The organism is Micromonospora sp. NPDC057141 (assembly GCF_042670805.1).
Classification (GTDB): Bacteria; Actinomycetota; Actinomycetes; order Mycobacteriales; family Micromonosporaceae; genus Micromonospora.
This window is the reverse complement of record NZ_JBHUVA010000058.1, coordinates 1-44,050: the sequence shown is the minus strand read 5'-3', so window position 1 is coordinate 44,050 and position 44,050 is coordinate 1. Positions and strand designations below refer to the sequence as shown.

38 protein-coding genes, 5 tRNA genes and 2 pseudogenes are annotated in these 44,050 nt (G+C 74.6%); 22 read left to right on the top strand and 23 right to left on the bottom strand.

What is annotated here, in order from left to right:
• Positions 1–653 precede the first annotated feature (653 nt).
• Both ACFT41_RS23850 and ACFT41_RS23845 read right to left on the bottom strand, forming a co-directional pair.
• Positions 654–1,643, bottom strand: coding sequence for a diacylglycerol/lipid kinase family protein (locus ACFT41_RS23850; protein ID WP_377590199.1), 990 nt, complete (start codon positions 1,641–1,643; stop codon positions 654–656).
• A gap of 350 nt (positions 1,644–1,993) precedes the next feature.
• A pseudogene (locus tag ACFT41_RS23845) lies at positions 1,994–2,227 on the bottom strand (hypothetical protein); the annotation flags it as partial.
• A 110-nt stretch (positions 2,228–2,337) separates the two neighbouring features.
• On the opposite strand from ACFT41_RS23845, the gene ACFT41_RS23840 reads away from it, so the two are divergent.
• From ACFT41_RS23840 to ACFT41_RS23830, 3 genes are all read left to right on the top strand, one after another.
• The gene (locus ACFT41_RS23840; protein WP_377590194.1) at positions 2,338–3,225 is read left to right on the top strand and encodes a universal stress protein; all 888 of its coding nucleotides are present in this window, start codon (positions 2,338–2,340) and stop codon (positions 3,223–3,225) included.
• 124 nt (positions 3,226–3,349) lie between these two features.
• On the top strand, positions 3,350–5,752 hold the full coding sequence (locus ACFT41_RS23835; RefSeq protein ID WP_377590196.1) for a phosphoketolase: 2,403 nt from the start codon (positions 3,350–3,352) through the stop codon (positions 5,750–5,752).
• Positions 5,749–6,609, top strand: coding sequence for a universal stress protein (locus ACFT41_RS23830; RefSeq protein ID WP_377590198.1), 861 nt, complete (start codon positions 5,749–5,751; stop codon positions 6,607–6,609). The genes ACFT41_RS23835 and ACFT41_RS23830 overlap by 4 nt, the downstream gene beginning before the upstream one ends.
• Before the next feature lie 7 nt (positions 6,610–6,616).
• On the opposite strand, the gene ACFT41_RS23825 is transcribed toward ACFT41_RS23830, so the two are convergent.
• Positions 6,617–8,938 carry a heavy metal translocating P-type ATPase gene (locus ACFT41_RS23825; RefSeq protein WP_377613993.1) on the bottom strand — a complete coding sequence of 774 codons (2,322 nt, stop codon included), beginning with the start codon at positions 8,936–8,938 and terminating at the stop codon, positions 6,617–6,619.
• A gap of 210 nt (positions 8,939–9,148) precedes the next feature.
• Between ACFT41_RS23825 and ACFT41_RS23820 the strand changes: the two genes are divergently transcribed.
• Positions 9,149–10,159, top strand: coding sequence for an Acg family FMN-binding oxidoreductase (locus tag ACFT41_RS23820; RefSeq protein ID WP_377588149.1), 1,011 nt, complete (start codon positions 9,149–9,151; stop codon positions 10,157–10,159).
• Between the two features lie 112 nt (positions 10,160–10,271).
• Positions 10,272–11,945, top strand: coding sequence for a GAF domain-containing protein (locus ACFT41_RS23815; protein WP_377588152.1), 1,674 nt, complete (start codon positions 10,272–10,274; stop codon positions 11,943–11,945).
• Positions 11,946–11,991: 46 nt separating this feature from the next.
• Here the strand turns inward: ACFT41_RS23815 and ACFT41_RS23810 are convergent, their stop codons facing one another.
• Positions 11,992–12,630 carry a response regulator gene (locus ACFT41_RS23810; RefSeq protein ID WP_377588148.1) on the bottom strand — a complete coding sequence of 213 codons (639 nt, stop codon included), beginning with the start codon at positions 12,628–12,630 and terminating at the stop codon, positions 11,992–11,994.
• 183 nt (positions 12,631–12,813) lie between these two features.
• Here ACFT41_RS23810 and ACFT41_RS23805 point away from each other — a divergent pair, with 183 nt between their 5' ends.
• A complete protein-coding gene (locus tag ACFT41_RS23805; RefSeq protein ID WP_377588151.1) occupies positions 12,814–13,788 on the top strand; it encodes an Acg family FMN-binding oxidoreductase in 975 nt (324 codons plus the stop codon).
• A 268-nt stretch (positions 13,789–14,056) separates the two neighbouring features.
• On the opposite strand, the gene ACFT41_RS23800 is transcribed toward ACFT41_RS23805, so the two are convergent.
• On the bottom strand, positions 14,057–14,197 hold the full coding sequence (locus ACFT41_RS23800) for a hypothetical protein (protein WP_377588147.1): 141 nt from the start codon (positions 14,195–14,197) through the stop codon (positions 14,057–14,059).
• A 28-nt stretch (positions 14,198–14,225) separates the two neighbouring features.
• Here ACFT41_RS23800 and ACFT41_RS23795 point away from each other — a divergent pair.
• Positions 14,226–14,414 (top strand): annotated as a pseudogene (locus tag ACFT41_RS23795) (DUF397 domain-containing protein); the annotation flags it as partial.
• Positions 14,415–14,664: 250 nt separating this feature from the next.
• Here the strand turns inward: ACFT41_RS23795 and ACFT41_RS23790 are convergent.
• The 3 genes from ACFT41_RS23790 to ACFT41_RS23780 all read right to left on the bottom strand — a co-directional run bounded on the left by ACFT41_RS23790 (position 14,665) and on the right by ACFT41_RS23780 (position 18,475).
• Entirely contained in the window at positions 14,665–15,162 is a 498-nt protein-coding gene (locus tag ACFT41_RS23790; RefSeq protein ID WP_377588146.1) for a DinB family protein, read from the bottom strand.
• Between the two features lie 151 nt (positions 15,163–15,313).
• Positions 15,314–17,152 carry a DNA helicase RecQ gene (gene recQ / locus ACFT41_RS23785; RefSeq protein ID WP_377588145.1) on the bottom strand — a complete coding sequence of 613 codons (1,839 nt, stop codon included), beginning with the start codon at positions 17,150–17,152 and terminating at the stop codon, positions 15,314–15,316.
• Between the two features lie 69 nt (positions 17,153–17,221).
• Entirely contained in the window at positions 17,222–18,475 is a 1,254-nt protein-coding gene (locus tag ACFT41_RS23780) for a PucR family transcriptional regulator (protein WP_377588144.1), read from the bottom strand.
• A gap of 140 nt (positions 18,476–18,615) precedes the next feature.
• On the opposite strand from ACFT41_RS23780, the gene ACFT41_RS23775 reads away from it, so the two are divergent.
• The 3 genes from ACFT41_RS23775 (at position 18,616) to ACFT41_RS23765 (ending at position 23,330) form a co-directional block, all read left to right on the top strand.
• Positions 18,616–20,094, top strand: coding sequence for a class I adenylate-forming enzyme family protein (locus ACFT41_RS23775; protein WP_377588143.1), 1,479 nt, complete (start codon positions 18,616–18,618; stop codon positions 20,092–20,094).
• 75 nt (positions 20,095–20,169) lie between these two features.
• Positions 20,170–21,906 carry a DUF3556 domain-containing protein gene (locus ACFT41_RS23770; RefSeq protein WP_377588142.1) on the top strand — a complete coding sequence of 579 codons (1,737 nt, stop codon included), beginning with the start codon at positions 20,170–20,172 and terminating at the stop codon, positions 21,904–21,906.
• Positions 21,903–23,330 carry a phytoene desaturase family protein gene (locus ACFT41_RS23765; protein ID WP_377613992.1) on the top strand — a complete coding sequence of 476 codons (1,428 nt, stop codon included), beginning with the start codon at positions 21,903–21,905 and terminating at the stop codon, positions 23,328–23,330. The genes ACFT41_RS23770 and ACFT41_RS23765 overlap by 4 nt, the downstream gene beginning before the upstream one ends.
• An 82-nt stretch (positions 23,331–23,412) precedes the next feature.
• Here the strand turns inward: ACFT41_RS23765 and ACFT41_RS23760 are convergent.
• Positions 23,413–23,484: transfer RNA gene (locus ACFT41_RS23760), tRNA-Val, on the bottom strand.
• Between the two features lie 69 nt (positions 23,485–23,553).
• Positions 23,554–23,626 (bottom strand) — tRNA-Gly (locus ACFT41_RS23755).
• Positions 23,627–23,977: 351 nt separating this feature from the next.
• Here ACFT41_RS23755 and ACFT41_RS23750 point away from each other — a divergent pair.
• From ACFT41_RS23750 to ACFT41_RS23735, 4 genes are all read left to right on the top strand, one after another.
• Positions 23,978–26,653, top strand: a complete 2,676-nt coding sequence (locus ACFT41_RS23750; RefSeq protein ID WP_377588140.1) for a fibronectin type III domain-containing protein — start codon at positions 23,978–23,980, stop codon at positions 26,651–26,653.
• 104 nt (positions 26,654–26,757) lie between these two features.
• Positions 26,758–27,603, top strand: coding sequence for a hypothetical protein (locus ACFT41_RS23745; protein WP_377588139.1), 846 nt, complete (start codon positions 26,758–26,760; stop codon positions 27,601–27,603).
• Complete coding sequence (locus ACFT41_RS23740; protein ID WP_377588138.1) at positions 27,600–28,529, top strand: nucleotidyltransferase family protein; 930 nt, start codon at positions 27,600–27,602, stop codon at positions 28,527–28,529. The genes ACFT41_RS23745 and ACFT41_RS23740 overlap by 4 nt, the downstream gene beginning before the upstream one ends.
• Positions 28,522–29,079: a lasso peptide biosynthesis B2 protein gene (locus ACFT41_RS23735; RefSeq protein WP_377613991.1), complete on the top strand. Its 558-nt coding sequence runs from the start codon at positions 28,522–28,524 to the stop codon at positions 29,077–29,079. The genes ACFT41_RS23740 and ACFT41_RS23735 overlap by 8 nt, the downstream gene beginning before the upstream one ends.
• Here the strand turns inward: ACFT41_RS23735 and ACFT41_RS23730 are convergent.
• The 6 genes from ACFT41_RS23730 to ACFT41_RS23705 form a co-directional block, all read right to left on the bottom strand.
• A complete protein-coding gene (locus ACFT41_RS23730; protein WP_377588136.1) occupies positions 29,055–29,339 on the bottom strand; it encodes a PqqD family protein in 285 nt (94 codons plus the stop codon). The genes ACFT41_RS23735 and ACFT41_RS23730 overlap by 25 nt on opposite strands.
• Positions 29,336–30,499 (bottom strand): asparagine synthase-related protein, encoded by a 1,164-nt coding sequence (locus ACFT41_RS23725; protein ID WP_377588135.1) that lies wholly within the window; start codon positions 30,497–30,499, stop codon positions 29,336–29,338. Before ACFT41_RS23725 ends, ACFT41_RS23730 begins: the two co-directional genes overlap by 4 nt.
• Positions 30,500–30,509: 10 nt before the next feature.
• Complete coding sequence (locus ACFT41_RS23720; RefSeq protein WP_377588133.1) at positions 30,510–31,436, bottom strand: ABC transporter permease; 927 nt, start codon at positions 31,434–31,436, stop codon at positions 30,510–30,512.
• Positions 31,400–32,014 (bottom strand): ATP-binding cassette domain-containing protein, encoded by a 615-nt coding sequence (locus ACFT41_RS23715; protein WP_377588131.1) that lies wholly within the window; start codon positions 32,012–32,014, stop codon positions 31,400–31,402. Before ACFT41_RS23715 ends, ACFT41_RS23720 begins: the two co-directional genes overlap by 37 nt.
• Positions 32,015–32,031: 17 nt before the next feature.
• On the bottom strand, positions 32,032–32,190 hold the full coding sequence (locus ACFT41_RS23710) for a lasso RiPP family leader peptide-containing protein (RefSeq protein WP_377588130.1): 159 nt from the start codon (positions 32,188–32,190) through the stop codon (positions 32,032–32,034).
• A gap of 267 nt (positions 32,191–32,457) precedes the next feature.
• On the bottom strand, positions 32,458–32,685 hold the full coding sequence (locus tag ACFT41_RS23705) for a GntR family transcriptional regulator (protein WP_377588129.1): 228 nt from the start codon (positions 32,683–32,685) through the stop codon (positions 32,458–32,460).
• Positions 32,686–33,207: 522 nt separating this feature from the next.
• On the opposite strand from ACFT41_RS23705, the gene ACFT41_RS23700 reads away from it, so the two are divergent.
• The gene (locus ACFT41_RS23700) at positions 33,208–33,429 is read left to right on the top strand and encodes a hypothetical protein (protein ID WP_377588128.1); all 222 of its coding nucleotides are present in this window, start codon (positions 33,208–33,210) and stop codon (positions 33,427–33,429) included.
• Between the two features lie 103 nt (positions 33,430–33,532).
• Here ACFT41_RS23700 and ACFT41_RS23695 read toward each other — a convergent pair.
• The 3 genes from ACFT41_RS23695 to ACFT41_RS23685 form a co-directional block, all read right to left on the bottom strand.
• A tRNA-Val gene (locus ACFT41_RS23695) sits at positions 33,533–33,607 on the bottom strand.
• A 14-nt stretch (positions 33,608–33,621) separates the two neighbouring features.
• Positions 33,622–33,692, bottom strand: a tRNA-Cys gene (locus ACFT41_RS23690).
• 34 nt (positions 33,693–33,726) lie between these two features.
• Positions 33,727–33,799: transfer RNA gene (locus ACFT41_RS23685), tRNA-Gly, on the bottom strand.
• A gap of 402 nt (positions 33,800–34,201) precedes the next feature.
• Here ACFT41_RS23685 and ACFT41_RS23680 point away from each other — a divergent pair.
• Entirely contained in the window at positions 34,202–34,867 is a 666-nt protein-coding gene (locus ACFT41_RS23680; protein ID WP_377588127.1) for a TetR/AcrR family transcriptional regulator, read from the top strand.
• Between the two features lie 69 nt (positions 34,868–34,936).
• On the opposite strand, the gene ACFT41_RS23675 is transcribed toward ACFT41_RS23680, so the two are convergent.
• Positions 34,937–36,097 (bottom strand): alkane 1-monooxygenase, encoded by a 1,161-nt coding sequence (locus ACFT41_RS23675; protein WP_377588126.1) that lies wholly within the window; start codon positions 36,095–36,097, stop codon positions 34,937–34,939.
• A 100-nt stretch (positions 36,098–36,197) separates the two neighbouring features.
• Positions 36,198–37,061, bottom strand: coding sequence for a hypothetical protein (locus ACFT41_RS23670; RefSeq protein ID WP_377588125.1), 864 nt, complete (start codon positions 37,059–37,061; stop codon positions 36,198–36,200).
• Between the two features lie 180 nt (positions 37,062–37,241).
• Here ACFT41_RS23670 and ACFT41_RS23665 point away from each other — a divergent pair, with 180 nt between their 5' ends.
• Both ACFT41_RS23665 and ACFT41_RS23660 read left to right on the top strand, forming a co-directional pair.
• Positions 37,242–37,910, top strand: coding sequence for a class I SAM-dependent methyltransferase (locus ACFT41_RS23665; RefSeq protein WP_377613990.1), 669 nt, complete (start codon positions 37,242–37,244; stop codon positions 37,908–37,910).
• Positions 37,911–37,919: 9 nt separating this feature from the next.
• Positions 37,920–39,080 carry a cytochrome P450 gene (locus ACFT41_RS23660; RefSeq protein WP_377590211.1) on the top strand — a complete coding sequence of 387 codons (1,161 nt, stop codon included), beginning with the start codon at positions 37,920–37,922 and terminating at the stop codon, positions 39,078–39,080.
• An 11-nt stretch (positions 39,081–39,091) separates the two neighbouring features.
• Here the strand turns inward: ACFT41_RS23660 and bioD are convergent, their stop codons facing one another.
• Together bioD and ACFT41_RS23650 are read right to left on the bottom strand one after the other, a co-directional pair.
• Positions 39,092–39,796: a dethiobiotin synthase gene (bioD, locus tag ACFT41_RS23655; RefSeq protein ID WP_377590214.1), complete on the bottom strand. Its 705-nt coding sequence runs from the start codon at positions 39,794–39,796 to the stop codon at positions 39,092–39,094.
• Positions 39,797–39,859: 63 nt separating this feature from the next.
• On the bottom strand, positions 39,860–40,996 hold the full coding sequence (locus ACFT41_RS23650; RefSeq protein WP_377590209.1) for an 8-amino-7-oxononanoate synthase: 1,137 nt from the start codon (positions 40,994–40,996) through the stop codon (positions 39,860–39,862).
• Positions 40,997–41,242: 246 nt separating this feature from the next.
• Here ACFT41_RS23650 and bioB point away from each other — a divergent pair, with 246 nt between their 5' ends.
• The 4 genes from bioB to ACFT41_RS23630 form a co-directional block, all read left to right on the top strand.
• A complete protein-coding gene (bioB, locus tag ACFT41_RS23645) occupies positions 41,243–42,238 on the top strand; it encodes a biotin synthase BioB (protein ID WP_377590207.1) in 996 nt (331 codons plus the stop codon).
• On the top strand, positions 42,235–42,465 hold the full coding sequence (locus tag ACFT41_RS23640) for a hypothetical protein (RefSeq protein WP_377590205.1): 231 nt from the start codon (positions 42,235–42,237) through the stop codon (positions 42,463–42,465). Before bioB ends, ACFT41_RS23640 begins: the two co-directional genes overlap by 4 nt.
• 5 nt (positions 42,466–42,470) lie before the next feature.
• Entirely contained in the window at positions 42,471–42,983 is a 513-nt protein-coding gene (locus ACFT41_RS23635; protein ID WP_377590203.1) for a GNAT family N-acetyltransferase, read from the top strand.
• 205 nt (positions 42,984–43,188) lie between these two features.
• On the top strand, positions 43,189–44,050 hold an 862-nt coding region (locus ACFT41_RS23630; protein WP_377613989.1), incomplete at its 3' end, for a ribosome-inactivating family protein.

The following is a 44,050-nucleotide window of genomic DNA, read 5'->3' as shown; positions in this document are numbered from 1 at the left end:
GGACTCCGAGTCCAGGCGCAACAAGTGCTCATCCGCCGGCGGCTACCCATCAGGAGTCTGCCGCACCCACCGACCAACTCCCAGAACTCATTAGGGCGCGGGGGAACTTCGGTGCTGCCGCTGAAGAATCACACAGAGTGAAGCCAATCGCACCGGGGTGACCGTGGCCCGCCAGGCCCAGCGCAGGGCGCGACCGAGGGGGCGCAGCAGCAGCCCGTACAGGGCGCGCAGGATGCGCCCGGCGAGCCGCCAGGCGTACCAGCGGCACCAGCAGGCGCGCCACGGGCCGGACCAGCGTCCGGAACACCCAGCCCAGCGGGCGCAGCACCCAGGCGTGCAAGGCCCGGCCCAGCGGGCTGAGTAGCCAGCGGTGCATCGGCGAGCACCGGGTAGTGGTCGGAGGCGTACTCGGTCTCGCCGCCGCGCACGACGACGGAGAAACTCCGCGCCGCCGCTGTGCCGCGTCGGCGCGGTCGGCCCGTCGTCGCCGGGGGCGAGCGCGGAGCCGGCCCACCAGGGTCCTCAGCGACGGGTCGAGGATCAGCCCGCCGACCCCAGTGGTGCGGGGCGACGAGCCCGTTGAACCACCGGGCGGCCTCGTGGTCGGCGTGCTGGAGCGGGCTCCACCGGAAGCGCACCAGCATCAGCCGGGTTTACCCGATCCGGCCGCCCCGTACACCGGGAGGTGGCGCGCCGGGGGTGCCGCCGGGCTGCCACAGGTCCGGCTGGGCCGGCTCGGGCACGCCGATCCGCATCGCCTCCTCCTGCGGCTGCGGCACGCAGAGCCAGAGGGCGCGGGGGCGGATCTCGGCCGCCAGCCGCCGGCCCGGTGCGATGAGGTCCCCGTCGAGCTCGCGCGGCTGGGCCCGGTTGCTGGTGACCTCCACCCGGCGGGCGCGGTAGACCTCCAACCGGGGGACGCTGCCCCGGCGGCGCACCAGCGCCCAGCCCATGGCCAGCCAGTGGCGCAGGGTACGCGGGGTGAGCACCGCGACGTCGAGCCAGCCGTCGTCCGGTTCGGCGTCGGTGAGCAGGGTGACACCGCCCTGGAGGCGGCCGACGTTGGCCACCAGCACCGAGCGGGCGCGGCGGCGCAGCGGCGGCCGGTCGTCGATGCGGATGGTGACCCGCATGGGCCGGTCGCGCAGGTGCCGGGCGGCGCCCATCACGTACGCCGGCCAGCCGATGCGGGCCTTGGTCGTCTCCGAGGTGGCGTCGAGCATCTGGGCGTCGAAGCCCATCCCGGCCATGACGGTGAAGTAGGCGTCCTCGACCGCGCCGACGTCGAGCTGCCGGCGGCCTTGCTCGACGGCCACCTCCAGCCCGGCGGCCAGGTCGGTGGAGAGGCCGAGGTTGGCGGCGAGCAGGTTGCCGGTGCCCTGGGGCAGGACGGCGAGGGCCACGTCGGTGCCGATCAGGGCGCTGACGCAGGACATCACGGTGCCGTCGCCACCGCAGGCGAAGACGACGTCGACCCCGGCGGCGACGGCCTTCTCGGTCTGGCCCCGGCCCGGGTCCTCCGGGGTGGTCTCGAACCACAGCGGTGCCGGCCAGCCGGCCGCGGTGAGCGAGCCGTCGACCGTCTCGCGCAGCTCGTCGACCTCGGCGACCTTCACGGGGTTGACCACCACGGCGGAGCGCAACCCGCCGCCGACGTGCCCGGTCGAACGCGTGTCCTGCGTCGAACGCGTGTCCTGCTCAGCCTCCACGGTGCCAGTGTGCAGCAATCCGGTCCGGGCGTTCCGTGAGGACTGCGCCGCTGGTTCCGGAGGACCGACCGATCCCCACTCTTCGTCACGTCCCGTTGACCCCGCCTGACCTCCCGCGCCCCCCTTTGCTCTGCACCCACTGCCGCAACACCGCGACAGAGCTAGATCATGGCGCGGGGCGGGGGCGGCCGCACGCAGCGCGTCAGGGCCGAAGGACTCCTCGATCCGGGCGACGATCGGGGCCAGGTCGATGCCGATCTCGCGCCGCGCGGGCCCGCGCCTCGTGGTCGGCCCGCCTGACCACCTCGCGGGCGCGGTCGGTGAACCTGCCGGCTGACCTCCAACGCGTCGGCGATCTCCTGCCAGGACCGGCCCTGGCGTCGGGCGTTGTCCACCTGGACCACCTCCAGCCGTTCGAGGAGCCGACGCAGGGCACGCACGGCGTGCAGGCCGACCCGGGGATCGGTGCTGCCGGCCGCTGCCGCAGTTGACGAACTGCGCGGAGTCCCCGGCCCCATCCAGCGGGGCGGCCCGGCGCGATACCGACCCCGAGGCGGACCGCCGGCGATTACGCTCGGTCGCAGGGATCGAACCCGCCGTGCGCGGCTGCCGGGGGAGGTGAGGCCGGATGACCCCACCCGCCGACGCGCCGGTGGTGGCCGCGCTCGGCTCGCCGCAGACCGCCCTGCAGGTCGCCCGGCTGGCCGCGCGGGAGGCCGCCGGCCACCGCCGCCCGCTCAGCCTGCTGCACGCCTTCAACTGGTCGGCGGCGCTGGAGGCCCCGTCGGTGGTCGGCCCCCGCGCCGAGGCCGAGAAGCTGCTCGAACGGGCCGCTGCAGCGGCGGGCGAGGAGGATCCGGCGGTCCCGGTCAGCGGCGAGATCGTCGAGGGCGCGCCGGTCGCGGTGCTGGTCCGCCGCTCCGAGTCGGCGTTCCTCGTCGTCATCGGCGACGGCGGGATGTCGCGCTGCGGCGCGTGCATTCCCGCCGACGCACCGGCGGTGCAGGTCGCCGCCCGCGCCGGCTGCCCGGTGCTGGTGGTCCGCCCCGAGCCGCCACCGCAGGGCCCCGTCCTCGTCGGCGTCGACGGTTCGGCCAGCTCCCGTACGGCGTTGGCGTTCGCTTTCGGCTGCGCCGCCCGCCGGTCGGCCCGGCTGCTCGCCGTCCGGGTCACCGAGCCACCGCCCAAGGACCGGGCACCCGACGCCGCCGCCCGCCCGCCGGGCGGCCCCGACCGGCGCGACCCGCGCGACCCGCACGCCGAGCTGGCCGAGCTGGTGGACCGGTACGGGCGGCGGCACCCGGAGGTGTCGGCCGAGTGCCACGTCGTCGGCGGCGACCCCGGCCGCGTCATGGTCGAGCAGTCCCGCTCCGCGCAGCTGACCGTGGTCGCCGCCCGGGGCGACGAACCGCTGCGCGGGATGCTCGGCGCGGTCAGCCAGTCGCTGCTCTACCACTCCCCCGCCCCGGTCATCGTCGTGCGTGGACTGGTTTCCACCGCACCGGGCGGGGGATGACGTCCTCCCGTACCGGGACCAACGGCCCTGATCGATTCCCGCCGGCCCGACGAAGCTGGACGTGACCGGGAGAACCCGGCGCCCCGGATGCGAACGTCCCCGATCCGCGAGAGGCTCACGCAGCATGGACACCGCTGTAGACCTGCACAGCCCCCTGACCGAAGACGAGCTGCGCCGGCTGGACGCCTACTGGCGTGCCGCGAACTACCTGACCGTCGGGCAGATCTACCTGCTGGACAACCCGCTGCTGCGTGAACCGCTGCGGCCCGAGCACGTCAAGCCCCGTCTGCTGGGCCACTGGGGCACCAGCCCGGGCCTCAACCTGCTCTACACCCACCTCAACCGGGTCATCGTCAACCGGAAGCTGCCGGCGATCTTCATCACCGGCCCCGGTCACGGCGGCCCCGCCCTGGTGGCCAACACCTGGCTGGAGGGCACCTACAGCGAGCTGTACCACTCGGTGGGCCGCGACGAGACCGGCATGCAGCGGCTGTTCCGCCAGTTCTCCTTCCCCGGCGGCATCCCGAGCCACGTCGCACCGGAGGTGCCGGGTTCGATCCACGAGGGCGGCGAGCTGGGGTACGCGCTGAGCCACGCCTACGGCGCGGCGTTCGACAACCCCGACCTGCTGGTCGCCTGCGTCATCGGCGACGGGGAGGCCGAGACCGGCCCGCTGGCCGGGAGCTGGCTGTCCAACGTCTTCCTCAACCCGGCCCGTGACGGGGCGGTGCTGCCGATCCTGCACCTCAACGGTTACAAGATCGCCAACCCGACGGTGCTGGACCGCATCCCCACCGACGACCTGCTGGACATGATGCGCGGCTTCGGCTACCAGCCGTACGTCGTCGCGGGCGACGACCCGGCCACGGTGCACCGGACCCTCGCCGCCACCCTCGACCGGGCGGTCGACGAGATCGCCGAAATCCAGCGCAAGGCCCGCTCCGGCGGCCCCGTCGAGCGCCCCCGCTGGCCGATGATCATCCTGCGTACGCCGAAGGGCTGGACCGGCCCGGCGGTCGTCGACGGCAAGCAGGTGGAGGGCACGTACCGCGCCCACCAGGTGCCCATCGCCGAGGTGCGCGACAACCCGGAGCACCTGGCGGAGCTGGAGCGCTGGCTGCGCAGCTACCGGCCGGAGGAGCTGTTCGACCCGACCGGCGCGCCCGTCGCCGAGCTGGCGGCGCTGCCGCCGAAGGGCGACCTGCGGATGAGCGCCAACCCGGTCGCCAACGGCGGGCGGGTGCTGCGCGACCTGGAGCTGCCCGACTTCCGCCGGTACGCCGTCGACGTCAAGCAGCCCGGCGAGCCGGCGGTCGGCGCGACCGGCGTGCTCGGCGCGTGGGTCCGCGACATCATCACCGCCAACCCGCACACGTTCCGCCTCTTCGGCCCCGACGAGGTCGCCTCCAACCGGCTCGGCGCGGCCTTCGAGGTCACCGACCGGGCGTTCGTCGCCGGCCGGGTCGACGGCGACGACCATCTCTCCCCCGACGGCCGGGTCATGGAGGTGCTGTCGGAGCACCTGTGCCAGGGCTGGCTGGAGGGCTACCTGCTGACCGGCCGGCACGGCATCTTCACCAGCTACGAGGCGTTCATCCACATCGTCGACTCGATGGTCAACCAGCACGCCAAGTGGCTGAAGGTGACCCGGGCCATCCCGTGGCGGGAGCCGGTGGCGTCGCTGAACTACCTGCTCTCCAGCCACGTGTGGCGGCAGGACCACAACGGCTTCTCGCACCAGGACCCAGGCTTCATCGACCACGTGGTCAACAAGAAGGCCGAGGTGGTCCGGGTCTACCTGCCGCCGGACGCCAACACCCTGCTCTCCACCATGGACCACTGCCTGCGCAGCCGGCACTACATCAACGTGGTGGTGGCCGGCAAGCAGCCCGCCCCGAACTGGCTGACCATGGACGAGGCCATCCAGCACTGCCGGCGCGGCCTGGGCATCTGGGACTGGGCCAGCACCGACGACGGCGAGGAGCCGGACGTGGTGCTCGGCTGCGCCGGGGACGTGCCGACGCTGGAGACCCTGGCCGCCGCCGACCTGCTGCGCCAGCGGCTGCCCGAGCTGAAGGTGCGGGTGGTCAACGTGGTCGACCTGATGCGGCTCCAGCCGCCGTCGGAGCACCCGCACGGCCTGCCGGACAACGAGTTCGACACCATCTTCACCCGCGACAAGCCGATCATCTTCGCCTACCACGGCTACCCGTGGCTGATCCACCGGCTCACCTACCGGCGCGCCAACCACGACAACCTGCACGTGCGCGGGTACAAGGAGGAGGGCACCACCACCACGCCGTTCGACATGGTGATGCTCAACGACCTGGACCGGTTCCACCTGGTCATCGACGTGATCGACCGGGTGCCGGGGCTGGCCGCGCGCGCCGCCCACCTCCGCCAGGAGATGGTGGACGCCCGCCAGGCCTGCCGCGACCACACCCGGCGGTACGGCTCCGACGACCCCCGGGTGGTCGAGTGGCGGTGGATCCGGGAGACCGACACCGAGCTGAGGAGCGGAGAATGAGCGGCAAGGAGATCCTCGTCGGCTACGACGGTTCCGCCGACGCCACGGTCGCGCTCGACTGGGCGCTCGACGAGGCGGAGCACAGCGGCCGGCCGGTCCGCCTGGCGTACGTCTTCGAGTGGGTGACCGTGGCCGGCTGGGTCGGCCCCGGCGTGGCCCCCGGGATCTGGCCCGACGAGACCGCCCGCCGGCAGGTCGAGGAGCTGGTCGCCAAGGCCGCCGCCGACGCCGCCGCCGCGCGGCCCACGGTGACCGTGCACGGGGAGGTGTTCGACGGGCCGCCGGCGCTGGTGCTGGAGGAACGCTCCGCCGAGGCGGGCCTGCTGGTGCTCGGCAGCCGCGGTCACGGCGGGTTCGGCGGCCTGCTCGCCGGCTCCACCGCCGTGTCGGTGACCGCCCACGCGCACTGCCCGGTGGTGGTGGTCCGCGACGGCGACACCCCCGCCGGGCGTACGGGCCGGGTGGTGGCGGGGGTCGACGGGTCGGAGACCTCCCTGCTGGCCCTCGGGTTCGCCGTCGAGCGGGCCGCCCAGCGGGGCGTGCCCCTGCACGTGGTGCGGGCCTGGGAGCCGTCGGCCGACCGGGGCCTGAGCGCCGACGACGCGGCGGCGGCGGAACGGGCGGCGCTGGACGAGCCGCTGGCCCGGTGGCGGGAGACGTTCCCGGACGTCGCGGTGACCGTGGACGTGGTGACCGGCCGTCCGGCCGGCGCGCTGGTCGAGGCGAGCCGGGACGCCCAGCTCGTGGTGGTCGGCAGCCGGGGCCGGGGCGGGCTACGCGGAATGCTGCTCGGCTCGGTCGGCCAGCAGCTCCTCCACCACGCCCACTGCCCGGTGGCGGTGGTCCGCGAACGCTGAGCGCAGCTCAGTCGGGGAGGGAGAAGTAGTCCTCTTCCTCCTGGGCCAGGTGCAGGCGCAGGACGGCGTCGAGGCCGTACAGCGCGGCGAGCAGGTCGGTGACCTGGTCGCCGCGCAGCGGCCCCGCGCCGGCCTGGGCGAGGTGCCCGCCGATCCGGTCGACCAGCTGACGGATCTCCACGTGCCCACGGCTCATCGTCGAGGTCGCCTCGGCGCTGCCCAGCGGCCTGGCCAGCGCCGGGTAGAGCTGCCGTTCCTCGGCGGCCTCGTGCGGCAGCACCCGCCCGGTGAGCCGCCGGTGCACCTCGCGCAGGGCGGGCAGGCAGTCCGGCGAGTCCGGTGCGGTGGCGACCAGGTCGGCGGTGTCGCGCAGGGCGGCGAGCACGTCGCGGATCGCGGCGTGCTCGCCGGCGTACCGGTCGAGCAGTTCCCGGGTGTCCGGCGGGACGTCCCGGCGGCGCAGCCCGCCGCCGAGGGCCCGCAGCGCGTTGAGGATCACCACGACGTCGATGCCCTCCTGGAGGAACGCCCCGGCCACCGGCGGCAGCTTCCCGGCCGCCGCGACCAGCATCGCCGCCACGGCCAGCGCCATCCCGGCGACGGCGCTCTGGGTGGCGATGCGGCGGGCGTGCCGGGCGATCTCCACGGCGTCGGCGAGCCGGTCGAGCCGGTCCACGGTGAGCACCGCGTCGGCGACGTCGGCGGAGGCGGTCGCCCCGGTGGCCCCCATCGCCACCCCGACGTGCGCCTCGGCCAGCGCGGGGGCGTCGTTCACGCCGTCGCCGACCATCACGGTGACGGCCCGGCGGGACTCCTCGCGGACCCGGGCGGTCTTCTCCTGCGGCGTGCACCGGGCCAGCACGTCGTCGACTCCGACGGCCTGCGCGACCTGGTCGGCGGTGGCGGGCCGGTCGCCGGTGACCATGATCAGCCGGGTCAGGCCGGCCTCGCGCAGCCGCCGGACGGTCCGGCGGGCGTCGGGGCGGACCGGGTCCTCCAGCAGGATCGCCCCGAGCGGCGCCCGCTCGTCGCTGACCCAGACGACGGACCGGCCGGCCAGCTCGGCGCGCTCGGCGGCCCGGGCCGCCCACTGCGGCGGCTCCCCGCCGAGCTGGCCGACCCGGACCAGCCGCCCGTCGACCCGGCCGGTGACCCCGCGCCCCGGTTCCTCGGTGACGTCGGTCGGGTCGGCCAACCGCAGGCCCCGCTCCCGGGCCTGCCGGACCAGGGCGGCGGCGAGCACGTGCGGGGAGAGCTGCTCCACGGAGGCGGCCAGCCGCAGCACCTCGTCCCGGTCGCCGCCGGGGGCGACCACCGTCTCGGCGGCCCGGGGCCGGCCGGCGGTGAGCGTGCCGGTCTTGTCGACCAGCAGGGTGCGGGCCCGGCCCAGCAGCTCCAGCGAGCCGCCGTCGCGGACCAGCACCCCGCGCCGGGCCACCCGGGACAGCCCGGAGACGATCGCGATGGGGGTGGCCAGCAGCAGCGGGCAGGGGGTGGCCACCACCAGCACCGCCACGGCCCGCACGAACTCGCCGGAGAGCCACCAGCCCAGCCCGGCCAGGGCCAGGGTGAACGGCACGAACGCCGCCGCGTACCGGTCGGCGAGGCGGACCATCGGGGCCTTGCGCGCGGTGGCCTCCTCGGCGAGCCGGACGATTCCCGCGTACGTGCTGGCCGCCGCGCTCTTCGTCGCCCGCAGCCCGAACCCGGCCCCGGCGTTGGCCACGCCGCTGGCCACCTGCTCGCCGGCCGCCCGCTGCACCAGCCGGGACTCGCCGGTGACCACCGACTCGTCGAGGGTGGCGGCCTCCTCGACGGTCCCGTCGACCGGCACCACGTCGCCGGGGCCGACCACCAGCCGGTCGCCGGCCGCGACCCGGTCCAGCGGGACCGTCTCGATGCCGCCGCCGGGGATCCGCCGCCGCGCCGTGCGCGGGGCCCGTTCCAGCAGGGCGCGCAGGTCGCGGGTCGCCCTGCGCTGGGCGTACGCCTCCAGCGCCCGGCCGGTGGCCAGCATCAGCGCGATCACCGCGCCCGCCAGGTACTCCCCGACGACGAGCGCGCCGGCCAGCGCGAGGACGGCGATGACGTCCACCCCGAACTGCCGCCGCCACAGCCGGCGCAGCATGGACCAGGCCGCCGGGGCCAGCGCGGCCACGGTCGTCGCCGCCCAGAGCCAGTCCGCCACGGTGCGCAGGCCGGCGAGCCACAGCCCCGCCCCGGCCAGCACGGCCAGCGTCAGCGCGGCCAGCGGCGCCCACTGGAGCGCGTGCGTCCAGCGCCGCCCCACCGGCCGCTCCGGTACGCACTCCCGCGCCTCGGTGCCCACCTGCGGATCCTCTCAACGGGCGGAGTCGACGAGGAGGCCAACGACCGAATCATCCCCTCGGCCTGTCATGATCGGCGGAGGCGAACTGCCCGGGCGGTACGGGACCTGCGTACCGTGCGGGCGGGGAGCCTGTGCCGCAGGATGGAGCGGCAACCCCGCCCGGGGCACCGTGCGGTGGGGCACGATGGGCTGAGACGAAAGGTCGTGACGATGAGCCACGAGACGCCGGCGACGGACCGCCCGCTGACCACCGCGCTCGCGGAGGCCGCCGCGACGGCCGGCCACGCGCCCTCGGTGCACAACACCCAGCCGTGGCGCTGGCGGGTGCTGCCCGACGCGCTGGAGCTGCGCGTGGTGCGGGACCGCCAGCTCGCCGCCACCGACCCGGAGGGCCGGCTGCTGGCGCTGAGCTGCGGCGCGGCGCTGCACCACGCCCGGGTGGCCCTCGCCGCCGAGGGCTGGGCGTTCGTGGTCGAGCGGCTGCCCGACCCGGGCGACGCGGAGCTGCTGGCGCGGCTCACCGACCTCAAGCGCGTCGAGGCCGACCCCGACGCCATGCACGTGGTGCAGTGCATGCAGGTGCGGCACACCGACCGGCGCCCGGTCAGCGACGAGCCGGTGCCGACGGCCGCGCTCGGCGACATCGCCGCTGCGGTCGCCGCCGAGGGCGCACAGCTTCAGGTGCTCAACTCCGACCAGGTGATGGACCTGGCCGCCGCGGCCTCGCACGCCGGCTCGGTGGAGGCGGAGGATTCGCAGCTGCGCGAGGAGCTGGACTACTGGACGAGCCGGGTGGGCACCGGCACGGGCCTGCCGCCGGAGGTGCTGCCCGAGCAGTCGCAGCAGACCACCGTGCCGGGCCGGGACTTCGGCCGGCCGGGCACCCTGCCGGTCGGGCCGGGCCACGACCGGGCGGCGGCGTACGGGGTGCTCTACGGCGACGAGGACGAGCCGGACAGCTGGCTGCGGGCCGGCGAGGCGCTGTCGGCGGGGTGGCTGACGGCGACCCGGCTGGGCGTGTCGATGGTGCCGCTGTCGGGCGTCGTCGAGGTGGAGGGCACCCGGCAGACGCTGCGGCAGGTGCTCGCCGGCCTCGGTTACCCGTACCTGGTGCTGCGGATGGGGATCGCGGACCCGGCGCACGCGGGCCCGCCGCACACCCCCCGGCTCCCCACGGAGCAGGTCGTCGACACCTCCGCCGTGGGCGGCCAGGGCGCGTGATCAAGCGGCCGGGACGGGTGATCGGGGCTGTGCCGGTTCGGTCACCGGGCGATAACATCGCCGGGTGAACGCACCGAACCCGAGGAATGAGCCCGTCACCCCGTCGCTGGGGCTGAGCCCGCTGTCCCGGGTCCGGCTCGACGAGCTGCTCCAGGAGATGCTGGACCGGGTCGGCGAGGTGGTCACCAGCCGGGAGCGGCTACGGGCGCTGCTCGACGCGGTGGTCGGCATCGGCACCGACCTGGACCTGCACAGCACCCTGCAACGGATCGTGCAGTCGGCGTGTGAGCTGGTCGGCGCGAAGTACGGCGCGCTCGGGGTGATCGGCCCCGACCGGCTGCTGCACGACTTCATCACTCACGGCATCGACCCGGCGCTGCACGCGAAGATCGGCGACCTGCCGCACGGGCGGGGCGTGCTCGGCCTGCTGATCGACGAGCCCCGCGCCATGCGGATGCCCGACATCACCAAGCATCCGAGGTCGTTCGGCTTCCCGCCGCACCACCCGCCGATGCACAGCTTCCTGGGGGTGCCGGTGCGCATCCGCGACCAGGTCTTCGGCAACCTCTACCTGGCCGAGAAGCAGGGCGCGGCCGAGTTCACCGAGGACGACGAGGAGATCGTGGTGGCGTTGGCCGCCGCGGCCGGCGTGGCGATCGAGAACGCCCGGCTGTATGCGCTGGCCCACCGCCGGGAGCGCTGGTTGGCCGCCACCGCCGAGATCACCTCGGTGCTGCTGGGCGAGGTGCGGCGCACCGACGCGCTGACCCTGGTGGCCCGGCGGGCCCGGGAGATCGCCGAGGCGGAGCTGGCCGTGGTGCTGCTCTACGACGAGGACGCCGGCCAGTTCACCGTCGAGGTGGTCGACGGCGCCGACGAGCCGGCCGAGGGGCTGGTGGGTGCGATGCTGCCGGCGGGCGAGACCAGCTTCGCCGGGTCGGTCACCGAGCGGCGGCACACGCTGGTGGAGAACCTGGCCGAGGCCGCTCCCTGGCCGACGCCGGTGACCGCCGGGCCGGCGGTGGTCTCCCCGCTGGCCGCCGCCGACACGCTGCACGGCGTGCTGGTGATCGCCTACGAGCCGGACCGGGGCGGCGCGACCGACGACGACGTCGCCCTGCTCGGCAGCTTCGCCGGGCAGGCCGCGCTGGCCATGGAGCGGGCCCGGGGGCAGGAGGAGCGGGAGCTGCTGGTGGTCCTGGAGGACCGCGAGCGCATCGCCCGGGACCTGCACGACGTGGTGATCCAGCGGCTGTTCGCCACCGGCCTGCAGTTGCAGAGCGGCGCGATGAACGCCCGGCCCGAGGTGGCCAAGCGGATCAACGCGGCCGTCGACGACCTCGACGCCACGATCCGGGACATCCGCCGCACGATCTTCGAGCTGCGTACCCCGATGAGCGCGGCGCTGCGCACCGAGATCCGCGAGGCGGTCGACGTGGCCGCCGGATCGCTGGGCTTCCGGCCGTCGCTGGAGCTGACCGGCCCGATCGACAGCGCCGTGCCCGAGCCGGTCCGCCCCGACCTCACGGCCGTGCTGCGCGAGGCGCTGTCCAACGCGGTACGCCACGCCGAGGCCAGCCGGGTCGCGGTGGGGGTGCGGGTCGAGGGTGGCTGGGTCACGGTCACGGTCGCCGACAACGGCAGGGGCTGTGACCCGGCCGCCGCGCGGGGCGGCCTGGTGAACCTGCGCGAACGCGCCGAGCGCCACGGCGGCGAGTTCGAGGTACGCCCGGCGACCCCCCACGGCACCGAGCTGCGCTGGACGGCCCCGCTGCGCGACGACTGACCCGACGGCACGACTGGCTCGGCGGCACGACTGGCTCGGCGGCCGGTCAGTGGGCCTTGCCGAGGAGGCGGGTGGCCAGGACGGCCGCCTGGGTGCGCCGTTCCAGGCCCAGCTTGGCCAGCACGCTGGAGACGTAGTTCTTCACGGTCTTCTCAGCGAGGAACATCTTGCCGGCGATCTCCCGGTTGGTCAGCCCCTCGGCGACGTACTCCAGGATGCGCCGCTCCTGCTCGGTGAGGGTCTTCAGCTCGCGGGGCTGCTCCACGCCGCTGCGGATGCGCTCCAGCACCCGGGTGGTGATCGCCGGGTCGAGCAGGGACTGGCCGGCGGCGACCCGGCGCACCGCGTCGACCAGGTCGGTGCCGCGGATCTGCTTGAGCACGTAGCCCGACGCGCCGGCCATGATGGCCGCGAACAGCGCCTCGTCGTCCTCGTACGAGGTGAGGATCAGGCCCTTGATCGACGAGTCGACGGCGCGGATGTCCCGACACACGTCGATGCCGTTGCCGTCGGGCAGCCGGGCGTCGAGGATCGCCACGTCGGGCCGCAGGGCGGGGATGCGGCGGGCCGCCTCCTGGGCGGAGCCCGACTCCCCCACCACCTCAATGTCGCCGCTGCTGGTGAGCAGGTCGGCAAGGCCACGACGGACGACCTCGTGGTCGTCGAGCAGGAACACCCGGATCATCCCTCGTTTCTACCCCTCGGGCTGGGCGCCCGCACGGGCCGAAGGTCCCTACCGCCCCCGCGTGGCGATGGGCTGGGGGTCCCGGGGCAGACGGGACGTCCGGCCCTGCCCGGCGACCGCCCTGGTCACGCACCGTGGAAGGGAACCAGACGGGGGCGGCACGACTGCCACGGGAGGATCATGATGGAGACCGGTTTCACCGTCGAGCAGCTCAGGGCCGCCACCGCCGACGCCGTGCGGGCCCCGTCGCTGCACAACAGCCAGCCGTGGCGGTTCCGGCTGCGCGACGGCGGCATCGAGTTGCTGCTGGACCGCGAGCGCCGGCTGCCGGCGACCGACCCGAGCGGCTGGGGCGCCCGGATCGCCTGCGGGGCGGCCCTGTTCAACCTGCGGCTGTCGCTGGCCGTGGCCGGCACCCCGGCGACGGTGCGGCTACGCCCGTACCCGGCGGAGCCCGACGTGCTGGCCCGGCTGACCCCGGACATGCCGCGCCGGCCCACCCCGGCCGAGCAGGTCCTGTACGGCGCCATCCCGCGCCGGTTCAGCAACCGGGCCCCGTTCTGGCCCGACCCGGTGCCCGCCGACGCCCGGTGGCGGCTCGGCGAGGCGGCCCGCGCCGAGCAGGGCTGGCTGGAGCTGGTGATCGGGGTGAGCGCGGTCAACGCGTTCGCCGAGGTCGCCCGCAGCGCCAACCGGGTGCTGGAGCGCGACCCCGCCTACCGGGCCGAGCTGGCCGAGTGGGTGCGCAACGCGCCCGCCCCGGACGGGGTACCGGCCGCCGCCGGGGGCCCGCTGGGCGAGCCGCAGGACCTGCTGCCCAGCCGGGGCTTCGGTGGGCACAGCCGGGCGCCGGGGCGGGACTTCGAGCCGGAGCCCCTGGTGGCGGTGCTCGGCACGGCCGGCAACACCACCACCGACCAGGTCGTGGCCGGGCAGGCCCTGCAACGGGTGCTGCTCACCGCCACCGACGCCGGGCTGGGCGTGTCGATGATGTCCCAGCCGATCGAGGTGCCGGGGGCACGGGAGGCGCTGCGGCTGTCCCTGGGCCGGTTCGGCACCCCGCAGATGGTGATGCGCGTCGGGTACGGCCAGCCGGGCTCGCCGACCCCCCGCCGCAGCGTCGACGAGGTGCTGGACCTGCCGGTAGTCAACGCGTGAGACGAGGGCGCCGGGGCGCGGGGAAGGGCTGTCGTGTTCTTCTCCGGGTGGGTCAGAGGCACGATCCGCGCCGCCGGGTCAGGCAGGCCGCCCAGGCGTAGGGTGTCGTCCATCGCCTCGCACATCGACGAGGCCGGGCAGAACGCCAGCGCGACCGAATGCCCCTCGAGCTCGATCGTCAGCGCGAGGCGGGCCGGCTGGCACGGCCAGGGCGCGGCGCAGGACCGGCACAGCCAGGCGGGGCGCATCGGCAGGTGCGGGCGGGCCATCAGCGAATCCGCAGGACGATCGCGCGGGCCTCGGCGTCGCCGACCGGCAGGAACCACAGGAACCTCTTGACGATCTCCGGCGGCTCCGGCCCGTCCCGACGCCCGCGCAGAAGTGCCCCGGCCAGGCGGTGACGACACACCCCGCCGTAGGGTGACGGGACGGACACGACCGGTGCGCGTTGGCGCAAGAACACGAGAAGCGGCGGCAACGGCGGCTGCGTGGAGGTCGCCGACAACCTTCCCGGTGTCGCCCTCGTTTGTGACACGAGGGACCGCGACGGCGGCACGTTCGCCTTCAGCCCCACCCAGTGGCAGGGCTTCGTCGGCCTGGCGAAGGCGATCGGCCCCGTCGCCTGACACGTCGCGGGCAGCGCCCCCGGCCGGGTGCCGGGGGCGCTGCGCATTCCGGCTCCTGCGCAAGCGACGACCTAGCCACCGGCCACGAGGGTCGATGCCGTGAATCTTGGACAGTTCCGTCACTCCAGTAACGGTAACTGTCCAAGATCTCCGATTCCCGCCCTGCCGGCGGAGGCGAGACCCAGCCGCCGCCGGGGCGCGCGCTGCGCGTCCCCCGCACACCGTCACAGGCTCCGCGGACCTCCGCGCACTAGTCGTTGAGGATCTGCTCCCGGAGGATGTCGGCGTGCCCGCAGTGCTGGGCGAGTTCGCGCAGCACGTGGAGATACACCCACCGCAGCGGAAGCGGGCCCCGCCGGTTGCCCTGCAGGATGTCGTCCAGGCCCAGGGACGCCGTCGCGCGGCGGGCCGCGTCGCAGGCTTCGCGGTGCGCCTGCTGGATGCTGGCGATCGTGTCGTCGTCGTCGAGAAGGAACGAGTCTTCCGAGGCGGCAGGGAGGCCGAGCTCGACGCGCGACCGGCACGTGACGGCCTCGTCGAACCAGACCTTCTCGACGAAGGTCGCGTGCTTCACCAGGCCCAGCAGCGTGGTACGTGAGGCCACCAACGACCGGCGTGCCTGCTCCTCGGTCAGCCCGTCCAGGCAGCGATTGAGCGCGCTGCGATGCTCGTCGATGAACGCCTCGAACTGGGCACGGGCCGGCTGTGCGACGACCTGGTCGGCGAAGGTGCACGGGTAGGCAGGCATGGGCAGAGCATTCCAGATCGTCGCGGCCCCGGGCGGGGCCCCGGCCGCGACGGTGTTCACCGCCAGCGGATCTGCCGACGGCAGAACCCCCAGCCGGAGGCGTTAAGAAGGGGCCCCTGCTCTACAGAATGCGTTAACGAGGTGCCCTTCCTTACCCCAGTGCGGCGAGGAGTTGCTCGCCGTAGCGGGCGAGCTTGGCCTCGCCGACGCCGTTGACCCGGGCCAGCTCGTCCAGCGTCGACGGCGGGTCGGCGGCGATCTGGCGCAGCGTCGCGTCGTGGAACACCACGTACGCGGGGACGCCCTGCTCCTTGGCGGTGGCCGCCCGCCAGGCGCGCAGCCGCTCGAACACGGGCTCGGCCTCGGCGGGCAGCTCGACGACGGCCGCCGCACCGGGGCGGGACTTCGCCGCCGCCCGCGTCTTCGGTGGCCGGACGGTCTCACGACGCATCGGCACCGGCCGGCGGCGGCCCAGCACCTCGGCGCTGGCGTCGGTGAGCACGAGGGTGCCGTAGTCACCCTCGACGGCGAGCAGGCCCTGAGCGAGCAGCTGCCGCACGACGCCCCGCCACTCGGCCTCGCTCAGCTCCTCGCCGATGCCGAACACGGTGAGCGTGTCGTGGCGGTGCTGGACGACCTTCTCGGTGCGCCGGCCGAGCAGGATGTCGATGCACTGGCCCGCGCCGAACTTCTGGTTGCGTTCGCGGTGCAGCCGCAGCACCGTCGACAGCAGCTTCTGGGCGGCGATCGTGCCGTCCCACGACTCGGGCGGCTCCAGGCAGGTGTCGCAGTTGCCGCACGGCCCGCCGCCGTCCTGGCCGAAGTAGCTCAGCAGCCGCACCCGGCGGCACTCGACGGTCTCGCAGAGGGCGAGCATGGCGTCGAGGTGGGCGGCGAGCACCCGCCGGTGCGCCGCGTCGCCCTCCGAGGAGTCGATCATCTTGCGCTGCTGCACCACGTCCTGCAACCCGTACGCCAGCCAGGCCGTCGACGGTTGACCGTCGCGGCCGGCGCGGCCGGTCTCCTGGTAGTAGCCCTCCACGGAGCGGGGCAGGTCGAGGTGGGCGACGAACCGCACGTCGGGCTTGTCGATGCCCATGCCGAAGGCGATGGTGGCGACCATGACCAGGCCGTCTTCGCGCAGGAACCGCTTCTGGTGGGTGGCGCGGGTGGCCGCGTCGAGCCCCGCGTGGTAGGGCAGCGCGGCGACGCCGTTGGCGACGAGGAACTCGGCGGTCTTGTCGACGGAGGCGCGGGAGAGGCAGTAGACGATGCCGGCGTCGCCGGGGTGCTCGGTGCGGATCAGGTCGAGCAGCTGCCTGCGGGGCTCCCGCTTCGGCGCGATCCGGTACTGGATGTTGGGCCGGTCGAAGCTGGCCACGAAGTGCCGGGCGTCGGTGAGGTTGAGCCGGGTGGCGATCTCGGTGGCCGTGGCGGCGGTGGCCGTGGCGGTGAGCGCGATGCGGGGCACGGCGGGCCAGCGCTCGTGCAGCATCGACAGCGCGAGATAGTCGGGGCGGAAGTCGTGGCCCCACTGGGCCACGCAGTGCGCCTCGTCGATGGCGAACAGCGCGATCCGGCCGCGCTCCAGCAGCCGCAGCGTGCCCCCGCTGCCCAGCGCCTCGGGGGCGAGGTAGAGCAGGTCCAACTCGCCGGCGACGAACTGCGCCTCCACGAGGCGGCGGGCGTCGGGGTCGAGGGTGGAGTTGAGGAAGCCGGCCCGCACCCCGACGGCGGTGAGCGCGTCCACCTGGTCCTGCATGAGGGCGATCAGCGGGGAGACGACCACCGCGACGCCGTCGCGCACCAGAGCGGGGATCTGGTAGCACAGCGACTTGCCGCCGCCGGTCGGCATCAGGACCAGGGCGTCGCCGCCGCCGACCACGTGGTCGATGATCTCCTGCTGCTCGCCCCGGAAGGCGTCGTAGCCGAAGACCCGCCGGAGCACCGCCAGCGGGGTCTCGGCAAGCGTGTCGGTGGGGGAGGTCATCCGCGGAGTCTACGGGCCGCCACCGACACCGGTCGAAACCGGTCTTACCCGGCCAGGCCGGCCGTGCCATCACCGCGCGGACAGCACCCGGGGGCCCAGCATCTCGCACGCGAGCAGCGCCACCTCCATGTCGATGCGTCCCTCGGAGATGGGCTGGCCGCGCAGTTCCTCGGCGCGCTGCACCCGGTAGTGGACGGTGTTCTTGTGTACGTGCAGCAACGCGGCCGCCGCCGTGTAACTGCCCCCGCAGGCCAGCAGCGCACGTACGGTCTGCCGCAGCCGGGCCGTGCCCTCGCTGTCCTCGGCGAGGTCTCCGAGCACGCGCCGCACCCACACCCGCAGCACCGTCGGGTGGTCGGTGAGCAGTGCCGCCACGGCCACGTCGTCGAACCGGACGATCTGCTGATGCGCCTGGGGCGCGGCCTGCACCACCGCGCGGGCGCGCAGCGCCTCCCGGTGGCTCTGCCGGAAGCCGGCCAGTCCGGGCGCGGGCGCGCCGAGGGTGATCCGCACCCCGGCGGCGTGGACCAGCCGGCCGCTCAACGCGCCGACGTCGACCGGCGCCCGCCTGCGCGAGGTCGCCCAGGCCCACAGCGTCGCGTCGTCCACCGCCACGGTCACCACCGACGGCCCCAGGCACTCGGCGAGCATCCGCCTCGCCGAGGCCAGGCAGGCGGCCGGGTCGGCCGCGTCGGCGTCGACCCAACCGACGGCGGCCACGTGCCAGTCGCCCAGCGCCACCCCGATGAGGTCCTGCGCCGAGCGGGTGCTCAGCGACTCGTTGTCCAGCACGATCCGCAGTTGGGCCGTGCGCGCGGCGTCGGTGCGGCCGTCCCAGCGCCGCCGCTCGGACTCGTAGATCTCGACCAGCGACTCGGCGACCCGGTCGATGTACACGTCGGTGCGCAGCACGAGGCGGTCGGTGGCCACGGCGAGTTCGCCCGGGCCGGTGTCTGCCCCGGGGAGCGCGGCCACCTCGGCGAGCGCGGCCACGCCCCAGCGGACGAACCGGTTGTGCCCGATCCGGTACGCGCGCAGCAGCGCCTCCAGGGACAGCCCGTGCTGGGCGAAGCGGCGCGCGTACTCGGCGGCGGCCGGCGGCACCGTGATGCTCTCCTCGGGGATCTTGTGCGCGAGCAGCGCGACGATCGCCTCGAGGTTGGCGGTCGTGCTGGCGACCATCAGCCGCTGCACCGCGTCGTCGTGCCGGAACTCCGGGATGGCCTCGATGAAGTGGTCGGTCATCTCGGGCACGAGCGACGGCAGGCGGGCCTCGATGCGGCGCGCCGCCTCCGCGACCAACTCCTCGATGATCACGGTCACTGAGCGTACTCGTCCGTCCGCGTCCTGGACTTGGTCCGCCAGCACAGTCACCCCCGCCGACTTCGTAGCAGGAAACCATGGCGCAGATCACACCAACACACGGATCCTCGCTGTAACTCACGAAACCCGGGAGCAACGCGATGGAAATCTGGGATCTGCCCGCGCGGCGCGCGGCACGCGAACCGTCCGGCCCCTGCGTCGCGGACGACACCCGGTCGCTGGACAACGCCGGCTTCCACGACGCGGTCACCACCGCGGCCGCCACCCTCGCCGCGCACGGCGTCGGGCCGGGCGACATGGTCGCCGTGGTCCTGCCCAACCGGGTCGAACTCGTGATCACGCTGTTCGCCGCGTGGCACCTCGGCGCGTGCGTCACGCCGGTCAATCCGGCCCTCACCCCGGTCGAGGCCGCATACCAGATCGCGGACAGCGCCGCCAAGGTCGTCGTCGCCGATCCCGCCGCCACCCCCGGGGCCACGCTGGACGTCGCCGCGCTCACCACACCGCCCGCGCTCACCACACCGCCCGCGCTCGCACCGGCGGCGGGAACGACCCGGCCGATGGCCCGGCCGGACAGCCTCGCGCTGGTCATCTACACCAGCGGCACCACCGGCCGCCCCAAGGGCGTCATGCTCGACCACGCCAACGTCGCGGCGATGTGCCACATGATCATCAACGGTCTGGGGCTCGGCGCGGACGACCACAGCCTGCTCGTACTGCCGTTGTTCCACGTCAACGGAATCACGGTCAGTGTGCTGTCCCCGCTGCTGGCCGGCGGCCGGACCACGATCGCGAGTCGGTTCCGCGCGGAGACGTTCTTCGGCGAGGTGCGGCGGGTACGCCCGACGTACTTCTCGGCGGTGCCGGCGATCTACGCGATGCTCGCGAACCTGCCGGCCGGCGAGGCACCGGACACCTCGTCGCTGCGGCGGGTCGTCTGCGGCGCCGCACCGATGCCGGCCGAGCTGATCGGGGCCTTCGAGCGGCGGTACGGCGTGCCGATCGTGGAGGGGTACGGGCTGTCCGAGGGCACCTGCGCGTCCACGCTGAACCCGGTCCACGGCACCCGCAAGCCCGGCACCGTCGGGCTTCCCCTGCCCGGCCAGCAGGTGGCGCTGCGGCATGCGGACGGCACGATCGGCCACGACGGCGTCGGGGAGGTCGTCGTCTGCGGCCCCAACGTCATGCGCGGCTACCTGAACCGCCCGCAGGACACCGCGCACACGATCGTCGACGGCTGGCTGCGCACCGGCGACGTGGGCCGCTTCGACGCCGACGGCTACCTGGTCCTCGTCGACCGGATCAAGGACATGATCATCCGGGGTGGCGAGAACATCTACCCCAAGGAGATCGAGAACGCGCTCTACGCACACCCGGACGTGCTGGAGGCGGCCGTGGTGGGCGCCCCCGACCCGATCTACGGCGAGGTGCCCGTCGCCTTCGTCGCGCTGCGGGCCGACTCCACCGTCACGGTCGGACAACTGCGGGACCACTGCGCCGCGTCCCTGGCCCGGATGAAGATCCCCACCCGCATCGACCTGATCGCGACGCTGCCCAAGAACCCCGTCGGCAAGATCGACAAGCCGGCCCTGCGTAGGGCGCTGCAACCGGCGGCCTGATCCCCCACTCTCTCGCCCGCTCGCCGCCCCAACGGTCGGCGGAGCGGCACCGCACACCCTCGCGAAGGACGTGACATGGGCTTCAAGACCGGCAACTTCCCACCCGTCGACCCCGCCACCTTCCTCGACAAGCCGCTCATGGAACGCACGAAGGCCCTCGCGCTGCACTGGGTCGAGTACGGCTTCGGCACCCCGAAGATGATCCACACCATCTACCTGGTCAAGATGACCCTGCTCTGGCTCGTCGCCGGCGCCACGATCGCGACCTGGACCAGCGACCTCGGCCCGGTCTGGCACGTCGGCGACTGGTGGCAGGAACCGATCATCTACCAGAAGGCCGTCGTCTGGACCATGCTGCTGGAGGCCGTCGGCCTCGCCGGCTCGTGGGGTCCCCTCGCCGGCAAGTTCAAGCCGATGACCGGCGGCATCCTGTACTGGGCCCGCCCCGGCACGATCCGGCTGCGCCCGTGGAAGGCGGTGCCCGGCACCAACGGCGACACCCGCACCGTGCTCGACGTCGCCCTGTACCTCGGCCTGCTCGGCGTGCTCGCCGCCCTCATGGCCCTGCCGGGCGACGCCGCCGGCCTGGTGGACCCCAGGCTGTGCCTGGTCGCCGTCGCGCTGCTCGTACTCTGCGGCCTACGCGACAAGACGATCTTCCTGGCGGCCCGGGGCGAACAGTACGGGCCCGCGCTCGTCTTCTTCGGCACCCTCGGCTTCGTCGACATGATCGTGGCCCTGAAGCTGCTCATCGTCGTCGTCTGGATGGGCGCGGGCGTGTCGAAGATCGGCCGGCACTTCACCAACGTGGTCGGCCCGATGCTGTCCAACAGCCCGTCGATCCCGTTGCGGGCGATCAAGCGCGCCCACTACCGCGACTTCCCGAACGACCTGCGGCCGTCGAAGGTCGCCACGCTGATGGCGCACGTCGGCGGCACCGTCGTCGAGCTGGTCACCCCCGTGGTGCTGCTGTTCTCCACCAACCGGACCCTCACCCTGCTCGCCGTGGGCCTGATGGTGATCTTCCACCTGTTCATCATCGGCGCCTTCGCCCTCGCGGTACCGCAGGAGTGGAACCTGCAGTTCGCGTACACCACGATCTTCCTGTTCGCCGGCTACCCGGCGCAGTCGGGATACGGTGTGGGTGACATGTCCTCCGTCGCGCTGCTGCTGGCGATCTGCGCCGGCCTGCTGTTCTTCCCGGTCCTGGGCAACCTGCGGCCCGACCTGGTCTCGTTCCTGCCCTCCATGCGCCAGTACGCCGGCAACTGGGCGTCGGCCACGTGGGCCTTCGCCCCCGGTGCCGAGGCGAAACTGGACCAGCTTCCCCGGGCCGCCCGCAACCAGGTCGACCAGTTGCAGGCGATGGGCTACCCGCAGCCGATCGCCGAGATCACCATGCAGCAGACCATCGCCTGGCGCACCATGCACAGCCAGGGCCGGGGGCTGTTCTCCCTGCTGCTGCGGCACATCCCGGACCTCGACCGGTGGACCGTGCGGGAGGCCGAGTTCGCCTGCAACTCCATCATCGGCTTCAACTTCGGCGACGGGCACCTGCACGACGAGGACCTGCTCAACGCGATCCAGAAGCGCTGCCGGTTCGCCCCCGGCGAATTCCTCGTCGCGTGGGTCGAGTCCCAGCCGATCCACAAGCAGACCCAGGAGTACAAGCTGATCGACGTCGCGACCGGCGTCGTCGAACGCGGCACCTGGCGGGTCGCCGACGCGGTCGCCGAGCAGCCGTGGCTGCCCAACGGGCCGATCCCGATGCGGGTGACCTGGTCCCGCGCGAGCGCCGGGGCGCGGACGTGACCTCAGCCGTCGTGGTCGGCGGCGGGCCCAACGGGCTCGCCGCCGCCGCCCTGCTCGCCGTCGAGGGCATCGAGGTGACCCTGCTCGAAGCCGCCGACGAGGTGGGCGGCGGAACCCGCAGCTGGGAGGGGATCGTGCCGGGCCTGCTGCACGACCACTGCTCGGCGTTCCACCCGATGGCCGTCGGGTCGCCGGCCTTCGCCCGCCTGCGACTGTCGTCGTACGGCCTGCGGTGGCGCCAGCCCGACCTCGACTGCGCGCACGTGCTCGACGGCGGCACGGCCGCCGCCCTGCACACCGACGTCGACGCGACCGCCAACGGGCTGGGGGTCGACGGCCCCACCTGGCGGCGGCTGTTCGCCGGGCCCGCCGCCCGGTACGACACGCTCGCCGAGGACATCCTCGGCCCGCTGCTGCGGCTGCCCCGGCACCCGCTGCTGCTCAGCCGGTTCGGGGTGCCGGCACTCGCGCCGGCTGCCGGGCTGGCGCGACTGTTCCGCACCGAGGCGGCCCGCGCGCTGTGGTCGGGCGTCGCCGCGCACGCGTTCACGCCGCTGACCCGGCCGTTGAGTTCCGCGATCGGGCTGGGCATCCTCACCGCCGGGCACCGGCACGGCTGGGCCGTCGCCGAGGGCGGCTCCCGCGCCATCGCGCAGGCCCTCGCGGCCTGCCTCACGCAGCACGGCGGGCGGATCGAGACCGGCGTACGCGTCCGGCACGCGGCCGACCTGCCGCCGGCCGACGTGACCCTGTTCGACCTCGACCCCGGCCAGGTCGCCGGCATCCTCGGCGACCGGCTGCCGGCCCGGGTCGCCCGCGCCTACCGGGGGTTCCGGCGCGGACCGGGGGCGTACAAGGTGGACTTCGCCGTCGCCGGCGGCGTGCCGTGGACGGCCGAGGCGGCCCGCCGCGCCGGCACCGTCCACGTGGGCGGCACGTCGGCGGAGGTCGTCGCGGCCGAACGCGACGTGGCCCGCGGGCGGCTGCCCGAGCGGCCGTTCGTCCTCGTCGGGCAGCAGTACCTCGCCGACCCGGGACGTTCGGTGGGCGACACCCACCCCGTGTGGGCGTACGCCCACGTCCCCCACGGGTACGCCGGCGACGCGACGGCTGCCCTGATCGGCCAGATCGAACGGTTCGCGCCGGGCTTCCGCGAGCGGATCGTCGGCATGCGGGTGACCGGTCCGGCCGACTTCGCCGGGTGGAACCCGAACTTCGCGGGCGGGGACATCATGACCGGCGCCAAGGACATCCGTCAGCTCGTGTTTGGTCCTCGGGCCGCCGGCGACCCGTACGCGACGGGCATCCCCGGTGTCTATCTGTGCTCGGCGGCCACCCCGCCCGGCCCGGGAGCCCACGGCATGTGCGGCGCGCACGCCGCGCGGCACGCGCTGGCATACCTTCAGCGGGCCGGCCGCCGCTGAGCGTGCCCGCCCGGGGCGGCCAGCCGCTCAGGCTGCCTCGGGCGGCCGGTGTGCCCGCATCGAGCAAGTGTGTGCGTTCGGGTGGGCGATACTGGGTTTGAACCAGTGACCTCTTCCGTGTCAAGGAAGCGCGCTCCCACTGCGCCAATCGCCCGCGCTCGCCGGCCCGGTGCGAGAGTGTCGGGCTCGGCTGCGGTCGACCCCGGACCGGAGCCGGATCGCGAGCGGACGACGGGATTCGAACCCGCGACCCTCACCTTGGCAAGGTGATGCGCTACCAGCTGCGCTACGTCCGCGTGCCCCCGGCGTTCGCCGGCGACAGGTGAACTGTACCCGACGGCAAGATCGCGAACGGCACCACCCCGCAAGACGCGGCCAGACAAAAGCCGGACCCGACTGCCAGGCAATATGGACAGCCGCCCATCTCGGGATGCTATAGAGATATGACAAGAAAACGATCTTATCCGAGCATTTGTCGTGTTCGGACAAGATTCGTCGCGGCGCGCGTGAACCAGGCGCCGGCCAGCACCACAACGACGTGAGCACTGGCCGGGGCCGCCGCCTCCGCGCGTCCGGTCCGCATCCGCAGACGTCGGGCACCAGCCGTCGCGCGCTTGCCCTCGGCCGGTGCTCAGCTAGGAGCACCCATGTCCCTGTCGCACCGCCTCCGCAGGCTGGCCGCCCCGGCGGTCGCCCTCACCCTGGTGCTGTCCGCGACGGCACCCGCCGCCGCCCGCGACCCGGTCCGGCAACGGGCCGCGCCCGCCGCGGTGACGCAACCAGCGACCCCGGTGAAGCCGATCGCCAAGCCGGCGGCGAAGCCGGTCAGGCCGGCCGCACCCGCGAAGCCCACCGCCGCCCGCAAGGGCAGCCGGGCCGTGGTGACCTGGAAGGCCCCCGCCGACCACGGCAGCAAACTCACCGGGTACGTGGTGACCCCCTACCGCGACGGCAAGGCGCAGAAGGCGAGGACCTTCGACGCGGCGAAGACCAGCCGCCAGGTCACCGGACTGCGCGCCGGCGGCACGTACACCTTCACCGTCGCCGCGCGCAACGCGGCCGGCACCGGGCCGGCGAGCCCGCGCTCCCGCCCCGCCCGGCCGCTGGCCCTGCCGTCCGCGCCGACCATCATCGCCGTCTACGCCAACAGCGTCGCCGCCACACTGAGCTGGACCCCGGGCTCCGACGGCGGCTCCCCGTTCACCAACTGGGTGATCACCCCCTACATCGGGAGCGTGAAGCAGGCCAGTCAGACCGTCGGCCCGGCCACCACCGGCGTCGTCACCGCCCTGACCTCCGGGATCACCTACCGGTTCACCGTGGCCGCGCGCACGGCCGAGGGCATCGGCCCGGAGTCCGCGCTCTCCCCGGCGGTGGTCACCAACGTCTCGCCCACCCTGGCGTTCCCCACTCCCCCGCCGGGCGCCGTAGGCATCGCCTACGTCGCCGCCCTGGACGTCACCCGCGGCGTCCCGCCGTTCGTCTGGTCCGTCGAGTCGGGCAGCCTCCCGCCGGGGCTGACCATCCGCCCCAACGACGGCACCCTCTCCGGCGTCCCGACCACCGCCGGCGCCTACCCCCTCGTGGTCCGGGTGCTCGACACGGTCGGCAACTACGGCTCCCGGCTCATCGTGCTCCAGATCAACCGGGCGCCCAGCCTGCGCAACCCCGACCTGCCGCTCGGCGAGGTCTCCGCCGTCTTCGCCGAACAGCTCGCCGTGTTCGGCGGGACCGCACCGTTCAGCTGGTCCGTGGCCGAGGGCCCGCTGTCCCCCGGGCTGACCCTCGACCCGGCCGTCGGACTGCTCGCCGGCACGCCCACCACGGCCGGGGCGTTCCCGGTGACCATCCGGGTCACCGATGCGTTCGGCCTCAGCGACACCCAGAACTTCCGGATCCTGGTCCAGCCGGAGAGCATCGTCACGCTCACCGCCGAAACGACCCTCACCGACTTCGGCTCCCCGATCATGTTCGACGTGACGATCGGCCCGGGGGCGGCGGAGGGCACGGTCACCCTGATCGACGTGCTGCCCAACGGCACCGACGAGCCGCTCGGCACCTTCCCGGTGGTGTTCAACGCCGCCGAGTTCCAGGTGCAGATGCCCGCCTTCGGCCTCAACACGTTCCGGGTCCAGTACGACGCCACGAACACCAACGCGGTGCAGAACTCCAACACCGTCACCGTCGACGTGCGGGCCGTGCCGGGGCAGGTCCTGATCAGCCAGTTCGCCCAGTCCGGGGTCAACGGCCCCGGCGACCAGTTCATCGCGCTGCTCAACACCACGTCGATCAACCTGCCGATCGCCGGCTTCCGGGTGGAGACCCCGGGCGGGCCGACTGTCACCGTGCCGCAGAGCGCCCGTCCGGTGCCGCCGGGACGCGGCTACCTGATCGCCGCCACCGGCTACTCCCTGGTCGACATCCAGCCGGACCTGGTCGTACCGTCCCTGGGCACCGCAGGAGGCTTCCGGGTGGTCGCCCCCGACGTCCCGGGCACCGTGACGGACCGGGCCGGCTCGGCGCCGGGCTTCTTCGAGGGCAATCCGCTGCCAGCGTTCAGCAGCCCGCCGTTCGTCCACCACGCCTGGGCCCGGCTGCGGGTCAACGGGTTGCCGCAGAACACCAACGACAACCCCACCGACTTCAGGCTGGTGGCTACCGTCCTCGGCCCGATCAACGGCGTGCAGTCCGCGCTCGGCGCCCCGTCCCCGCGCAACTCGCTGGGCGCCTTCGCGCAGAACAACATCGTGCAGTCCACGCTGCTGGACCCCGGCGTGCCCAGTTCCTCGGCACCCAACCGGGTGATCAGCGGAAACCGGTTGACGCTCCGGTTCGCGATCACCAACCGGGGCACGACATCCGTCAGCCAGGCCCGGATCCGGATCACCGCGCTGAGCCAGGCCAACGGCGCGCCGAAACCCGGCGGCCCGACCCCGGAACCGCCGCACGGCGACCTGCGGATCATCAACCCGACCACGCCGAGCACCGAGATCACTCTGAGCAGCGGGGAGACCGTCACCGTCACCAACCTGCAGTTGGACCCGCCGTCGACATACCCGCCCGGCGGCGGCCTGTTCAGCGTACTGACGGTGCCGCTCGCGTTCGGCGGCCTCGCCCCGGGCAGGTCGCTCTACCTGGCCCTGACCTTCACCATGGACACCCCGGGGCACTACTGGGTCGGCTGGGACGTCGACGCCCTGGTCAACGCCCCGCCGCCGGTCGCCGCGCAGGTGAGCGGCTCCCCGAAGACGAAGATCAAGCCAGCCGGGCCCCTGACCGGGCCGTTCCACAAGGGGGGCTTCCGCAGCGGCACGCTGCGCTGACCGCCCACCGGCCGCAGGGGTACGGGCGGCGCAGTGCCGCCCGTACCCCCGGCCACCCGCACCGACCCGACCCGACCACCGACACGAGAAGCGGAGCACACGACATGCGGCTGTCCGGGCGGTTCGCCTACGGCCTGCGGGTCCACGGGCTCGACGGAGTGGCCGAGCTGCCCCCGGCCCACCCCGGCGACGACCTGCCCGAGGTCCGGATCCGGCAGGTCCCCGACGGCCCGCCACCCGCACCCGTGGCCCTCAACCACCGGTACGGCGCCCGGCCACTGGCCGACGGCTGCCGGCACCTCGCCGTCGACCGGACCCGCCGCACCGCCACCTTCCACGGCCCGCCCCTCACCGCCGACCTGCTCGCCCACCCCTACCTCGCCCCGGTGGCCAGCGCGTTCAACCGCTGGGCCGGCCGGGAGACCTTCCACGCCGGCGGGTTCTGCGGCGGCGGCCGGGGCTGGGCGGTCGCCGGCCCCCGTACCGCCGGCAAGAGCAGCCTGCTCGCGGCCCTGGCTGCCCGCGCGGTGCCGGTGCTCGCCGACGACGTCCTCGCCATCGACGGCGGCGACGCCTTCGCCGGGCCGCGCTGCATCGACCTGCGCGAACCGGTGCCCGGCGCGGCCCTGCCCCTGCGCCGCGCCCGCGACGGCACCCGGGTCCGGGTGCCGCTGCCGCCCGTGACCCACCGGATGCCCCTGGGTGGCTGGTTCTTCCTGCACTGGGGCGACGCCCTCCGGCTCGACCCGGTGCCCCCCACCGAACTGCTCGCCCGGCTCGCCGCCTGGCGCTCCTGGCGCGAACTGCCCACCGACCCGGCCGCCCTGCTCATGCTCACGGCCCTGCCGGCCTGGCACCTCACCCGCCCCCGGGACTGGGCCGCCCTCGACGACGTGTGCCAGCTCCTGGAGTTCGCCACCACCGGGGCGCGGGAGGTGGTCGCGCCATGACCGTGCCCGCCGCCCTGTACTGCCTGGCCCTCGACGAGACCGCCGCCGCCACCCACGCCGCCCTGCGCGACCGGGGCGTCGACAACATCCTGCTCAAGGGCGCGGGGCTGGCCCGCCGGCTCGGCGTCGACCGCTCCTACGGCGACGTCGACCTGCTGGTCGCCCCGGCCCGCTTCGACACCGCCGAGGAGGCCCTCGGCGACCTCGGCTACCGGGTGGAGGTCCCCGGCGCCCACCCCGACGACTGGGCGCACTGGCACGAACGGCTGTGGCGGGCCCCCGGCCCGGTCGGGCTGGCCGTCGACCTGCACCGGGGCTTCCACGGCGTGGGCGACGCCCCCGCCTTCTGGACGGCGCTGTGGGCCGACGCGGAACCGATGCCGCTGGCGGGCCGTACGGTCGCGGTGCCGTCCGCCGCCGCCGCGGCGCTGCTGGTCGCGCTGCACGCCGCGCACCCCGGCGGCTCCCCGCGCCCCCGCGCGGACCTGGACCAGGCGCTGCGGGTGTTCGGCGCGGACACCTGGCGGGCCGCCGCCGACCTCGCCGAGGCGACCGGCGCGACCCGGACCTTCGCGTTCGGGCTGCGGCTGGCACCCGCCGGGGGCGAACTGGCCCGGCGGCTGGCCCTGCCGACGGCCACCTCGGCGCTGCACCACATCCTGCACGGGCGGGGCTCGACAGCGGCGTACCAGCTCGCCCGGGCCGCCGAGCTGCCGGCCACCCGCGACCGGCTCGCCTACCTGGCCCGGCGGCTGGCCCCCTCCCCCGCCGCGATGCGCCACAACCGGGCCGTCGCCCGCCGGGGCCGAGGCGGGCTGGCCCTGGCGTACCTGCTCCGCTTCGCGCGGGCCGGCTGGGAGGTACCCCGGGCGATCCCCGAGTTCCGCCGCGCCGCCCGCCTGGCCCGCCGGACGGCCGATGACTGACCGCCCCCGCCCGGCACCTGCCCTACGCACCCTGCTCCGGCTGCTGCGCCGGCACGGCCCGCGCGGCCTGCGCGTCGCGGCCTGGACCATCCGGGCCCGCCGTCGCGTCCGGCGGCAGGTCGCCCACGGCGGCCTGGCCGCCGTCCACCCGCCCGCCCCGCCGCCCGGCGTGGACGCCGACCGCGACGTGGTGCTCGCGGCGCTGCGCCGCACCGGCGCGAACTGCCTGGAACGGTCCCTGGTGCTGCAACGCTGGGACGCCGGCCGGCGGATCCCACGCACCCTGGTCATCGGGGTGACCGCGCCCAGCACCGGCTTCCACGCCCACGCCTGGCTCGACGGGGACCCCGACCCGCACCGGGCGGAGCTGACCGAGTTGCTGCGCCGGCCGCCGGCCACCGGCTGGCTGCCCGGCGGGGACGAACCCGGCGAGCCGCCCCACCTCGGCCCGGGTCAGGCCAGCACCGGCGGATCGGATCAGGCCTGCACCGGCGGGTCGGGTCAGGCCCGCACCGGCGGGTCGGGTCAGGCCCGCTCGACCAGCCCGTAGCCGTCCAGCTCGGCCAGGAACCGGGCCACGTCGTCGGCGGCCCGGCCCCGGTCCACCTCGGCCGAGGCGACCAGCGCCTCGGTCAACTCGTCCGCCGTGGCGCCGTCGACCAGCCGACGCCACAGCAGCGCGCCGGCCGGGTCCAGACCGAAGTAGACGGACTCCCTGGTGTCCAGCACCACGACCTCCTCGCCGGCCTGCCGCCAGGCCGCCCGCTGCGGCGCCACCCGGTATACGACGGTGGGTTGCTGAGCACTCACGACAGCACCTCCGCGCCGCCGCTGCGCGCCGGACGCACCGTCGGCGCCGGCGGGTGCTGCCTCAACCACAGGTGCTGCACGAGCCCGGACGTGCACTCCGGCACCGGCCAGCGGGCCCACACCGCCCGCAGGCGACCCGGGTCGACCACGTCGGTGTCGACGCCGCCGCCGTCCCAGCCACGCACGAACTCGCGCGTCGGCGCGCGCAGGAACACCTCCAGGAAGTGGGCCTTGGCCCGGGGGGCCACCACCACGGCGGGCAGCTCACCGGCGGCGATCCCGGCGAGCAGTTCGGCCCGGGGCGGGCGTCGCCGACGGCCGGCCCAGCCCACGAGCGCGGCGACGAACCTCGCATCGAGCAACGGATGCCCGACCGTCACGTCGTGGTCGCCGGCGACCAGACCGAAGCTGGCCATGGTCATCCGCAGGTCCCGGCGGCGCAGGTGCCAGGCGATCCGGTCGGCCAACCGGTCCGGTTCGGCGCGCTGCTCGGCACGGTGCGTCCCCAGGATCTCCTGGGCAGCCTCCGGCCGCAGCCAGGGAAAGACCTCGGTGCCCGACCGCTGGCCCCCCAGCAGCCGCGCGCGGGCCCGCCCGACCGCCTCCCGCAGGTACGCCGGCACCGACGCCGGGTCGGGTCGGCGCCACCCGGCGAGCATCTGGTCCCCGCCGACCCCGGTGAGCAGCGACCCGCCGGCCGCCAGCTCGACGATCGGCAGGTGCAGGTGCAGGTTCAGCGGATGCCGCAGGCCGTAGCGGTGCAGGAACCGCCCCGCCACCGGCCCCACCAGGTCCAGGTCGTCGTCGGCGGTCAGCACCTGCCAGGTCCCGCGCAGGCCCAGCGCCCCGATCACCTCGTCCTGCCAGGACGACTCCTCCGCCCGGGGGGCCCCACGGAACCGCCAGGTGACCGGCACCGGGTCGGGCAGCCCCTCCCGGCGGGCGACCCGGGCGGTGACCGCGAGCACCAGCGAGGAGTCCAGCCCGCCGGAGAAGCTGAGCACGCAGGGCGGGCGGCGCAGCGCGGGCAGCACCGACGCCTCCAGGGCGGCCAGTGGGGTCGTCGCCGGGTCGGGGGTCGGGGGCGGAAGGTGGACCGCGTCCGGGTCCATTCCCTGCACCAGGCCGGTCGCCAGTTCGTACGCGGTGGGCCAACGCATGGTGGTCACCTCAGTTCCGGTTGAGCGTGCCCCGCCGGCGGGCCAGGCGCAACGACAGGTCGAACAGCCAGAGCGACAGCGGCACCAGCAGCGCGGTGCCACCGAGCAGGGCGAGCAGTTCCCCGGCCCACCGCTGCCCGGCCAGGGCGTGCCGCAGGCCGTCGACGGCGATCCGGCTGGGCAGAGCGGCCGTCATCCAGGGCGGCAGCGCCGACAGCGCCGCCACCGGAAAGTACGTGCCAGAGACGAACGCGAGCCCGACGAGCAGCAGCCGGGCCACCAGGTCACCCCGGCCGAACGCCACGGTGAAGGCCATCAGCCCGACGCCGAGGGCGAGCATCGCCGCCGCCGAGGCCAGCAGGATCAGCACCACCCCGAGCCAGTCCGCCCGGTCGACGTGCAGGCCGAACGCCAGGCCGAGCAGGGCGAGGTAGACGCCGGCGCGCAGCAGGGCGAGCAGGAACGGGTACCCGGCCAGGCCGAGGGCGAGCAGCCAACCCGGCACCGGCTGGGTCACCAGCATCTCCAGGGTGCCGTCCCGCTGTTCCTGACCCACCCGGGCGGTGACCTGGCTGGTGGCCGCCTGCACCACGAGCATGAACGTGATGCCGACCGCCACGAAGTCGAAGTAGCTGGCCGAGCCGCCCAGCGCCTCGTCGGCGGGGACGCTGAGCACCCGGGAGATCAGCAGGAAGACGGCCAGGTTGACGATGCCGAATGCCAGGTCGAGCGCCAGCGGCGGGACCAGGCGGCGGCGTTCGGCGAGGTCCCGCGCGACCAGGGCGCGCAGCACCGCAAGCGCGCCCGCCCGGTCGCCTGCGCCGGTGACCCCGGCGTCGCCCGCGCCGGTCGCCGGGGCGTCGGTCGGGCGCGCGGCCCCGCCGGCCGCCAGCTCGGCCGTCACCGCCGCACCGGAAAGGTCAGGTTCCGCTGGCACCGCTGCCGGTCCTCCCGGTGGTGGGACACCAGCACGCAGGCCAGCCCGGGACGGCGGTCGAGCGCGGCCCAGAGCAGCCCCCGGGCCCGTTCGTCGAGGGAGCGGCCGGGCTCGTCGAGGACCAGCGCCGCCGGGTCACCGAGCAGGGCGCGGGCCACGGCCACCCGGGCCCGCATCCCGGCCGAGCAGCGTTCCATCGGCAACCTGGCGTACGGCCCGATCTCGAACTCGTCCTCCAGCCGCCCGACGGCCCGGACGGCGGCCCGGCGGTCGAGCCGCAGCCGGGCGGCGAGCAGCAGATTGTCGTGGCCGGAGAGCCTGCTGTACAGGCCCTGCTCCGGGTTGAGACAGGCGGCGAGGGCGCGGTTCGCCCCCAGCGAGCCGGCCGGATGGCCGCCCACGGTCGCCTCGCCCACGGTCAGCGACAGCGCGCCCGCGAGGCAGCGCAGGAGGGTGGTCTTCCCCGAGCCGTTGCCCCCGGTGACGAGCAGCCGCGTGCCCGCCGGCACGTCCAGATCGAGCCCGGTGAAGACCGGGTGCCGTCCGAACCAGCGGGACGCGCGACGAAGACTCAGCATGAGGCGGCGGGCAGCGCTCAGATGGACGCCCCGCTGCCACCGACGCCGTCACCCGTGGGCAGCGTGCCGCCCTGGGTGAGCTCGGCGAGGGTGCCGAGCCGCCGGACGCGCGGCGCCCGGTATTCGTGACCGGTGGGGGTCCGCGGGGACGATACCCGATTAACGCGATTTTCCATCAGTTAATGCTCCTATGCCCGTATGGCGGTAGTGGCACCATAGCGAGGGCCGCGCTTTCGGGGAAGCGACACGCGAGGCCGCGCGGGCGACCCCGCCCGGCACGCCGGGGCGCTCGGCCTCGTCATGACCACGCTGGTCTGGGGCCGCCGCCGCGAGGTGGTCCCCACCTCGGAGCCGATGGAGCACCGCCGGGTCGAGGTCGGCACGTCGCCGCCACCTCGGGGTACGCCTTCCCCGGGTACGCCTTCCTCGTGAAGACGCCCGGCCTAGCGCTGCGGCAGCGGATCGACGACGTACACGCCCTTGCCCTGCCGCCCGTCGAGCAGCCCCTCGGCCTTGAGCACGAGCATCGCGCCCCGCACGACGGTGCTGCTGGCCTGGTACTGCGCGCAGAGCGCGTGGAACGACGGCAGCTTGTCGCCCGGCTTGAGCTTTCCGGAGCTGATCTGCTCGCGGATGTCCCGGGCGATCTGGAGGTAGGCGGCTTCAGACATCGGTGGTGCTCCCAGCTTGGCGGCTGGCCCAAGCAGACCACACGACACGCCGCACTTACAACGCAATGTGCTTACTGTTTGAGTCAATGCACATTGTGCAGTATGTTGCGGAAGGGGCTCCCAGCTTGGCGGTCGGGTGCCCCGCCGTGGGTACCTGACCTGGAACTTCCCCTTCGGGCGGGTGCCCACGGCATCCTCACGGCGAGCCGGCGGGAGGCCCGGTGACCGGTACGACGCGGAAGACCGACTGATGCGCCGGGTGACGTACGACGAGTACCTGGCCGCGACGGCGCTGAGCCTCGCGCGGCGGCACCGGCCCGTGTGGAGCTGGCGCCGGTGGCGGCGGGTCTGCCGTTGCGGCGCGGAGCTGCCCTGCCGGGCCCGGCACCGCATCCCGGTCAACCGGGGCCACTGGCCCGGCCCGGGCCGCCGGCCGGAACGAGGCGGAGCGGCCCCGACCGGGGCGACCCAGGACGGTAGGGCGGCTCGGGACGGCGGGCCAGCTCGGGACGGTGGGGCGCGGTGACCAGTCACGGGCCGGTGCTCCCCCGCTGGACCTGCGGCGGCTGCGCCGCGCCGTGGCCCTGCCCGACGCGGCAGCGGGAGCTACGCGCCGAGTACGCGGGCGCGACCGTCTCCCTCGCCATCTACCTCGGCATGTGCCTGGTCTCGGCTACGGAGGACCTGCCCTGGGTGCCCGCCGGCGAGCTGCACCGGCGCTTCCTCGGCTGGGCCCGGCGATGAGTCACGCGGATGAGCGGGGTACCGGATGAGCGGGGTACCACGGCCACGATGGCCCTGGACGACGAAACGGCCCGGCACCTGTGCGGTGCCGGGCCGTTACCCGTGGTGGGCGATACTGGGTTTGAACCAGTGACCTCTTCCGTGTCAAGGAAGCGCGCTCCCACTGCGCCAATCGCCCTCGTCAACTTGCCGAGGTGGAGACGGGATTTGAACCCGTGTACACGGCTTTGCAGGCCGTTGCCTCGCCTCTCGGCCACTCCACCGAGGTTGCCCCCGACATGCGTGGCGGCAGCTCCGAGCGGACGACGGGATTCGAACCCGCGACCCTCACCTTGGCAAGGTGATGCGCTACCAGCTGCGCTACGTCCGCACGCCCCCGGCGTTTCCCGGTGACGGATGAGAACTTTAGCCGAGCCCGCGAGTAGTTGCCAAATCGGGGGGCCGCCGGGCGCGTCCGCCGAGGCCGCCGCCCCGCCCGCCGGGCGGACATGCGCGGGGCGGCGCTTCGCCATGTCGGCGACATTGCGCCTTCCCCGCCCCGGGATACCGCCACATCGCCGGCATGCGCACGCCGGACGCCGGTGCACTTCCGGGTGCGGGGCGCGCTGGCCGCCACAAGGCGCAGCCTTCCTAGGAGACTGGATAGGATGCCCCGCATCAGACGGGCACATCCTCGGCAAGACCGGAAAAGTGTCCTACTTCCGACTCTGAGGGACCGAATCCGCCGGGGCGGTAACTGTTTGTGCACGAACGGATAGGTTACGGTAGCGACGTGACGAGACGTGCCGCCGAGATCCGCCTGGATGCCCTCTTGCGCACGGCCTGTGACGTGATCGCGCAACGGGGCTTGGCCAACACCCGCACGGCCGACGTGGCCCAGGCGGCGGGGGTCAGCCAGGCGCTGGTCTTCTACCACTTCGCCACCAAGGAGCGACTCCTCTCCCAGGCCTTCGCATATGCGGTGGAGCACGACCTCGCCCGGCTGGACGCCGTGGTCCGGTCCGCCGCCTCGCCCCTGGTCAAGCTCCGCCGGATGCTCAAGCTCTACGCCCCGACCGGCCGGCCGACCTCGTGGTCCATGTGGATCGACGGTTGGTCGGAGTCGCTGCGCGTCCCGGAACTGGAAAAGGTCTCCCGCCGGCTCGACCTGCGCTGGCGGGAGGACCTCGCCGCGGTGATCGCCGACGGGGTGCGCGACGGCGTCTTCGAGTGCGCCGACCCGGCGGGTGCCGCGTGGCGGATCAACGCCGTGATGGACGGCCTCGCCGTGCAGTTCGCCGTGCACGACCGGGTGATCTCGCGCCGCCAGTTCGCCGACTGGATCCGCCTGGCCGCCGCCCGCGAGCTCGGCCTGGAGCCGGCCCAGCTCGACTGGTCCGCCCCGGCACAGGACCGCTCCCGCCGGGCCGAGCAGCCCCAGCCCGACGCCGTAAGCTGACCGGCCCTACGCCGTAAGCTGACCGGCCCGACGCCGTGAGCTGACCGGGCCCGGCAGGGCCACCAGCCGTCAGCCGGCCAGCCGGCGCAGCCGGGCCCGGGCCGGCGGGTGGACGTTGGCCAGTTCCAGGTCGCCGCCATAGTGGGCGAGCACCCGGTGGTCCATCACCCGCCGCCACACGGGTGGCACGAGGGCGGCCACGACCATCGTGGCGTACCCGGCGGGCAGTTGCGGCGAGCAGTCGAAGCTGCGCAACGTCTGATAGCGGCGCAGCGGGTTGGCGTGGTGGTCGCTGTGCCGCTGGAGCTGGAACAGGAAGATGTTGGTGACCGTGCGGTCGCTGTTCCAGCTGTGCCGGGCGTCCACCTTCTCGTACCGGCCGGCGGGGTTGCGCCGCCGGGCCAGCCCGTAGTGCTCCAGATAGTTGACCACCTCGAGCAGGGAGAAGCCGAACACGGCCTGGAGCAGCAGGAAGGGCAGCACCTGCGGCCCGTACGCGCCGGCCAGCGCGGCGAACAGCACCACGGTCATCGCCCAGGAGTTGAGGATGTCGTTGCGGTACGTCCACGGGCTGCGGCCCCGGACGCGGAACCGGCCCGTCTCCAGCCGCCACGCCGAGCGCAGGCTGCCCAGAACGGTACGCGGCCAGAAGGCGTAGAAGCTCTCCCCGAGCCGGGAGCTGGCCGGGTCGGCCGGGGTGGCGACCCGGACGTGGTGGCCCCGGTTGTGCTCGACGTGGAAGTGCCCGTAGCCGGTCGGCGCGAGGGCCACCTTCGACAGCCAGCGTTCCAGCTTCTCCCGCTTGTGCCCCAGCTCGTGGGCCGTGTTGATGGCGATGCCGTCGACCACGGCGAGGGTGGCGACCAGCCCGGCCGCGCCGAGCGGGCGCAGCTCGCCCGAGGCCCACAGGGCGCAGCCGAGCACCAGGCCGGCGTACTGGGCGGGCAGGTACAGGTAGGTGAGCCAGCGGTAGTAGCCGTCCCGGGCCAGGCGCGGCACCGCCTCGTCCGGCGGGTTGTGCCGGTCGTCGCCGACGAGCAGGTCGACGACCGGGATCACCCCGAAGACCAGCACCGGGGTGAGCCACCAGGCCCACGATCCGGCGCCGCCCCGCCAGGCCAGCCAGGCGACGAAGGGCAGCGCCGGGACCAGCAGGGCGAGCGGCCAGAGCGGTTTGCGCGGGTCGCGCCAGGCGGTGGGCGGAACGGTCGCGGGGACGCCAGCGGTCATCGCCGGACTCCGATCTCTCGGGTACGCCCTGACTGTGGCACGCGTCACGACGTTTTACAAGACCCGGAGTTTTGTAAAGCACACCCCGCCCCGTGTCTCGTCAGCGCCGGAGCAGGCCCCATCCCCGCTGCGGCGGGGCGGCCCGCTCGAAGTCCAGCCCGACGGCCGGCTCGCCGTCGTCGGCCGTCTTCGTCAGGTGCCGCAGGCGCAGCAGCAGCCCCACCCCGAGCGACAGCAGCAGCGCGCCGAGCAGGAACGCCGCCTGCACCACCCCGAAGCCGCCCGACGACGACACCGGACGCCCGCCCGACGCGGCTGGCGGCACCTCGACCACCGCCTCCTCGCTGGGCTCGGCCTCCTCGTCGACCCCGGCCGGCTCCAGCGGCTCGTCCGTCGGGTCCGCCGACGGCTCGCCCTGCGGCGTCGGAACCGCGCCGGGCGGCGTCGCGTCGGCCTCCGCCCCGATCACCTCCCGGGTCGCCGCCTGCCGGGCCAGCAGCCGCGACTGCGCGTCGTACGCCTCGGCAGCCAGCGTCACAGTCCCCCGGGTGACATCCTCGGCGAAGGCCACCCGGTAGCGGGCGGTCACCGTGCGGCCCGGGCAGAGCGTGCCCGGGTCGAGCTGCCGGTCGGTCAGCCGGGCCGTGCTGCCCTGCGTCCGGATCTCCAGGGGGAACAGCCCGGTCTCCTCGATCCGGTCCATCTTCACCTGGTCCAGCCGCAGCCCCTGCACCGTGAGCACCATCGACCAGCGGACCTTGACGCAGCCGCCGTCGCGGCGCGACACCACCGCCGAGACCGTCTCCACCCCGTCGCCCGCCGTGAACTCCGTCGGCAGGCCGCTCAGCTCGGTGGCGAACCCGGCCGCCGCCGCCCGAGCCGGCGCGGCGACGCCGACCCCCGCTCCGGACAGACAGGCCAGCACCACCCCGACCCTTAGCGCGTACCGCACCACCGTCACCACCGCCCTCGCCTTCCGTCGGATCCATCCATCCGGCAACGCTATGGGCGAACCGGACAACCGGGTAGACGGGCGTGTTCGCACGGACCGCGAAGCCCGGGGGGTCATCTCACCGACGGTGGTGAACCGGTGACCGTCCACCCGCGACACGCCCGGGATCGCGGGACAGGGACAATCGGTGGCGTGTCCGATCTCTCCGCAGCCTTCGTGAGGCTGCACGCGCGGCTCGCCCCGGTGGCCTTCGTCCCCGAGGTCCGCCTGCACCAGGCCGACGAGCCGATCGGGCTGTGGGAACTCACCGAAGGCGAGTTCCGCAGCTCACAGCCGCCGCCGTTCTGGGCGTTCGCCTGGGCCGGCGGGCAGGCGCTCGCCCGGTACGTCACCGACCACCCCGAGGTGGTCGCCGGCCGCCGGGTGCTCGACCTGGCCTCCGGCTCCGGCCTGGTCGCCGTCGCCGCCGCCCGCGCGGGCGCGGCGGCGGTGCGCGCCGCCGAGGTCGACGAGCGCGCGGTGGCCGCCGTCGCGCTCAACGCCCAGGCCAACGGGGTACGCGTCGACGCCGAACTCGGCGACGTCCTCGACGGCGACGCGGGCGACGCCGAGGTGGTGCTCGCCGGGGACGTCTTCTACAGCGAGGCGATGGCCCGGCGGATGCTGCGCTTCCTGCTGCGGGCCGCCCGGTCCGGGGCGCGGGTGCTGGTCGGCGACCCGGGGCGGGCGTTCCTGCCCCGCGAGCGGTTCCGCGAGCTCGCCGGCTACGACGTGCCGGTGCCCGAGGCGCTGGAGAGCGTCCGGGTGAAGCACACCACCGTGTGGGAGCTGGACCCCGCGCCGCCGGGGGCCGCCCGCTAGGTTGACCCCGTGCTGTTCCGGGGCTGGGGCGATGCCGTCGACGGGCCGTGGCCGGACGTGGCGACGGTGGCCGACCACGTGGGCGTGGCGCACCTGGTGGTGACCCGGCACGCGCTGGTGCGGCGGGTGCTCGCCGACCCGGTGACCTACCGGCCCGACAACGCCCTCGACGCGGTCACCCCGATCCCGGTGGCCGCCCTGCGGGTGCTCGCCGCGCACCGGTTCCGGCTGCCGCCGACCCTGGCCAACAACGGCGGGGCCAGCCACCCGCAGATCCGGGGCATCGTCGCCGACGCCCTGCACCCGAGCCGGGTCGCCGCCCAGCGGCCCTGGCTCACCGACCTCGTCCGCGACCGGGTCGCCCGGCTGCGCACGGCGCTCGCTGCGGGCGTACCCGTCGACCTGCACGCCGGCCTGGCCGCGGACCTGCCGCTGCTCGCGCTGGCCCGGCTCGTCGAGTTGCCCGACGCGCCGGTCGGCGCGGTGAAGGAGTTCGCCCGCGCGGCCCTGGAACTGTTCTGGGCCCCGCTCGACGCCGACCGGCAGGCCGCCCTCGCCGCCGAGGTGGGCCGGTTCCACCGGGTGCTGCGGGCGTTCGCCAACACCGGCGGTGGGCTCGCCGCCCGGCTGCGCGCCGCCGGGCACCGCACCGACGTGGTCGTCGGCGCGCTGTTCTTCCTGCTCGTCGCCGGCCAGGAGACCACCTCGCAGTTCCTCACCCTGCTGCTGCACCGGCTCGCCGCCGAGCCCGCGGTGCGTGCCGGGCTGCGCGCCGGCACCGTCGACGTCGCCGACGTGGTCGAGGAGGGGCTGCGCCTGGAGCCGCCGATCGTCACCTGGCGGCGCGTCGCGGCCGTCGACACCGCGCTCGGCGGCACGCCCGTCGCGGCGGGCACCAGCGTCGTTCTGTGGCTGGCCCGCGCCGGCCGCGACCCGCAGGTCGTGGCCTCCCCCGACGAGTTCCGCCCCGGGCAGCCCGGCTCGCGCCGGCACCTGGCGTTCGGGGCGGGCGCGCACCGCTGCGTCGGCGCGCAGCTCGCCCGGCTGGAGGCCGCCGTGGTCGTCGCCGAGGCCGCACCGCTGCTCGACGGCGTACGCGTGCTCCGGCCGCCGTGGTGCCCGGACAACCTCACCTTCCGGATGCCCGACGCCTTCGTGATCGCCCGGTAAGGAAGGGCCGGTCAGCCGGCCCCCTCGGCCCAGGCCCGCCAGTCGTCGAGCACCCCGTACAGGGCGGGGGTGAGCCAGCCCGACGCGGACCGGCGGAAGACCCCCGGGTCCATCGCCCCGGCGCCCGCCGGCAGCGCGCCGAGCAGGTGGGGCAGCAGCTCGGTCAGGTTGGCCCAGTGCACCAGCTCCGGCTCGGCCGGCCACGCGCCGATCACCACGCCGGCCGGCACCGCACGCCGGTCGAGGGCCTCCAGGGTCAGCGCGGTGTGGTTGAGGGTGCCGAGGCCGGCGCGGGCCACCACCACGGCGGGAGCACCGAGCGACACCGCCAGGTCGGCCACCGTCCAGGCCTCGCCGGAGGGGCGCAGCCCCATCGGCACGAGCAGCCCGCCGGCCCCCTCGACCAGCACGAGGTCGTGCTTGTCGGCCTCCTCGCGGATCGCGTCGACGGCGGCGTACAGCTCCAGCGGCTCCAGCTGCGCCACCCGGGCCGCCGCCAGCGGGGCCAACGGGTCCGGATAACTGGCCAGGGTCCGGCCGGTGAGCGGGGCGGCCAGCCGGGTCACCGCGTCGACGTCGCCCGGGGCACCGGTGGCCGTACCGGTCTGGCCGGGTTTGATCACGGCGACCCGCAGCCCGGCCGCCTGCGCCGCGGCCGTCACCGCCGCGGTCACCACCGTCTTGCCGACCTCCGTGTCGGTGCCGGTGATCAGCACCGGCCCGGTCCACGCCGCGCTCACGACGTCACCTCCACCCGTTCCACCCGTTCCCGCCGCCGGTCACGGGGCGCATTCCACGATCACGTCGAGGGCCCGCCCGAAGTCCGCCCGGGCGACCCCGGCGCTGATCGTCAGCCGCAGCCGGGACCGGCTGTCCGGCGTCGACGGCGGGCGGAAGCAGCCGACCGCCACCCCCCGGTCGGCGCAGTCGGCGGCCCAGGCCGTGGCCGCCTCGGGGCCGGGCGCGGTCACCGACACGACGGCGGCGTCCGGCGCGGAGACGGTCAGCCCGGCGGCGCGCAGCCGGCGCACCGCCGTCGCGGCCCGCTCGGCCAGCTCGGCGCGCAGGTCGTCGCCGGCGCGGGCCAGGTCCAGCGCGGCGCGCACCCCGGCGGCGACGGCGGGCGGCAGGGCGGTGTCGAAGATGAAGGTCCGGCCGGTCTCGACCAGGTGCCGGACGAACTCGGCCGGGCCGGCGACCACGCCCCCCGCGCCGCCGAGCGCCTTGGAGAGGGTGGCGGTGACCACCACGTCCGGCTCGCCGGCCAGCCCGGCGGCGGCCACCCCGCCCGCGCCGGCCGGCCCGAGCACGCCGAGCGCGTGCGCGTCGTCGACGAGCAGCAGCGCGCCGTGCCGGCGGGCCACGGCGTGCAGCTCGGCCAGCGGCGCGAGGTCGCCGTCGACGGAGAAGACCGACTCGGTGACCACCACCGCCGGGCGGCCCGGCGCGGCGGCCAGCGCCGCGGCCACCGCCGCCGGGTCGGCGTGCGGGGTGACCACGGTCTCCGCGCCGGAGAGGCGGCAGCCGTCGATCAGCGAGGCGTGGTTGTGGGCGTCGGAGACGAGCAGGGTACGCGGCTGCGTCAGCGCCCGCACCGCGCCGAGGTTGGCCAGGTAGCCGGAGGAGAAGACGAGGCTGCCGTCGACGCCGAGCCAGTCGGCGAGGGCCGCCTCCAGCCCGTGGTGTACGTCGGTGGAGCCACGCACCAGCCGGGACCCGGTCGCGCCCAGCCCGTACGCCGAAAGGGCCCGCCCGGCAGCGGCGGTGACCCCGGGGTGGGTGGCCAGGCCGAGGTAGTCGTTGCCGGCCAGGTCGACCACGGCATCGCCGGCGGCGCGGGGCCGCAGCCGGCGGGTCAGCCCCGCCTTCGCCCGCAGCTCGGCGCGGCGGTGCAGCCCCGCCAGCCAGTCCGCCACCGCCACGCTCCCCCCGTTCGCCGGTCGGCCCCGCTGAGTCCACGTCACTCGATCCGGGCCGCTCGATCCGCTGCGCCCGGCACGGCCCGCTTCCGCCGGGCGAAGTTACCACCAGTCGGCCGCGCCCCGGCGTGGCGCGGGCCGGCGCGCGGCGTCTCCGCCGGACCGCCGCCGGTCGGGCGCGGGCGGTCGGGGCGCGCGCTCGGGCGTTTCTTCGCCGCCCGGGTGCCTTGTAGGGTACGAACCATGCCAGAGATCCTCGACCAGGCCCGCACCCAGGTGCTGGAGAGCGGCGTCGGCCTCGATCAGGCCGGCGTGCTCGCGGTGCTGAACCTGCCCGACGAGCACCTTCCGGCCGCCCTCCAGCTCGCCCACGAGGTGCGGATGCGCTGGTGCGGGCCGGAGGTCGAGGTCGAGGGCATCGTGTCGCTGAAGACCGGCGGCTGCCCGGAGGACTGCCACTTCTGCTCGCAGTCCGGGTTGTTCACCTCGCCGGTCCGCTCGGTCTGGCTGGACATTCCCTCGCTGGTGGAGGCGGCGAAGCAGACCGCGGCGACCGGGGCGACCGAGTTCTGCATCGTGGCCGCCGTGCGCGGCCCGGACGCCCGGCTGATGAAACAGATGCGCGAGGGCGTCGCCGCGATCCGGGCCGAGGTCGACATCCAGGTCGCCGCGTCGCTCGGCATGCTCAGCCAGGAGCAGGTCGACGAGCTGGTCGACATGGGTGTGCACCGCTACAACCACAACCTGGAGACCTGCCGCTCCTACTTCCCGAACGTGGTCACCACGCATTCGTGGGAGGAGCGCTGGGAGACGCTGCGGATGGTCCGCGAGTCCGGCATGGAGGTCTGCTGCGGCGGCATCCTCGGCCTCGGCGAGACCGTGGAGCAGCGGGCCGAGTTCGCCGCGCAGCTGGCCGAGCTGGACCCGCACGAGGTCCCGCTGAACTTCCTCAACCCGCGCCCGGGCACCCCGCTGGGCGACCGCCCGGTGGTCGAGGGCAAGGACGCGCTGCGGGCGATCGCCGCGTTCCGGCTGGCCATGCCGCGCACGATCCTGCGGTACGCGGGCGGTCGGGAGATCACCCTCGGCGACCTGGGCACCCGCGACGGCCTGCTCGGCGGCATCAACGCGGTCATCGTCGGCAACTACCTGACCACGCTGGGCCGGCCGGCGACCGACGACCTGGCGCTGCTGACCGAGTTGAAGATGCCGGTCAAGGCGCTCTCCGCCACGCTGTGACGGCGACGACGGGGGCTTCGACGACCACCGGGGCGGGGGTGACGACCGGCGTGTGGTGCGACCGCTGCGGGGAGCCGGCCGACGGCGGCGACCACGCGGCGTGCCGGTCGGCACGCGAGTTGGAGCCGCCCCGGTTCTGCGCGCGCTGCCGCCGCCGGATGAAGGTGCAGGTGCTGCCGGTCGGCTGGGCGGCGGTCTGCGTCGAGCACGGCGAGCTGCGGGGCTGAGGCCGATGCGGGTGCTGCGGGGCAGGGCGGTCACGCTGCGGCCGACGACGGCCGACGACGTGCCGACCCTCGCGGCGATCCGGGCCACGCCGGAGGTGCGCCGCTGGTGGCGCGGTGGCGACGACCTGACCGCCGCCGTCCGCGCCGACCTCGGCGACGACGACCTCACGGTGTACGCCGTCGAGCACGACGGCCGGGTCGTCGGGGCCATCCAGTGGTATGCCGACGACGACCCCGACTACCGGCACGCCAGCCTGGACGTCTTCCTCGACCCGGCGGTCCGCGGCGCCGGGCTGGGCGGGGACGCGATCCGCACCCTGGCCCGGCACCTGATCGACGACCACGGGCACCACCGGCTCACCGTCGACCCGGCGGCGGCGAACACCGCCGCGATCCGGGCGTACGCGAAGGTCGGCTTCCGCCCGGTCGGGGTGCTGCGCCGCTACGAGCGCGGTGCGGACGGCCGCTGGCACGACGGCCTGCTGATGGACCTGCTCGCCGAGGACCTCGCGGGCTGACCGCTCGCGCGGGCGGCCGTGCCCGCGCGGGGACGGGATCGGTGGCACACGGATCCGGTCGGGCGCAAGTGGATAACCGACCGACTCGGCGGGTCTGGGCGACGCCGGGCGCGCGGATCGGCGACTGACATCGACAATGGCCGATCAATACTGTAGGCGGGCCCGGCGCGATCGCGCGGCCGGTAGCCCGAGGGCAGGGGATCACATGAGAACGACACGACTCAGGACACTGGCGGCAGGACTCGCGGGCGCCGTCGCCGCCGTCGTCCTCGTCACCGGCGGGACGGTGATCGCGCCACCACCCGCGGCGCCGACGACGACGGTCAACGGCACCGTCTCCAAGCCCGCCGTCGGCACCTTCGACCTCGACAAGGACGGTGTGAGGGCGTACGAGAACCTCATCATGCTGATCCGCGTGCAGAGCCAGCAGCGCAGCGCCAACACCCCGGTGACCCCCGCACCCCCGGCGTCGGACGCGGATCCGGCGGGCTACTTCTCGGTCGCGCTCGTCGCCGGCGGCCGGCGAATCGAACTGGTGATCCGGCGCGACGACCTCTACCTGGTCGGCTGGTACCAGGCCGACCGGGACAGGGCTGGCAACGCCGACGTCTACTACCGCTTCCGGCACGACCGGGGCGGGTCGCCGTACGACTTCCGGCGGACCACGCAGACCCGGATCGTCGATCTGACGTTCACCGCAAGCTACCTCGACCTGGGGTACGCGGCCGAGAAGCGCAAGGCGCTCAACCTCGGTGGTGGCGCGTTGATCAAGGCGCTTCAACTGCTCTCCGGGACCAACGGGCAGCAGCCGAACGAAGCCGTCGTCGTGACGATCCAGATGATCCTGGAGGCGGCCCGGTTCCACCCGCTGTTCGAGCATCTCCGGGAACACTGGGACGAGTGGGGCGCGCCGCCGCCCGCACTGGTGGATCTCCAGAACAACTGGGGCGACCTCTCCCAGGACTGGTGGCGGGGTCAGGACGCACGGGTCGCCATCGCGGTCACCTACGCGGGCATGATCTTCAGGGCCGTCGCGGACATCCTCACGGTGGTCGCCCTTCTGCACC

Bases quoted from the DNA above. Each gene is read 5' to 3' on its own strand.
- ACFT41_RS23840 (WP_377590194.1), top strand. From the start codon at position 2,338: ATGACCCCACCCGCCGACGCGCCGGTGGTGGCCGCGCTCGGCTCGCCG.
- ACFT41_RS23835 (WP_377590196.1), top strand. From the start codon at position 3,350: ATGGACACCGCTGTAGACCTGCACAGCCCCCTGACCGAAGACGAGCTG.
- ACFT41_RS23830 (WP_377590198.1), top strand. From the start codon at position 5,749: ATGAGCGGCAAGGAGATCCTCGTCGGCTACGACGGTTCCGCCGACGCC.
- ACFT41_RS23820 (WP_377588149.1), top strand. From the start codon at position 9,149: ATGAGCCACGAGACGCCGGCGACGGACCGCCCGCTGACCACCGCGCTC.
- ACFT41_RS23810 (WP_377588148.1), bottom strand. From the start codon at position 12,630: ATGATCCGGGTGTTCCTGCTCGACGACCACGAGGTCGTCCGTCGTGGC.
- ACFT41_RS23805 (WP_377588151.1), top strand. From the start codon at position 12,814: ATGGAGACCGGTTTCACCGTCGAGCAGCTCAGGGCCGCCACCGCCGAC.
- ACFT41_RS23790 (WP_377588146.1), bottom strand. From the start codon at position 15,162: ATGCCTGCCTACCCGTGCACCTTCGCCGACCAGGTCGTCGCACAGCCG.
- recQ (WP_377588145.1), bottom strand. From the start codon at position 17,152: ATGACCTCCCCCACCGACACGCTTGCCGAGACCCCGCTGGCGGTGCTC.
- ACFT41_RS23775 (WP_377588143.1), top strand. From the start codon at position 18,616: ATGGAAATCTGGGATCTGCCCGCGCGGCGCGCGGCACGCGAACCGTCC.
- ACFT41_RS23770 (WP_377588142.1), top strand. From the start codon at position 20,170: ATGGGCTTCAAGACCGGCAACTTCCCACCCGTCGACCCCGCCACCTTC.
- ACFT41_RS23750 (WP_377588140.1), top strand. From the start codon at position 23,978: ATGTCCCTGTCGCACCGCCTCCGCAGGCTGGCCGCCCCGGCGGTCGCC.
- ACFT41_RS23745 (WP_377588139.1), top strand. From the start codon at position 26,758: ATGCGGCTGTCCGGGCGGTTCGCCTACGGCCTGCGGGTCCACGGGCTC.
- ACFT41_RS23740 (WP_377588138.1), top strand. From the start codon at position 27,600: ATGACCGTGCCCGCCGCCCTGTACTGCCTGGCCCTCGACGAGACCGCC.
- ACFT41_RS23735 (WP_377613991.1), top strand. From the start codon at position 28,522: ATGACTGACCGCCCCCGCCCGGCACCTGCCCTACGCACCCTGCTCCGG.
- ACFT41_RS23725 (WP_377588135.1), bottom strand. From the start codon at position 30,499: ATGCGTTGGCCCACCGCGTACGAACTGGCGACCGGCCTGGTGCAGGGA.
- ACFT41_RS23715 (WP_377588131.1), bottom strand. From the start codon at position 32,014: ATGCTGAGTCTTCGTCGCGCGTCCCGCTGGTTCGGACGGCACCCGGTC.
- ACFT41_RS23710 (WP_377588130.1), bottom strand. From the start codon at position 32,190: ATGGAAAATCGCGTTAATCGGGTATCGTCCCCGCGGACCCCCACCGGT.
- ACFT41_RS23705 (WP_377588129.1), bottom strand. From the start codon at position 32,685: ATGTCTGAAGCCGCCTACCTCCAGATCGCCCGGGACATCCGCGAGCAG.
- ACFT41_RS23675 (WP_377588126.1), bottom strand. From the start codon at position 36,097: ATGACCGCTGGCGTCCCCGCGACCGTTCCGCCCACCGCCTGGCGCGAC.
- bioB (WP_377590207.1), top strand. From the start codon at position 41,243: ATGCCAGAGATCCTCGACCAGGCCCGCACCCAGGTGCTGGAGAGCGGC.
- ACFT41_RS23635 (WP_377590203.1), top strand. From the start codon at position 42,471: ATGCGGGTGCTGCGGGGCAGGGCGGTCACGCTGCGGCCGACGACGGCC.